The organism is Streptomyces sp. NPDC048291, from assembly GCF_043201715.1.
In the GTDB taxonomy this organism is placed as follows: Bacteria; Actinomycetota; Actinomycetes; order Streptomycetales; family Streptomycetaceae; genus Streptomyces.
Map to the genome: position 1 here is coordinate 270,809 of NZ_JBICZC010000016.1, position 40,471 is coordinate 311,279.

The window sequence follows — 40,471 nt, forward strand, 5'->3', positions numbered from 1 at the left end:
ACACACACCCCCCCCGCCACCCCCCCCCCCCCCCCCCCCCACAACCCCCCCCCCCCCCCCCCGGGGGGGGGGGGGGGGGGGGGGGGCCCGGCGCCCCCCCCCCCCCCCCCCCCCCCCCCCCCCGCCACACAGCATCAAATGTCGATTAATGAACAAGGACACCGCACCCGGCCCCGGACCCGGGCCTATACCCTGTCAGTTTCCTTTCATATGAGGCCGGTTGGGCACGCCGAGCGCCCGAAGCCGGAGTGTTCGGTACATAGGTTGTCGTTCCGGGACGAAGATCCCTCAGTCGCCCGAGGGCATCAGCTTCGGCCCGGATCCGGCTCCGCCGTCGCCCGCCCCGGGAGCGCGAACATCAGCAGGAAGATCAGGCCCAGCACCCCGGCCACCCACCCGAGCGCCCCCTGGAAGGCGGTCACGAAGGCCGGTCCCACCCGATCCGGCGTCAGATGGTCGTCGACGGCGCCGTAGAAGACCACCGAGACCAGGCCGAGGCCGAGCGCGTTGCCCATCTGCTGCACGGTGTTGATCAGGCCGGAGGCGGAACCGGCGTGCTCGCGCGGCACCTCCGAGAGCACCGCGTCCGTCAGCGGGGCGACGATCAGGCCCATGCCCGCGCCCATCACGACCAGCGGCAGGGCCATCTGCCAGGAGGCGATGGCGAGGCCGTAGCGGTGCGACTCCCAGATGTAGAGCAGGACGCCGAGCACCATCAGCAGCGCGCCGGTCTGGAGCACCTTGCGGCCGAAGCGCGGGACCAGTTTCTGCACGGACAGGCCGGCCGCGACCGAGACGGAGATCGAGAACGGCACCCCGGTCAGGCCCGCGTGCAGCGGGCTCCAGCCGAGGCCGATCTGCATGTACAGCGTCCAGACCAGGAAGAAGATGCCGAGCGCGATGCCGAAGACGGTCTGCACGGCGATGCCGGCGGCGAAGCTCTTCACCGCGAACAGCGACGGTTCGACGAGCGGGGAGCCGTCGCGGGCCGCCTTGCGGCGTTCGTGTACGACGAGCACGGCGAGGACGACGAGCGACCCGGCCATCGACGCGTACCCCCACAGCGGCCAGCCCAGCTCGCGGCCACGGGTCAGCGGGTAGAGCAGCATCAGCAGGCCGAGGGTGACCAGGGCGACGCCGACGAGGTCGAGCCGCAGCGCGCGCGGGGCCCTGGACTCGCTGATGTAGCGGCGGCCGAGGAGCAGGGCGGCGATGCCGACCGGGAGGTTGATCAGGAAGATCGGGCGCCATTCGAGGCCGAACAGGTTCCACTCGGTGAGGAGCGCGCCGAGCAGCGGGCCGGAGACCGCGCCCAGGCCGACGATCGCGCCGAACAGGCCGAAGACCTTGCCGCGTTCGTGGGCCGGGAAGGTGGCGTGCACGATCGACAGGACCTGCGGGACCATCAGCGCGGCCATGCCGCCCTGGAGGATGCGGGAGGCGACCAGCATCTCCGGGTCGGCGGCGAAGCCGCAGAGGGCCGAGGCGAGGGTGAAGCCCGCGACGCCGATCAGGAACAGCCGCTTGCGGCCGTGGATGTCGCCGAGCCGGCCGCCGGTGATCAGGCCGGCGGCGAAGGCGAGTGCGTAGCCGGCGGTTATCCACTGGATCTGGCTGACGGAGGCACCGGCGTCCCGCTGGATCGAGGGGATGGCGATGTTGACGATCGTCACGTCGACGAGGTCCATGAAGGCCGCCGTCATGACGATGGCCAGGGCAAGCCAGCGGTGCGGTGCACCTGGGGAAGCCGACGGTTCGAGCGCCGTCGGGGTGGGTGTGGTGGTGTCCGTGCCGGTTCGTTGTGGCTGGTCGCGCACCGCGGCGGAGCCGCTGATCGATACAGTCCCGCGCCCCTTCGGGGCGCCTGTGGCCGTGGAAGTCATGTTCGTACCGTAGGGCCGCACTAGGCCAGATCCTGTCCTACTTATCCGGCATCCTCGTCTGCATGACGACAGACACTCCGGCCCGGCTCCTCCAGCTGCTGTCTCTGCTCCAGACGCCCCGCGAGTGGCCCGGCGGTGAGCTCGCCGACCGGCTCCAGGTCTCCCGGCGTACCGTGCGGCGCGACATCGACCGGCTGCGGGAGCTGGGGTATCCGGTGGAGGCCAGCAAGGGGGCCGACGGGGGGTACCGGCTGGTGGCGGGGAAGGCGATGCCGCCGCTGCTGCTCGACGACGAGGAGACCGTCGCCATCGCGGTCGGACTGCGGGCCGGGGCGGGGCATGCCGTGGCGGGGGTGGACGAGGCGTCGGTACGGGCGCTGGCGAAGCTGGAACAGGTGCTGCCGGCCCGGCTGCGGCACCGGGTGACCACGCTCCAGGCCGCGACCACACCGCTGACCAGCGGGGACGGGGCGAGTATCGCGCCCGAGACGCTGACCGTGATGGCGTCGGCGGTCGCCGGGCGGGAGCGGCTGCGGTTCGCCTACCGGGCGGCGGACGGGAGTGGGACGCGGCGGCAGGCGGAGCCGTACCGGCTGGTGTCGACGGGGCGGCGCTGGTACCTCGTGGCGTACGACCTCGATCGCGACGACTGGCGGACGTTCCGGGTCGACCGGGTGAGCGAGCCGTTCGCCACCGGCGCGCGGTTCGCTCCGCGGGAGATGCCGACGGGGAGCGCGGCGGAATTCCTGCGGCGGTCCATCCAACGGCGGCAGGAGACGTACGGGTTCGCCGTCGCGTTCGCCGGGTCGGTGGCGGAGGTGGCGGCGCGGCTGCCGGGGTGGCTGGGGACGCCGGTGGAGGAGGAAGGGGGTGGGGGCGGCGACTGGTGTGTGGTGCGGGGGGAGACCGGGGATCCGGTGGAGTGGCTGGCGGTGCGGTTGGCGATGGTGGGGTGTGAGTTCGCGGTCCGGGAGCCGGCCGAACTGGTGGCGTGCGTGCGGGAGTTGGGGGGACGGCTGAGCCGGGCCGGGGGTGCGGGCTGAGGGCAGGGGGCCGGGGGCCGGGGACGCTTACCGGCGCTGGCAGGGTGCCGCCGCGCCCACCCGTGCCGCCCCAGCGGCACGACTGCCCGCAGCTGTGTCTTCAGGGGCGCGGGGAACTGCGCGAGCAACCCCCACCGGCCCGCGGCCGAACCGCTACGCGCTCGGCCCCTCCCACGCGAACCCCCGAAGCGTCGCCAGGTTCTGGAGGGCCAGGGCTGCCGGGCCCTCCGGTCCTGTGGGGGCGGCCGTGCCCGATGCCCAGGATTCGACGGCCACCCGCACCGCCGCGCCGGCCACCGCCGCGGCGAAGCGGAGGTGGCCGGGTGGGGCAACGTTGTCGCCGGGGGCGGACATGCGCTCCGCCAGGATCGACATCAGGAGCTGGTCCGAGGACTGGCACACCTCCGCCCACACCTTGCGCAGCGCCGGGCTGGTGTCGGCCAGGTGGATCAGGGTGCGGACCCATTCCCAGGAGGCCGTGGAGACCCCGGCGCCCGGGGTCAGGGTGTGGTGGACGGCGTGTTCGAGGGCCTCGGGGACGGAGAGCGACGCGGGGGCCGACCGTACCGCCTCCGCCCAGCGGCGGGCGCCCGCCGCGTAGAGCGGGGCGACCGCCTCCTCCTTCGTGGCGAAGTAACGGTAGAACGTGCGGGGTGCGATGCCCGCGGCCTGTGCGATGTCCTCCGCGCGGGTGGCCCGCAGGCCCCGCCGTACGAAGAGGCCCGCGGCCGCCCGGGCGATCTCCATGCGGGTCTCCGCCTTGCGCCGTTCCGTGAGGGAGAGGTGGGCGGTACTGGGGGTGCTCACCTCGGCAGGCTATGCCCATGTGGCAGAATCTGCCATCCGGTGGTTCACCCCGTGGTTCAGGTACGGGGTGAACCACCGTTTCAGCATGCCCGGGGGCACCGGGTCCGGGCAAACGCGGCACAGAAGCAAACGCGGCACAGAGGTGGAGCCGGGCTCCGGCACCCGGGGGGGGGATGGGCGCCGGAGCCCGGCTCTGGGAGAGTCCCGGCGCCGGGGGGGATGGTGCGTCGGGACGTGGCTTGTGGAGGCCGGGTCGTGGGCGGTGGCTGCCGTATCGTCAGGAGCCTTCGGTCTCGCGGAGAGTGGTCCGCTCTGGACCTCAACTCCCCGGCCCTGGTTGGTTGTTCCCTACACGCGGAGCGCTGAAGCGGCGGTACCGCGCCATGTTTGCGCCGTCTTTCGCCACCCGGCGCACGCGCCCGGCGTGAGTGGAGCCTCGCGCACACCGGTCACGCGAGCCCCACTCGTGCGAGCCCCACTCGTGCGAACCCCCTGCTCCGCACAACCCCCTTACGCCGCCGGCTCGAACCCGGTGGAACGGGCCAGCTTCTTCAGTTCGAGGAGCGCGTGCTTCTCGATCTGGCGGATGCGCTCGCGGGTCAGGCCGTGTTCCTTGCCGACCTCGGTCAGCGTGCGCTCGCGGCCGTCCTCGATGCCGTACCGCATCTTGATGATCGAGGCCGTGCGCTGGTCCAGGCGGCCGATCAGGTCGTCCAGTTCCTCGCTGCGCAGGAGGGTGAGGACGGACTGCTCGGGGCTGACCGCCGACGTGTCCTCCAGGAGGTCGCCGAACTGGGTGTCGCCGTCGTCGTCCACCGCCATGTTCAGCGAGACCGGGTCGCGGGCCCAGTCCAGCACGTCGGTGACGCGCTCCGGGGTGGAGTCGAGCTCGGCGGCGATCTCGGCCGGCTCCGGGTCGCGGCCGTTCTTCCGGTTGAACTCGCGCTGCACGCGCCGGATCCGGCCGAGCTCCTCCACCAGGTGGACGGGGAGCCGGATGGTCCGGGACTGGTCCGCGATGGAGCGGGTGATCGCCTGGCGGATCCACCAGGTGGCGTACGTCGAGAACTTGAAGCCCTTGCGGTAGTCGAACTTCTCGACGGCGCGCACCAGGCCGGCGTTGCCCTCCTGGATCAGGTCGAGCAGGGGCAGGCCGCTGCGCGGGTAGCGCCGGGCGACGGCCACGACCAGGCGGAGGTTGGAGCGGATGAAGACGTCCTTCGCCCGCTCGCTCTCGGCGACGAGCGCCTCCAGCTCCTCGCGGGTGGCGTCGGACGCGGACTCCTCCTCGCCGTCGAGGACCTGCTGTGCGAACACACCCGCCTCTATGGTCTGGGACAGCTCGACTTCCTTGGCGGCGTCGAGCAGCGGTGTGCGCGCGATCTCGTCGAGGTACATGCCGACCAGGTCTCGGTCGGCGATCTCGCCGGTGTGGGTGCGAACTCCACGGGCGCGAACACTGCTTGCCGAGTCGGCCGCCTCGCCAGTGGCGGTCTTACGACGGGCGACGGCACGGGTTGCCATGCGTGCTCCCTTGCGATGGTGGGCGGGCGGGGTGGTCCTGTCGGTTCTTCTGATCCTTCGGCGCATGCCCGGCGCTCGGCTCGCGATGCCCCGGAACTCCACTTCTGGAACTCCCGGGACTCTCGTCCTGTGCCCGGCATCCGAAGGAAACAACGACTGGAATCCGGACAGAATTCCCATGCCGCCCCCCGATTTTTCTGATCATGCAGTATCCTGCGCGACCACGTGAGGAGGAGCGGTGCCGTCGGAACGTACAGAGGTGCAGGTCAGACCGGGAGCCGAGGGGGACCTCGGAGCCCTCACGGAGATCTACAATCACTACGTTCGTGAGACGTCCATCACATTCGACACGGTGGTCTTCACTCCGGAAGAGCGTCGTCCGTGGTTGCTCTCCCACCCGGAAGACGGCCCGTACCGCCTGATGGTTGCCACGTCAGCGGACTCACAGGAGATTCTCGGGTACGCCACATCCAGTCCCTACCGCGCGAAACCGGCCTACGCGACCTCCGTGGAGACCACGGTGTACGTCGCCCCGGACGCCGGCGGACGGGGTGTCGGCACGCTCCTCTACGAGGCCCTCTTCGAGGCGCTGGCGGGCGAGGACCTGCACCGCGCCTACGCGGGCATCGCGCAGCCGAACGAGGCGTCCACCCGGCTGCACGAGCGTTTCGGCTTCCACCACGTCGGCACGTACCGGGAGGTGGGCCGCAAGTTCGGCCGCTACTGGGACGTGGCCTGGTACGAGCGCCCGCTCTAGCGGCCCGCCCCGGTGAAGCGGCCGGCTCAGCCGAACTGCACCGACCGCTTCGCCATCCCCATCCAGAACCCGTCGATCACCGACTTCTGCGCGTCCAGCTCGCCGCCCGCCTCGGCCGCGCCCATCGTGACGAAGAGCGGGGCGAAGTGCTCGGTGCGCGGATGGGCGTAGCGGCCGGCCGGGGCCTTGTCGAGGAAGTCGAGCAGGGCGTCCCAGTCGCGGTTCTCCAGGGCCCGGTGCCCCCAGTCGTCGAACTCGGAGGACCAGGTGGGCACCCCGGCGCCGGTGTGGCGCAGGGCGGCCAGGTTGTGGGTGAAGAAGCCGGAGCCGACGATCAGCACGCCCTCGTCGCGCAGCGGGGCGAGCCGGCGGCCGATCTCCATCAGGCGGACCGGGTCGAGGGTGGGCATCGAGATCTGCAGGACCGGGATGTCCGCGGCCGGGAACATCTCCACCAGGGGCACGTAGGCGCCGTGGTCGAGACCCCGGTCCGGGATGTCCTGGACGGGGGTGCCGGGGGCGCGCAGCAGCTTGCGCACGCTCTCGGCCAGTTCCGGTGCGCCGGGAGCGTCGTACCGCACCCGGTAGTAGTGCTCGGGGAAGCCCCAGAAGTCGTAGACGAGGGGGACGGTCCGCACGGCGCCGAGGGCGAGCGGGGCCTCCTCCCAGTGGGCGGAGACCATCAGGATCGCCTTGGGGCGGGCGAGGCCGGCGCTCCAGGCGGCGAGTTCGCCGGGCCAGACGGGGTCGTCGGCGAGCGGCGGCGCCCCGTGGCTCAGATAGAGGGCGGGCATGCGCTCCGGTGCGACGGCGGACATGGCGGCGACTCCCTCCGGGCGCCGGGCTGCCTTCCCGGCCCCCATTCCTCGACTTCTGTTTTAACTCTCAAGCTTTCTGTGGCACCACCTTACGCCCCACTTGTTTAAGTTTCAAGGAGAGGCCTCGTACAGTGGGACCCATGAATACGGCATCCGGATCCGCCACCACGCAGAGCCGCTGGCTCACCGACCACGAACAGCGCGTCTGGCGCTCGTACCTGCACGCCACGACCCTGCTGGAGGACCATCTGGACCGTCAGCTCCAGCGTGACGCGGGGATGCCGCACATCTACTACGGCCTGCTCGTCGGGCTCGCCGAGGCACCCGGGCGGCGGCTGCGGATGACCGAGCTGGCGATGCGGGCCAAGATCACCCGGTCCCGGCTCTCGCACGCCGTCGCCCGCCTGGAGAAGAACGGCTGGGTGCGACGGGAGGACTGCCCCTCCGACAAGCGGGGCCAGTTCGCCGTCCTGACCGACGAGGGCAGCGAGGTGCTGCGGCGCACCGCGCCGGGCCATGTGACCGCCGTACGGCAGGCGTTGTTCGAGCGGCTGACGCCGGAACAGCAGCAGGCCCTCGGCGAGATCATGCAGATCGTCGCCGAGGGCCTGCAGCCCAACGAAGCGGGCGCGGACCTGCCCTGGCTCCGCTGAGGAGCTCGGGAACAGGTCCGCGTGCGGGTACCCCTACGGTCCGTCGGTGGGTCGGTGGGTCGCTCAGCGGCTCAGTGGGCGACCACCGGCACCGCCACCTCGTCCTCCGCGCCGTCCCCGGAGACCACCGGAGTGGCACTGGGCTTGCCGGCGTTGACGAGGGCCACCACGATCACCGCGGCCAGCACCAGCATGCCGACGGCGACCCAGATGGCGTTCGCGTAGCCGTGCACCGCACCCTCCATCTGGACCAGCTGCTGCTGGGACTTGGAGGTCGCGGTCGCGATGTGGTCCTTGATGTACGACGTCGTCGCGGACGCGGCGATCGTGTTCAGCAGGGCCGTACCGATGGCGCCGCCCACCTGCTGCGAGGTGTTGACCATCGCGGAGGCGACACCGGCGTCCCGGGGCTCGACGCCGAACGTGGCCAGGGACATGGCCGGCATGAACGCCGTACCCATGCCGAGACCGAGCAGCACCATCGCGGGCAGGATCGTCGAGGCGTACGACGAGCCGATCTCGATCTGGCTCATGACCAGCATGCCGGCCGCGGCGACCAGGAAGCCGGGGCCCATCAGCGTCCGGGCCGGGACCCGGGTCATCAGCCGGGCGCCGATCTGGGTGGAGCCGATCATCATGCCCGCGATCATCGGCAGGAAGGCGAAGCCGGTCTTGATCGGCGAGAAGCCCTTGATGACCTGGAGGTAGTAGGTCAGGAAGAGGAAGGTGCCGAACATCGCGATGATCGCGACGCCGAGCGAGAGGTAGATGCCACCACGGTTGCGGTCGAGGACCACGCGCAGCGGGAGCAGCGGGGACTTGACCCGGCTCTCGGTGACGACGAACGCGATCAGCAGCACCGCGGAGGCGACGAACAGGCCGACGGTGGTGGTGTCGCCCCAGCCGTCGGTCTCGGCGCGGGTGAAGCCGTAGACCAGCGAGACCAGGCCCAGGGTGGACAGGAGCACGCCGGGGATGTCGAGCGGGTTGCGGTTGCGGCCGCCCTCCGGCTCACGGATGACGAAGTACGCGCCGAGCGCCGCGACGATGGCGAACGGGATGTTCACGAAGAACGTCCAGCGCCAGTCCAGGTACTCGGTGAGCACGCCGCCGAGGATGAAGCCGACGGCGCCGCCGCCACCGGCGATCGCACCGTAGATGCCGAAGGCCTTGGCGCGCTCCTTGGCGTCCGTGAACATCACGGCGAGCAGGGAGAGCGCGGCCGGGGCGAGCATGGCGCCGAAGACGCCCTGGAGGGCACGGGCGCCGAACATCATCGCGCCGCTGGTGGCGGCGCCGCCCAGCGCGGAGGCGGCGGCGAAGCCGGTCAGGCCTATGACGAAGGCCCGCTTGCGGCCCCACAGGTCGGCGATCCGGCCGCCGAAGAGGAGGAGACCACCGAAGGCGAGGGCGTAGGCCGTGACGACCCACTGCCGGTTGCCGTCGGAGATGCCCAGGTCGGCCTGGGCGGAAGGCAGCGCGATGTTCACGATGGTGGCGTCGAGGACGACCATCAGCTGGGCGAGCGCGATGAAGACGAGCGCTTTCCAGCGGTTGGCATCACCGGACGATGCCGGTGCGCCGGGAGCCTTGGCGGCTGTTTCAGACATGGGGGTACCCACTTCGTGACTTCGTGACGGAAAGTCGATGGTTCGTGACGGAAGACGTGACGGAAAAACGGATCGGTGAATCGCCGCATGAGGTGAGACCGCTACTCGGTCCGTAACTGATCGGCCCCTGCGGAACTGTCGGGACTGTCGGAACTGTGCTGTCGCTCTCGGTCGTTCAGGCCTGGCGCAGGTCCTCCATGGTCACGGCCGTACCCGGCAGGGCGGAGCGGGCCGGGGCCCGCAGCCCGTCCAGGAACAGCTGCAGATGACGGTGGACGAAGCGGTCGTTGACCAGGCAGCCGGTGCCGGCCGGGGGCCGGCTGAGCTGGGCCACGGCGATCATCACGTCGCCGACGCCCACGTCCGGACGGAGCTGTCCGGCCGCCTTGGCGCGGTCCATGAGCTGCCCGATGAGCTGCTCGCACCGCTGCCGCGCCGCTTCCAGGTCGGGGTGGTTCTGGTCGAAGGTGCTGGCGACCATCGGGCACAGCGCGCTGACCCGCTCGTCGGCGGACGTGTGCACGAAGTGCTCCAGCGCCTCGAAGGCGTCCCCGCTCTCCGCGAGCGCCAGCTCGGCCGCCTCGGACGTCCGGTCCATCACGGAGCAGACGACCTCGCGGACGAGCGCGTCGCGGTCGGGGAAGTTGCGGTACACCGTGGCGTTGCCGACGCCGGCCCGGCGGGCGATGTCGTCGAGCGGCACGTCGGGGCCGTACTCGGTGAACATCTCGCGGGCGGCGATGACGATCCGCTCCCGGTTGCGCAGGGCGTCGGCGCGGGGCCGGGGTGCCTTGCGCACGGCGGGGAGGGCGGTCGCGGTCTGCACGGCGTACTCCTGGTCTGTTGGTTTCCGCGATCCGGGGAGGCGTTCCCCGTTTCGCGCGGACACAGGTCTAAACGGGGAGACGGTCCCCGGTTATTTCCACACCTTCTTCGAATTTCACGTGACCTGAGTCACACCGCCGGGTCGCGCGATCCCGCTCCGGTGAATCCCACGATCGGCCCCTCCAGCGCGCGCCCGCCGCCCCGCCGACACAGGGTGATCGAGAGGGTGCAGCCGGAGACCGGCGGCTGCCGTGGCGCGAAAGGCCCATGCATGCAGCCGCAGCCCAGCCGCCGTACCGCACCCCGCCGTCGTACGCCGTCGTCCCGTCGCCCGGCCTCGGCCCGCGGTCGTGCGATACGCCCGGGCCGCCGCATACGCCCCCGCCGTGCGGTCTGCCTCGCCGCCGTGGCCGCGCTGATCCTCGCGGTCGGCACCTCGGCGGGCACCGAGCACTTCACGGCGGCCCCCACTCCGGCCGGCGCCGGTCCGATCGCGCTGGCCCGCTCGTCCGTCTACGGCCCCTGCCTGATCAGCGGCGGCCACGAGATCCAGATGACCGAGGGCGTCCCCACCCCCGCCGGCTACTCCCGCTCCACCGGCACCGTGCACGCCCTCACCCTGATGGTCGACTTCCCCGACGCGCCCGGCCAGGGCAGCGCGCTCGACCGCTACCACGAGTTCTTCCCGCAGACCCAGGACTGGTTCCGCACCGCCTCCTACGGCAAGCTCGACTACCGGCCCGCCGCCCCGATCGACCACTGGCTGCGGATGCCGAAGCCGTTCAGCGCCTACGGCATAGAGCGCGGCGCGCCCTTCGACCCCGGCTACCGGCAGCTGGTCCAGGACATCGTGGCCGCCGCCGACCCGGACGTGGACTTCCGGTCGTACGACCTGCTGAACATCCTGGTCACCCCGAACGCCGGCCCCTCCGCCCTGGACACCGTGCTGTCGGTGACGTTCGCGGGCAACGGCGACGCCCCGGTCGCCGACGGCACGCCGGTCGCCAACGCCTCCTTCGTCTACTCCCGCCAGGACGACGGCTCCGGCTCCTACGCCCGCACCGGCTACCGGGTCCTCCCCCACGAGAACGGCCACGTCTTCGGCCTGCCCGACCTCTACACCCAGGAGGGCGGGGGCGCGGTCGGGCACTGGGACATCATGAGCGAGGACTGGGGCGCCGACAACGACCTCCTCGCCTGGCACAAGTGGAAGCTGGGCTGGCTCGACCCCGACCAGGTCAGCTGCGCGTCCGCCCGCGGCGGCACCGAGTACACGATCACCCCGCTGTCCCGGCCCGGCGGCCGCAAACTCGTCTTCGTACCGATCGACGCCCGCACCGGCTACGCCCTGGAGGTCCGCGCCAAGGGCGGCAACGACGAGGAGATCTGCCGTCCCGGCGTCCTCATCTACAAGGTGGACGCGAACGTCGACACCGGCCGCGGACCGATCAAGGTGTACGACGCCCACCGCGACTCCGGCGGCTGCACCCGCAGCCCCAACGTCCAGGCGGAACTCTCCGACGCCCCGTTCGGACCGGGCGAGAGCTTCAAGGACCCCGCGCACGGGCTCGGGGTGCAGGTGACGGGGGTGGACGGGGAGGGGAACTACCGGGTGCGGGTGACGCGGGGGCAGCGGGGGTAACGGAGGTGAGCGGCTCCGGGCGGGCTGTCGTACCCGGCGCCGGCCAGGTGGGCCACGGTTTACGGTAGGCGTGCGCTGCTGAGATCGCCGACGCCGAGACCGCTGAGACCGCTGACACCGAGACCGCCGAGACCGCTGACACCGAGACCGCTGAGACCGCCGAGACCGCGCACCCCGTCGTATCGGAGCCGGAGAGTACGGGAGAGTAGATGACCGCCCCCTTGCCCTCCTCCCCCGTGGCGCACGAGCCGCCCGCCGAGGCGGTGACGCCGTTGATCCGGGGCGTGGCGGTGCTGGAGGCGCTGACCGAGGCGGGCGGGACGCTGAGCGCGAGCGCGCTGGAACGGCGTACCGGCCTCGCCCGCTCCACGGTGGACCGCATCACCGCGACCCTCGCCCGCATGGGATACCTCCGCCAGGACGGCCGGGACGCGGTGCTCACCCCGCGGGTGATGGAGCTGGGCAACGCCTACCTGGCCGCGCTGCGCCTGCCCGCGCTCCTCGACGCGCACGCCGACGCCGTCGCCGACGAACTGGACGAGTCGGTGTCCCTCGCCGTCGCCGACCGGGACGGCATCCGGTTCATCCACCAGGCGACCCGGCGCCGCGCGATGTCCGTCAGCTTCCGCATCGGCGACCTGCTGCCGGCCGAACGCACCGCCCCCGGCCCGCTGTTCGCGGCCGAGTGGACGCAGCGGGAGTGGGCGGACTGGCGGGCGCGGCGCGCCGCGGACCCGACGGACGCGGGCTTCCCCGCCGTACCGCCCCGGAACCCGGCCGCCGACGACGACTTCGAGGCGCGGACCGCGCGGGCCCGGCGCGACGGCTGGGCCCTGGACGACCAGCTGGTCGAACCGGGCCTGGTCGCGGTGTCCGTCCCGGTGCGCGACCCGGGCACCGGACGGGTCGCGTGCGTGGCGAGCGTCGTCAGCCACACCAGCCGCCACACGGCGGCGGACCTGCGCGAGACCCTGCTCCCCCGGCTGCGTGCGGCGGTGACGGCGATGGAGGCGGAGCTGCGCGCGGACGAGGCCCGGCCCGCGGAGCCGGGACCGCCGCCCGCCGGCCTCGCCGTCTGGACCACCGCGTCGAAGCACGAGCTCGGCCGCGACTTCGTGGAATCACTGGCCCGGGGTCTGACGGTCCTCACCGCCTTCGGCGAGGGCCGCTCGGCGCTGACCCTGACCGACGTGGCGAAGGCGACCGGACTCGCCCGGGCGACGGCCCGGCGGGCCCTGATCACGTACGAGCACCTGGGCCTGGTGACCGCGGACGACCGCGAGTTCGCCCTCACCCCCCGGGTGCTGTCCCTCGGCTACCCCCCGCTGTCCCGCACCACCCTCGCCCGCCTCGCGGCCCCGCGGCTGCGCGCCCTCGCGGACCGGCTCGACGAGCCGACGGCACTGGCGGTCCTGGTACCGGGGGCCGATCCGGCGGAGATCCAGTACGTCGCGGTGGCGGCCGCGAGCCGGGGCGTCCTGACCGTGGACATCACCGTGGGCACCCGGCTGCCGGCCAGCCCCACGGCGCTCGGCCGGGCCCTGCTCGGCCCGGTCGGGCCGGGCGGGTACGCGCTGGCGGACGAGGAGCTGGAGTCGGGCCTGCGCTCGATCGCGGTACCGGTACGGGACCGGGCGGGCCGCCCGGTCGCCGCCGTCAACGTGGCCACCCACGCGGCCCGCCGCACCCTGGCGGAGTGCGTGAGCGAGGTGCTGCCCGCCCTGCACGCCACGGCGGCCCGGATCCAGGACGACCTGCACATCGCGTCCCGCTTCACACACGTCCCGCTGTCCTGATCACGGAGCGAAGGAAGGGCGAGGACCGACGGACGACGGACGGTGCCGGGCGTCCCTCCCGGCACCGTCCGGGACCGTGCGCCGCTCAGGCACGGTCCGTCCGGGGACGCGCGCGGCTCGGACGACGGTCCCTCGGAGCCGCGCGGCGCTCAGGCAGCGACCCGCCCGGAGACGCGCGCCGCTCAGGCGACGCCCGCCTGTTCCTTCTGCTGCTCCTCGGTGGTCTCCTGCTCGGGCCCGGTCTCGCCGCGGCGTCCGGGAAGCACGGCGAGGACGATCAGCGTCCCTGCGGCCATGATGATCCCGCCGATCATGCTGGTCTGCGCGACACCGTGGGCGAAGGCCTCGTGGACGGCGTCGAGCAGCGCCTGGGCCTGCGCCTGGGCCTGTTGCGGCCCCCCGGCGGCCGGGTTCTTCGCGACCTGCTCCGCCACCGCTGTCCCGCCGCCGACCGAGTCCTTGGCGGTGTCCAGCGCGGCGGCCGGGAGGTGGCCGCCGACCAGGCCGGTCAGCCGGTCGCGGTAGGCGGTGCCGAGCAGCGAGCCGAGGATCGCGATGCCGAGTGAACCGCCGAGTTCGAGGGCGGTGTCGTTGGCGCCGCCGCCCACCCCCAGCTCCGACTCGGGGAACGAGCCCATGATGGTGTCGGTCGCCGGGGAGACGCTGAGGCCGATCGCGAAGCCGAGCATCGTCATCGTCGGCAGGAAGTCGGTGTAGACCGAGCCCTTGTCGATCCCGGTGAGCAGCAGGACGGCCGCGGTGCCGATCACCATCCCCGCCACCACCATCGGCTTCATGCCCAGCTTCGGCGTCAGCCGCCCGGTGATCGCGGCGCCGACGAAGACGGCCCCGGCCAGCGGCAGCAGTCGTACGCCGGTCTCCAGCGCGCTGTAGCCGAGGACGAACTGCAGGAACTGGGTGGCGTAGTAGATCGCGCCGAACGTGCCGAAGAAGAAGAACAGCACCGCGAGCATCGAGCCCGAGAACGGCCGGTGGGCGAACCTGCGGACGTTCAGCATGGGGTGCGGGTGGCGCAGCTCCCAGCCGACGAAGGCCACCAGGCCGACACCCGCCACGACGGCCGCGGTGACCGGGCCCCGGCCCCAGCCGAAGTGCGGGCCCTCGATGGTCGCGTAGACCAGGCTGCCCACCGACACGATCGACAGCAGCCCGCCGACGTAGTCGATCCGGCCGGGCTGCTCCGCCCGGGACGGCGGCACCAGCGCGAGCGCGCCGAGGACGGCGACGACGGCGATCGGGACGTTGATGAGGAACGTCGCCCCCCAGGCGTGGTCCTCCAGCAGCCAGCCGGCGACCAGCGGCCCGACCGCGATGGCCAGTCCCGACGTCGCGGTCCAGGCGGTGATGGCCCTGGCCCGCTCACGCCTCGGGAAGATCGCCACGAGCAGCGACAGCGTGGCCGGCATGACGACGGCCGCCCCGACGCCCATGATCGCCCGGGCGGTGATGACCAGGTCGGTGTGGTGGACCTGGCTGCCCATGACCGAGCCGCCGGCGAAGACCAGCAGGCCGAGCACGAGCGCGCCGCGACGGCTGTACTTGTCGCCGATCGAGCCGAGCACGAGCATCAGCGCGGCGTAGGGGACGGTGTAGCCGTCGATCACCCACTGCAGATCACTGCTGCTCAGCCCCAGGTCGGTCGTCATGTCCGGCGCCGCCACGATCAGCGACGTGTTCGCCATGACGACGATCAGCAGGCTCAGGCACAGCACGACCAGGGCCCACCAGCGCCGTGGATACGGCTCGCTCATCTTCTCGACGGGGGTGTTGGCAAGAAACGGCACGGGAGTCTCCCAGGAGGACGTGGGGGGCGAGGTGATGCGAGGCGACGCGAGGGGCTCACTTAATTACCCATCAATGTGCACGCTAGTTTATTACCCACCTGTGTGCAACTATCGGGAGCCCGCCCTCTCCCCTCCCGGCTCCGAGGTGCCGACATGACCACCCGCACGCCCACCCGCACGCTCGACCGAACCCGGACCGGAACCCCGAGCAGGACCCCGACCCGCGCCCGCATCCTGGAAGCGGCCCGGCGCGAACTCGGCCGGGATCCCGACTGCACCCTCGCCGACATCGCGGAGGCCGCCGGGGTGGCCCGACGGACGGTCTACGTGCACTTCACGGGCCGGGCCGCACTCGTCGAAGGGCTCGCCGCGGACGCCGCCGAGGCGGTCCGGCTCGCGAGCGAGACAACCCGCTCCCCGTCCGCCGACGCGGCGACCGCCCTCGCCCGCTTCGTCCTCACGCTGTGGCCGGCGGCCGACCGCTACCGCGTGCTCGTGAACCTCGCCCGCCAGGACCTGGACGCCCACCGCGTCGACGAGGTGCTCGCACCGGCCCGCACCGCGGTCGCCGGAATCCTCGCCAGGGGCCAGCGGCAGGGCGTCTTCCACACCACCGTCCCGCCCGGCCCGCTCAGCCGGGCCCTGGAGGCCTACCTGCTGTCCCTCCTGGAGACCGCCAACGCGCACGCCTGGACCGACGACGGCCGTACCGCCGCCACCACCGCCCTGATCGCCGCCGGCGTCGACAGGGACCTCGCCGCCACCACGGTCCACCGCCTCGACGACGAACCGGCCCCGACCCACTCCCCCCGCTGAAGGAACCCGATGCACCAGCCCCACCCGTACGAGCCCTACGAGTCCCACGAGTCCTATGGGCCCTACGAGCCCTATGGGTCCCACGAGCCCTACGAGTCCCACGAGCCACTCGCCGCGCCGCGCAAGAACCGACGCCCGGCCGTCATCGCCGTCGCCCTCCTGCTCCTCCTCGTCCTGGTACCCGTCGCCGTCGACCGCTTCACGGCCGTACAGGTGGAGTCACGCGCGGCGAAGGCGTTCCAGCAGGGCATGCACACCCCGCTGCCGCCCGAGGTGCATGTGCACGGCTTCCCGGTCCTGACCCAGATCGCCGCCGGCCGCCTGCGGGACGTGGACATCACCGCGCACGACATCCCCGCCGACGACACGACCGGCGCCCTGCCCGTGAGCGAACTCTCCCTGCACCTCACGGGATTGACGAAGTCCGACGACGACCGGCAGGCCCGGGCCCGCTCGGCCCGGGCAACCGCCCGCCTCGCCTACGCGGACATCTCCGACGCCCTCGGCCTGCCGGTCTCCCGCGGCAACCGCGACGACCGGCTCAGGGCGACCGTCGCCCTCCCCCTCGGTGCCGACGTGACCACGACGGCCACCCTCTCCGCGGCCTCCGGCAACCGCATCGCCTTCAAGGACTTCGAGGTCGCGGACGGCCCGTTGTCCAGGGTCGCGGAAACCGTCCTCGACAAGGCCTTCGAGCAGCCGATCCAGCTCCGGAACATCCCCGACGGCCTGCACCTGCGCTCGGTCACCGCCACGGAGACCGGCCTCACCGCCCACTTCTCGGGCACATCGGTGACCTTCCACGCCACGGGTACGACGCGGAACACATCGGCAGACGACAACTCGTCGCGCACATGACCACGTGACCACGGGACCGTCGGGGTCACGCAGTGCGGGCCCGATCGCGCATCGCGCCGGACGAGGTGCCCGACGTCAGCATCGGCAGTGACGCCAGATGCTCCTCCGGTACCTCGAACGCCTCCGTCAGGGTCGCCAGGTGCGGCGCGAGCCTCGCCGTCAGCTCGCGCAGGGTGTCGGGAAGGGAGCGGACCTGTTCGGCGGTGAAGGTGTGTCCGGCCAGCAGGAGTCCGCTGAGCGGGGCCAGCCGGTCGAGCAGGAACAGGGTGCGCAGATCGTCCAAGACGGCGCGGGTACCCGGGTCGTCGACCCGGGCGCAGGCCGCGGCGAACGCGTCGGCGGCCTGGCCCACCGTGTACGTCTCGACCAGGGCGAGGGCCGCGGCGGAGGCATGGTTCCAGCGCCCGAGCGCGTCGCCCGTGCCACCGCGGACGTCCCGGCGTGCGGTCAGGTGCCAGTGGCGCTCGGCGGCGGCCAGGGCGCGGCGCAGGAAGGCGGGGTCGGTCAGGGACTCCTGGCCGGTCGCCGCCGTCTCCGGTTCCGGGGCGGCCGTCTGACCGAAGATCATCTCGGCTCCGGCCTTACACCAGACGGCCAGGTTGTCGCCCTCGGCGGTGATCGCTCCGTCGACGTTGGCGGTGAACTCGGCCAGGCCGTTCACCGGAAAGAGCGCGCGGGCGCCGCAGCGTTCGCGGCTCTCGACCGTGATGTCCCGGGCCTGCCAGGTGATCCACCCCTTGGCCATCGCGACCAGCCGTTCCGTCTCGTCCCGGTCCTCGGGGCGGTGGGTGATCCAGCGTTCGGTGACGGTCCGGTGCAGGAATGTCATGGCGTACGCGGTGGCGGTGCAGGCGAGCAGCCGGGCGTGGTGGCTGCGGTGCGCGGCCAGCGGGACCCGCTCCCCGGCCACCGGCCCCGAGATGTGCCGCAGGTACGCGTACCGCACCGCGATCGCCAGCGCCGCGCGGCTGCCGCCGAGGGTGCTCGCGCTCATGCAGAGCTTGCCGACCGTCACCCGCCGGATGGCGTGCAGGAACCGTTTGCGCGGGCTGCCCACGGCGCTGCTGAAGCTGCCCTCCGCGGTCAGCCTCCCGTGCTCGCCCTGGAGCAGTGCGGTTCTGGGCAGGCGTACGTGGTCGAAGCCGGTGACACAGTGGTCCACCGGGCTGCCGATCCGGTCCGGCAGCGTCGTCACGGTGATGCCCGGCAGGGTTCCACGGCGGTCGCTCAGCGGGGTGAGGAACAGGAAGACGCCCTCGTCCCGGTCGCCGACCAGCAGCCGGGCCGCGACCACCGCGCTCTTCGGCCCGCCCGCGGGACTGGTGTTGGGCATGTACTTCCGCGCGCCCTCGTGCGGGGTGTGCAGCACGAACTCGTCCCGGTCGGGGTCGTAGCGGGCGGTGGTCTCCAGCGCCGCCGCGTCGTTGCCGTGCGCCTGCTCGGTGCACAGGAAGGTCCCGGTGGCGGCCAGTGCGTCGTACCGGGCCAGGTCGCGTGCGGGCGACACGTCGTCGTCGAGGAGGCTGCCGAGGAAGAGGTTGTAGTGGATGCCGGCCACGGTGGCCGTGGCCCCGTCCACCACCGACGCCCACTCGTGCAGGGCGGCCAGCGCGCGCGGGTCCCGGGCCAGGTCCCGCACGCACGGCACTTCCTCGTTCAGGGCCCGCAGCCGGTCGTACGACTGCTGCCACCGCTCCTCGACGGACAGCTCCGCGCGATGACGGAACAGGTCGGTCGAAACCGCCTTGCGCCACACGGCGTGGAGGTCGGGTCCCGCATCACCGTCCCGGAAGAGGATCCCGGTCAGCTCGACCGGACGGGGACCGGACCACGGACCGTCCTGGACGTGGGCACTCGTATTGATCGGCATACCCGACCAACGACACCGCCTGTGTACAGAAACCAGGGCAAAGTAAACACCCAGTTAAAGATCATCCCGACGCCCGGCCGACCGCTCGGGGCGCCTCTCACGTGCGCCGCGAGTGGTCGGCGTGGAGAGGTCGTTCATCCGCCCCACGCCGATTCAGCAGTACGGCAGATGTCCGGTTCGTTCCCTGCGACGCCCTGATCACTCGCCCTGTGCGGCGGCTCGGCCGTGGAGCGTCACGAAGGTCAGCAGTGCCGAGAACAGTGCGGCCGAGCCGCAGACGACGAAACCGATCGAGTAGCCGTGGCCGAGGGCGTCCAGGGCGAGCGGGTGCAGTTCGGCCAGCTTCGGTGACGCCGCCGAGGCACCGTTCACCGCGAGTGGACCGCCCTCCTCCAGCACGGCCGCCCCCGCGCCCTTGAGTGCCTGCGGCAGCGCGGAGTCGTGCAGGGACGCGGAGAAACTGCTGGTCGCCCGGCTCAGGGCCACGGCGCCGATGACGGCCGGGCCGAGGGTGAAGCCGAAGTCCCGCAGCAGGTTGGTGGTGGCGCTCGCCATGCCGGCGAGGTGCACCGGCACGGTGTTGACGGCCGTTGCCGTGATCGACGAGACGGTGATCGCGAAGCCCAGGCCGACCAGACCGAGGGGCAGGATCAGCGAGGTGAAGGAGCTGTCGGTGATCGGCAGCGTGGCCGCCCAGTAGTCGCCCGCCGCGATCAACAACAGCCCCGCGCCCAGCAGCAGCCCCGGCGCCACCGTTCTCAACAGCCGTTCCGTCAGCGGCAACATCACCAGGGTGATGCCGTTGAGCAGGACGAAGGCGAGGGCCGTCCGCATCGGGGCCTGGTCCTGCACCGGGCCGAGCCGGATGCTCACGGAGTAGGCGGTGCCCAGAAAGGCGAACATCCCGACCACGGCCACGACCGAGGCCACCGCGAAGGCGCGGTTGCGGAACAGGTCCAGGCGCAGGAGCGGGGACTTCGCGCGCCTCTCGGCCAGGACGAAGGCGGCGAGGAAGACGGCCGCCAGGACGAAGGCGACGACGATCGAGGGCGAGGCCCACCCGTCCGTGGGGCCCTGGATGATGGCGTAGAGCAGCGAGAACAGGCCCAGGCCGATGGTCAGTTGTCCCGCCACGTCCAGCGAACGTCCTTCGGGGGCACTGGAGTCGACGGCGAACAGGGCGCTGACGGCGGCACTCGCCACGGCGACGGCGGTGACCACGACGAAGGACCAGCGCCAGGAACCGTAGGTGGCGGTGATGCCCCCGAGCAGGGGGGCGAGGAACCCGCCGGTGGAGAGCAGCGCCGCCCACATCGCGATGACCCGTGCCCGCTGCGCGGGCGAGGTGGTGCCGGCGGCCAGGATGGCCAGCGAGGTCGGGAACAGGCCTGCGGCGCCCAGACCCGCCAGAGCCTGTCCGGCCCAGAGCTGGTGGATACCGGAGGCGGTGGCGCTCACCAACTCGCCCACGGCCAGCAGCGCGGCACCGCCGATCAGCAGCCGCTTGCGGCCGAAGAGGTCGCCGAGCAGGCCGAAGGTCAGCTCCAGTACGGCGACCGGCAGCAGGAAGGCGTCGGAGATCCAGGTGAGCTGTGAGCCGACCGGGTTCAGGTCGGACTGGAACAGTCCGTTGAGGGTGGCCGGTATGGCCAGGCCTATCTGGGCGAGGCAGACGGCGAGGAGACCGGCGACCAGGGTGCCGGTGGTCAGACTGCGGCCGACGGCGGTTCTGGCGGAGGGTTCGGTCGTCATTGACACGGAGGCTCCTGAGGCACGCGGGTTGGGGACGAGGAGAGGCACCCGGGGTTCGGGACGGGGGGGGCGACGCCCGGGTTCGGGACGGGGAGAGGACGCCCGGGTTCGGGACGAGGAGACGACGCCCGGATTCGGGACGAGGAGACGACGCCCGGATTCGGGACGGGGAGAGGACGCCCGGATTCGGGACGGGGGGGCGACGCCCGGATTCGGGACGAGGAGACGACGCCCGGATTCGGGACGGGGAAAGGAACCCCGGGTTCGGGACGGGGGGCGACGCCCGGATTCGAGACGAGGAGACGACGCCCGGATTCGGGACGGGGAAAGGCACCCCGGGTTCGGGACGGGGGGCGACGCCCGGATTCGAGACGAGGAGACGACGCCCGGATTCGGGACGGGGAAAGGACGCTCGGGGATCAGCGGGTACCGGTCAGGCGGGCCGGCCGGTAGTCGGTGAAGGCTGCGCCGTCGAGGCCCAGTTCGTCGGCGCTGTGCTGGAGTTCGGCGGCGGTGGCGGAGTCGCCCCAGCGCCCGGTGTCCAGCCGGTGCTCCACGGCGTGCAACCCGGCGACCACTTCGGCGGTGGTGAAGTTGCAGTGGCTCTGGCGTGCCACATAGGCCTGTCGCAGCAGCGCGGAGTCGCCGGCCCGGCGCACCCGCCCGGCGAAGGCCGACTCCTGCTCGACAGGCACGAGTTGGTCGGCGGTGGTGTGGATGTCGAGCAGCGGCACGGCGAGTCCCTGGCCGGCCGTGGACGTCCGCCGCAGATGGGCCACCGCGGCCGGGTCGGCCGAGATGTCCGCACCGCGGCTGAGCCGGTTCAGGTCGGACCGCAGGTCGAGTCCGGCGTCGCGGTAGAGCGCCTTGACCTGCTTGGCATGGCCGGACTTGTGCAGCAGGCCCGCGTAGTCGACGCCCTTGTTCCAGGAAGTGTTGCCACCGGCGGCCTGCTCCACCGACCAGCGCGCCGGGACGATGAACCCGAGCAGGCCCTGGGCCAGCCATGCGTACTGCTGCTCCTCCTGGCCCGCGAAGTCGCCGCGGGCGGGCGGCTGTTGGCCCGGAGCCCAGTCGGTCAGGTTGAGGTAGGCGGCGGCCAGGGCGATCCGGGCGCGTCCCGTGGTGGTCTGCTGTGCCGTTTCCACCGCCTCCGTGAGCCGGCCGGCGAGGGCCGCGCCGTCGGCCTGGCTGTCCAGGTTCACGAGCTGGTCGGCGTCGGCCGGGTCGAAGAACGTGGCCAGGGCGTACTCGGCGTCCAGCTGGTAGTTGTCCAGATCCACGCCGCCCGCGACCAGGCCGCACAGACCCAGTGAGCCGTCGATGCGTCCCGCGCCGTCACGGGCGATCTGCGCGTTGATCAGGCCGCCCATGGACTGGCCCACCGAGATGACCCGGGTCGGCGTGCCGACCTGTCGCCGGAAGGCGGTGAGCGCCGCGAACTGATCCCGCTCGGCCGAGTCGAGCGCCCACATCGAGCCGTTCGGGTCGTAGGAGGAGCCGACGAGTGCGTAGCCGGCGTCCAGCAGTGCCTGGTGCGCCGCGGCCGACGGGGCGTCGGCAGCGGTGGTCGGTCCGAAGCCGTGGCTGAACAGCAGCAGGCTGCCGTTCCACCGCGCGGGTTTGTCCGCGATCCAGGTGGCGCCGTCGGACAGGGTCCCGGAGTAGTGGTCGGCGGTCGCGGCCTGGGCGCCGGTCGCCGGACCGATCAGGGTGGACGCGAGGGCGGTTGCGCAGGCGGCGGCGAGGGTCGAGAAACGGGGTCGGGGCATGGCGGCGGCTCCGCGAGTCGAGGGGGGACCGAGCGAGGGAGCGAGCGGGGAGCGAGGGAGCTGGCAAGAAGCAATGCAGGTGGCGAGGAGCGATGGAACTGGCTAGCAGCGATGGAGTCGACTAGCTGGAAGAGCGCTGCGAATGTATGGCTCTTTTTTCATCGCCGTCAATACCATGCCCAACATTGAGGCAGGCGGCTCCGCGTCCGGACGCACGAGGCCGGGCGGGGATCAGCCCAGCGGCAGGACGTCGAGCAGCCGGGCGGCCACGCGCGCGGCCGGGCGCTCCCAGCGGCCGGCCAGGCCACGGAAGACGGTCTCCGCCTCAGCGGCGGGCCAGTCCTTCGGAAGGTGCTCGGCGGGCAGATGCGGATCTCGTCGCACCAGGTCGAGCCAGTCCGTGTGCAACAGGAGCTGACCTGCGAGTTCGTCGCCCGAGAGCGCCTCGGGAAGCGGGTCGGTACGGTCCCAGCGCTCCACGAACGCCCGGTACCGGGCACCGATGGCCGGCACGTCGAAGGCCTGCTCCAGCACCTCGCGGACGCCGGTCGGCGACTCCACCTCCGCCCGGAACACCCGCAGGTACGGTTCCAGGCCGAGATCCGCCACCATCTCGCGGACGTCGACACGCGCCGGGGCCACCCACAGGCCGTTCTGCAGGGGGCCGAAGCCCGCCCAGATCAGCCGGGAGCGCAGGTCGTGCCGCTCACGACTCCACGCCTCGGGCAGCGAGAAGCCGACCATCGTCCATCGGCCGTCCCAGTCCCGGTTCACCGCGCCGGTGCGCCAGATGCGGTCCCGGCCGTCCGTCAGCACCTGGACGGCGTGCGGCGTCAGCCCGAAGTAGGCCTTCCGCCCCTGACGATGACGCTCCAGCAGGCCGCGCTTGACCATCCGGTTCAAGGTGGTCCGCACCGCCTCCTCCGTACTGCCCAGCCTTCCGAGAGCAGCGATCACGCTGCCCGACGACACGGCGATGGACCGCTCCAGTACATGGGCGCCGAAGAAGGTCAGCATCAGGGACTGGGTACGCGGCTCGGGACCGCTCTCGGCGGCGGGCCCGGCGGCGACATCGGCACTGGTCACCGGCACAGCCTAGGCCCGGAACGAGCACGCACCGCTTCCCGCGCCGCAAAAGTCGTCATTTTCGTGACGACAGTCGACAGATTGCCATGCGATGACGATCAACGCACACAGATGAAGACAGAGAGGCACCATCCACTCGGGGCGGGTCAGACGCCCGGCCGCCAGTCGGAACCACAGCGGCCCCCGACGCCACGGACAGCACCAGGCCGCCCCAACCAGAGACAGCTTCGAGCACACCCACCAGCGCATCCACGAACCACCACAGGGAACAGAACGGACCAACCACTCCCCCTCCGCCCCTTTCCCCATCCACCGGCCGCCCTGTCTCAACGACAGAACCAGCAGCTCAGAAGCTTCCCCTCCCGTCACCGCCCCCTTCAGCGCCGATCCCTGCAACCCTCGCCCGCCCACATCCGCTACCCTGTCCTTGGTCAGTAGTCGGTACACCACGCCGTCCGCCCCAGCAGCAACGCAGAGGACGTGACACCACCACTGACCAGTGGGTTTGTGTCTCTACCGCGGATCTGTCCCCAGGACTTTCCGACAAGGTTCTCCACAAACCCCCGCCTTCGTAGCTCAGGGGATAGAGCACCGCTCTCCTAAAGCGGGTGTCGCAGGTTCGAATCCTGCCGGGGGCACCATGCCTGACCAGGCACGGAGAATCGAACAGGCCCCTCGGAGTGATCTCTGGGGGGCCTGTTTCGTGCCTGGTGGGGACAGGGTGGGGACACGGCGTGTGTGCCGTATGCGTGCTGCCCCTCCCGCCGCCGATCGACGGTCCGGCTATGCGGCGGACGCCTTGTCCGCGGCTTCGGGTCCGGTCTCTGATGCGCTGACCTCGGCCGGTACGAGCTGAGGGCCTTGCGGCGCGCTCTCCCCGCCCTGCTGTGCCGCCTTACGGGGGACGATCGCAACGGGCGCGTCCGCGGCCTCCAGTTCGAGCTGCGGGAGAAGGCTGGTGTAGGTGTCGGCGGTGAGCTTGAACGAGGAGTGGCCGAGCAGGACCTGAATGGCCTTCATGTGGACGCCGGCCGCCAGGGACAGCGTCGCGGCGCAGTGGCGCAGGTCGTGCAGGCGGATCGGAGGTAGACCGAGCCTATGGATCAGCCGGTTGAAGATCTGGGAGACGTACTCCGGGTGGTACGGGCGGCCGTCCTCCCACGTGAAGACGCGGCCGGAGTCGACGTACGGCCCGTACTTCTTCGGCTTCTCGCGGTGCTTCTTCTCCCACTCCGCGCGCTCGGCCTGCTGGCGTCGCCGCCAGAACTTAAGGAGCTCGTGGGTCTGGCTGTCGAGCCGGACGGTGCGGGCGCCGCTGTCGCTCTTGGGGGTGTCCTCCCAGACGTCGTAGGAGGCCGCGACGAGCTGCTCGCTGATGTGAACGGTGCCGGCGGTCATGTCGGTCTCACGCCAGGGCAGGCCGCAGGACTCTCCGCGCCGGGTGCCACGGAAGACCATGAGGTGGAACATCGGGTAGAGCCGGTGCTCGGCGACGCCGTCGAGGAAGGCGCCGGTCTGTTCGGCCGTCCAGACCATGACGGGGCCGGGTTTCTCTCCGGTCTCCTTCCAGCGGGCCACGCGCTCGTCGGTCCACACGAGCGGCCTGGGCGGGGTGTACTTCGGCAGGACGAGGTGCTGGGCCCAGTTCTCACTGATGAGCTTCTCGGTGTTCCTGGCGTAGTCGAGCGCCGCGCTGAGCTCGTTCTTCATCTTCAGCTGCACGCCCGGGCCGGTGATGTACCGCGGCTTCCTGCGGGATCCGCGCAGCTTCTCCTTGGCGGCGTTCCAGTGCTGCCGCAGTTCGGGCGGCCGCGGCCTGGCGGCCCGTTTCCACGCTTGATGGGCGGCCTCGCACTCCACCCTGGCGAGCTCGGCCGCGTCGGCGTTGGCAGCGTGCTGCTCGTTGTCGCGCCAGATCTGCTCGAACATCTCCTGGATGTGCCGGGTGCGCAGGTCCCGCATCCTGATGTGCCCGAGGTTCGGGATGAAAACCCGGTGGATGTGGTCGTGGTAGGTCTTCCAGGTGGACCGCTTGAGGTCGACGCGCTTGGCGAACCAGCGGAGCAGGAACTGCTCGACGGTCTCGTCCGAGAGCACGTCGATGCCGTCCTGGGCCTTGTCCCAGATCTCCTGGGCCGCCTCCTCGGCCTTCTTCTTGGTGAGGAATCCTCCCTTGCGCGGTCGACGCCGCTCGCCCCTGGGCCCCGGCGACAGCTCGACGTAGTAGTACCAGCTGCCGTGGTCCCTCTTGCCGGCGTCGGGACACTCCGCGCCGAGCTCCCGCATCTTCGGTCTGTCCCTGGCGTCGAGGACCGGGGTGCCGTCCTCGCCTGTGACGGGTTCCTTGCAGCCACAGCGCTTGTAGACCGAGCCCTTGAACACATCCCCTCCTGCGTCTCTCGTCAGCGGCGACCGCCGTTCTCATGTGTGGAGACAGAAAACTGCCTCACGACTGCTGGCACATACGTATCGGATCTTGTCCGGCCGCCAGAGAGAACTTAGACTCCGCCGGGACTTCCTGGGAGGCGCGGGGGCGGAACAGGAGAGTCTGAGCGTGAGAGACCGAAATGATCCGGCCATCGACAACGCGGCGGTGCCGGCATGTCGATGACACGGAGCGAGGTACTGGCCCTGCCCGTGACGGTCGACGTCCTGACGGCGGGCAAGGCGTTCGGCTTCAGCAGGAACACGACGTACGAGCTGATCAGGTCAGGCGAGTTCCCGGTACCGGTGCACCCCTACGGCAAGGGCAAGCGAAGGGTGCTGACTTCGGAGCTGTGGGAGGCGTTGGGGGTGCGACCACCGGAATAGGTACGGGGGCCCGCGCCCGATCCGGCTCGGCAGAACCCTCCGGTAACCGATCTTCCCGCTGTACAGTCCACAATGCGCGGCTGGGGCGGGGGCCACAGGCCGCTGTCATGTCGGGGTGACAATGCTGCGCTTTGGCATACGCTGTCCAGGGGCAGCGGGGGATCTGGGCTGGAGAGAGTATGAGGGCCTACGGCCACGAGACGGACGGTGTCACCGCCGTCCCGGAGGAGGCCGCCCACCTGGCGGCGGCCGCAAAGCGTGTCCTCGCAGGGCACACGATCGCGGACACCGCGAGCTGGATGACGGAGAACGCCGGGCCGACGGTGTCGGGGCGCACCTGGTCTCCCACGACACTGCGCCGTCGACTGCGCAACCCCGCTGTCGCCGGCCTTCGTGAGAACGCCGAGGGCGAACTCGTGAAGGGCCCGGCGGAGCCGCTACTCGATCGCGAGACGTTCGACGCCCTGCGGGAGCTGTTCACGCGGAACGGCCGGGGCCAGGGCACCAAGCCGAAGCACGTGCACTATCTGTCGGGTGGTGTCGCGACCTGCAAGCTGTGCAGGAAGCCCCTGGTGGCCCGGTCCACAGCGAACGGCGGGCGCGGATACGTCTGCGAGAGCGAGGGCTGCGGCAAGGTGCGGATCTCCGCGGAGCCGCTGGACGAGTACGTCGGCGATCGGGTCGTCGCCAGGCTGACGAGTCCGGCACAGCTCAGGCGACTGGCCGCCATCCGGGACCGGTTCGCGGCCGAGGCCCGGGAGGCCGAGCGGTTCCAGCAGGAACTCCGCGGCCACAAAGAGGAGTTGGCGCAGGCGTTCGGCGCCAAGGACCTGAACCTGAGCGAGTTCCGGGCGGCGAAGGCGGCCCTGGAGGAGCGGCGCGGTGAGGCGATGGCCGCTGTTCGCCGGGGCAGGGCTCTGGACGAACTGCCGGAGTTGACCCCGCAGGGCGTCGAGACCTGGTGGCACGAGACGGCCGGCCGCGAGCAGCGCCGCAACCTGGTCCACCTGACCGTACGGGAGGTGCGCGTCGGCCCTGCCATGGTGCGCGGTTCCCGGAAATTCGACGAGACGCGGTTCGAGATCTTCTGGCGGTAGTACCCGGCGCTGCGGGGGCCGAGTCGTCCGAGTCCGGGAGCCGCCTCGGCGAGCCGCCCCAGCTTCAGACCAGGCATTCGAAGACGCCACCGGCGACCAGGCAGCCAAGTGCCGTGCCGACCACCACCTGGCCCAGGGTGTGGTCACGCAGCGCCACCCTCGACCAGCCGATCAGCGCGACCAGTGGGAAGGCCACCGCCCACCAGTGACTGAGGCCCACGGTCAGGATCGCGATGGCTCCTGCGGCGACCGCCGTGTGAACGCTGATCTTCCAGAACGCCGTCACGGGCAGGATCGCCCCGAGCGTGGCCAGCATCGCCACGACGAGGGCGGTCATCTGCGCGGGCGCGTCGAGCAGCACCATGGCCGCGATGGCGATGCCGACGGACGCCATGATCACGGGTATGAGATGCAGCCGGCGTTCACGCTGACCGACGTGGCGGTCGGTCCAGTGCCCGACGTGGATGCCGTACTTGATGTACGCCACGGGGATCACCGCGGCGAACACGACGGCATGGACGGCCCAGGCCAGGCCGACGAGTCTGTCCTCCTGGGCTGCCCCGAGCAGAAGACACACGGCGAGGATGACGTTCTTCGGTTCCAGGCCGTCGGTGATGGCGCGAGCGGTGCGGTTCTCGGTCACCGGGGACGTGGTGGTCATGCCGTCTTCCTGTCGGGCGCGACACGGGCTTCGAGGGTGTCCATGAGCGGAGAGTGGTAGTGCCGGGCCACGCGGGTGAGCCAGGCCGCGTTGGCGTCGAGGTCGGTGCCCAGGGACAGCAGTGGGAGGGTCAGGGGCATGTCAGCACTGGCCATGTCGTCGGCCCGCCCGCGGCGGCCGGTACGCAGGCACAGTGCCTGGGCGGCCGCCTCGGCATCGTTGTCTTCGAGGCCGCAGGCGTGGGCTGCATCCCGTGCCCTGCGCGGCAGCTCGGCCTCGATCCACGGGAGGACTTCGAGTGCGGAGTCGCTGATGTCGAGCACCCGTTGGTCGAGCCGTTCCCAGAGGCCGCGGGGGTCGTACTGGTCCCGGAGCAGAGACGGCCCTTCGGCCAGGACGCGCATGACGGCCTCGGCGGGCAGGACGGAGACCATCTCCTGCCACAGGGGCCGCAGGGCGATCAGCTGCCGTCGGCGCTGGAGCAGGCGGGAGACTGCCTCCCAGCCCCGGAACGAGACACCGGCCAGGATCAGGCCGATGGCCACGATCTGGATGAGACTGGAGAGATCGTCGGCCTCCGCCGCGGACATGGGGTACGTGGCGTCCAGAAGGCCGTACGCCAGATAGCTGCCCCGGAAGAAGGCGTAGCCGACTCCTGTCCAGCAACCCAGGGACATCACGTACATGCACGCGCTGAACATCCGCTGCCCTGAACGCCGGGCGGTCCGCGCGGCCACCGTGCACAGGGCTCCCGAGAAGGTCATCGCCAGGGCCAGGGTGCCGAGGTAGGCGGTCACATAGGCGGTTCCCGCCCGGTGGCCGAACTGCGCCCCGATGAAGTTCCGCCCTCCGTCGGCGTCGACGAGGGCGGGTACGGAGAACGGGAACAGCAGGCAGGCGGCAGAGAGGGCGACCACCGCGAAGACGGTTCGTGGCCACGCGGCCGTCAGCCTCTGCCAGCGTCTGCGGGGTCCCGCGGCGGCCGCGACGGAGTCCACCCACCGCCACAGCAGGAACGAACTGAGCATCACCGCGAGGTGTTTGACCAGTACGGCGAGGTCGCCGACGCCGGTCCACTGGGTGACGCCGCGCTCGAAGAAGCCCAGACGCAGTGTGGCGGCGCCCGCGAGCAGCGCCAGGACGGCCCACAGCTCTCGTTGGCCGCGACTGCCGCGAAGGTAGCCGATCCGGGACAGGCACCAGGTCCAGAGCGGCACGATGGTGCATAACGCCATGACGTCGTCGCTGATCATGTGAAGGGGTTCCTCAACCGTCGGTCAGAGGCTGCGGTGCAGCCGGTCGAGCAGGGGGTCGGTGTGCCGGCCTGAGCTGTGTGCGCCGGCCCGCTGGCGGAGCAGAATGGCGAAGGACTCGGCCTCGTCCTCGCGCTCGATGTAGAGCGGATCCCGTCGGTTGTGCGGGGATCGGGTACGGACACCCAGGAGGTCGCCGTCAAGGAACGCCGGGGACAGCCAGGTGAACGTGACCGTCTCCTCCTCGGCCTCTGCCGGCTGGGGTGGCGTCTCGTCGGCCCGTACGACGGGGAGCGGAGGGTGGCCGAGGAGCTGGTGACCCAGCTCGTGGGCGTAGGTGTGGACCGCCTGAGCACCGGCGGCCTCGGGCGCCACCCAGATGTGGTCCGCCTCCTCCGTCGGCCACCACAGACCGCACGGGCGTTGCAGGCCCGGTGGGAACGGTTCGCGGTGCAGCACCAGCGGCCGGTGGTGCTGCTCGACGGCGGCCTGGTGCAGCGTCTCCAGCGTCAGCGGGTGAGGGACTGGAAAGCCGTCGAGGGCTGCGGTGCAGCGGCGGCGGGAGGCGGGTCCTAACACGCGCTGATCGCACCACCCTTGGGGGTTGGGACGTGGGGGATGATCACTGGAGACTTCCGGGGATCTCGGTGTCAGTTCTGGGGCTTCTGCATCTTCTGCAGGCTGGAGATGAACTCCATGGCGAGCTTCAGTCCGCGGGAGTCGAGCCGACGGGCGCTGCGGGCCAGCAGCTGAACGCTCTCGGCGTCCTCGGCCACCTGACGGTCCACCTTCTCCGTGTGCCTGCGTCGTGCGTCGAGGAGCTTGTTCGCCTCGCCGGCCACGGCTTCGTGTGTGGCGGTGCCGTCCTTGAAGGCGTCCAACGGCACCTGGAAGAAGGCCGCGATGTGCGCGACCTTGTCGAACGACGGTTGGGGACCGCCCGGTATACGCAGCTTGCGGATGGTCTCGTCGGAGATCACGCGCCGTTCCGCGCGCTGGTTGATGGCGTCCGCCACCTCGGAGTTGCTGAACTCCACGCCGTTGCGGGCCGCCGCCGCGGCCTCGAACAGAAGGTTCAGCATCCGGGCGCTGAACGACCACTCGTCCGCGGCGGAGCCGACAGATCGTGTCACGCGCATCTCCTCTACCAACGGCCGCTCGCGCCACATGCTAGCCACTGCCACAAATCTTTGGCTGGCTATTCTCAGCCAACCAAAGATCCTTGACAGCTCATGAAGATGCTGTGTTTGATCCGTAACGCAAGTGTGCGGTTATGTTCCTGTCAAGTGCCTCTGATGCGCAACTCTGGTTCCGCGCGCAACGACGGCGGGGTTCGGCCGCACCTTTCTTCACGACGCCTGCCACCGAAGGGGCCTCCCGATGCGAGCCGCCCACAACTCGCCCGCTCCGTTATCCGGACCGCCCCACCCCGCGAGCTCCGCACCCTCGGAATCCGAGCCGAGCCGACATCACCAGGATTCCGCGATGCCGGATGGACGCGGAACACCGGAGACCGGATCACAGAGGGACAACTCCGACGATCGAAGCAGGGGCGCGAACCAGCTCAGCTCGCCAGACGCGAACGAACAGGCCGACGAGTCCGCCCGCACCACCCCGGAGGACGACCCCGGGATCACGGGCGACGGGCAGGACATGGAGATCCTGAAGGTCCTCATGGGGGCCGATGTCGAGCTGGACGGAGACGACGAGGACCCCCAACGCCCATGACCTCGCACGGAGAGCAGGAGGGGACCCTGGGGCGGGCTTCACTATAAATAATACTTGACGTTCAAGATCGATTGACAATAGTATTTACCTATCACCTCACAGGAACCCTCCTGCGAGACCAAGAGTGCGAGGAGTCAGCGACATGAACGTCACCGAGGCGAACATCGAGGTCATCGCGGTTCCGCTCACGGACATCGAGCCCAACCCGGACCAGCCCCGGAAGTACTTCGACGAGACCAAGCTGGAGGAACTGGCGGCCCAGTTCCGCTCGGTGGGCCAGCTGCAGCCCATCGTGGTCCGGCCGGCCGGCGACAAGCTCCAGATCGTGATGGGCGAGCGTCGCTGGCGGGCGATGCACCTGGTGGAGGGCGCCACCACCATCGAGGCCAAGGTCGTGGGCAGCGTGGACGACGAGCAGGCGTTCGTGATGGGCATCTCCGAGAACATCGGCCGTGCGGACATGACGCTGATGGAGGAGGCGCAGGCGTACGCGGATCTGGTCGGGTTCGGGTACCAGGCGGAACGCATCGCGGAGATGTTCGGCAAGACCACCGACTACGTGCGGTGGCGGATGGACCTGCTGAACCTCACCACGGACATCGCGGAGCTGGTGGCCGAGGGGAAGATCAAGGCGGACTTCGCCTGGTACCTGTCGAAGCTGACGCCGGCGAACCAGAAGGTGGCGGTCACCCGGTACATGAAGGGCGACTTCAGGACGGAGACGGACGCCTCCACCTTCGCGCAGGCCCTGCGGATGAAGGAGAACCAGGAGGGCTTCTTCTCCGAGAAGGAGCTGTCGGAGAAGGAGAAGGAGGACAAGGCCAAGGAGCGCAAGCAGGCCAAGGGCAAGGTGGACCAGGTCGAGCGGGCCGGAACCCTGCTGGAGGAACTGGCGAAGCTGACGCCGTCCGAACTGGCCGACCTGTTCCAGGGCGAGGTGGGCAAGCACCTGGACGCGGTGGAGCGGGTGCGCAGGACGGCGGCCGAAGCAGTGAAGAAGCTGCGGAAGGCGAAGGCCATGTCGGAGGCGAAGCAGCTGACGGTCCGGCCGGAACTGGAGGTCGAGCCGGAGGCGGAGGGCGCCACGGGCGAGGAGGAGCCGAGCGAGGCCGAGATCGCCGAGGCCGCGGCCGAGGAACCGCTGGAGGCGGAGCTCGAAGCCGCCGCCTGAGCTCGGTTGAGTGACAGCGGTCGGGAGTCCCGGGTGGGATTCCCGACCGCCTTTCGCGTGGATGGGCACGCTTACCTCTCGCGGTCCCACGGTGGCCGGTGTGGCGGACGTGGGGCAGGAGTGGGGCGGCGCGGCTCGACGGACGGGGCGACGGAGCGGGCCGGTAAGACACCACACCCGCCGCCGATCCGACGGAGCGCCCGCGACCGCGCCGCTGGAACCACTTGCCCGGACACATGGCCGCGCACGAGGCCGCACCACCACACCCGGCGATAAATCAAACTTTCAATGAGGGAGGATTTAAAATAGAATTTAATTGACATCTTTACGTGCCTGCGGCTGCGGAGCCAGGGGCGCGGAGTCCAGCCAGAGCCATCCGCCACCGTGCGGAAGGCGAGCCGAGGAGGAACATGTTCGAACTGTTCACGCACAGATACCAGAGCTTCGAGCCGGCGACAGGCGTACCGGTGCGCGTCACCCTGGGCGCCCCGCGGTGGACGCTGCCGTACACACTGGAGCACCAGGTGCGGGAGGCCGCGCCCAGCAGGAACTACTTCGGCGCAGCGCGGCCGGTGTACGAGGCGGAGTATCTGGCTCAACTGGACCGGCACGGCGTCGGGTTCTTCGCGTCGCGGTTCCAGGAGATCGCGGTGACGGCCGGGGATCCGCGACTGGTGCTGCTGTGCTTCGAGGATCTGTCGAAGCCGGAACAGTGGTGCCACCGGCGGATGTTCGCCGCATGGTGGCAGGAGAAGACCGGCGCACAGGTGAGGGAGCTCGGGCCACTGGGTCCCACGTACGAGCAGGGGGCACTGCTGTGAGCGCGCAGCGCGGGCTCGACTGGACCGAGATGAGTCGCGAGGACTTCGAGGCCCCGCCCAAGCCAAAACCGGCACCGCCGGGACAGATGGAGCTGTTCGAGCCCGGCCCAGGCAGGGCGAGGGTGAAACCGAGGCTTCCGGAGGAGTGCCCGATGGGGACGCTGAGCCTCCTGGATCTCGTCGAGCCGGAGCAGTAGCGGCTCCCACCCTGACCCGAATAGGGTTCGGCCCATGTGGCGGGTGCGGCATCGCACCCGCCACATGTGTTGTGACAGTCCTTCGTCTGATAGCGTCTAGTTGTCGGCGGGGCGATCTTCCGGGTCGGTCCAGCCACGCGCCGGTAGTGCATCTGGCAGCACGCCCCGTCACCGGCGGGGAGGAGCCCGTTCGAGTCGGGCCCGGCGCTCGAGGACGCGTCCGCACAGGCACGTGGTGCGGAGCCCACCAGCCAAGGAACCATCCCCCTCCAGGCGTCCCCCGCGCCTCCTGGTTCCCGGGCGGCCCGGCACGGCAGGACCAGCCCCCTGCCCCTCCGGGCCCGCGTCCTTACCCACCAACCCCGCGCAGGGGAGGCAGCGTTGTTCCACGGCTCGATCCCCGCGGATCTCCGCGCGATCATCCACGAGCACGCGACCACATGGCGCGGCCAGGCCGAGGACGTCTACGTGGGCTGCTCCGGAAACTTCACGATCGAGCGAGTCCTGCACGACTCCGGCTTCCGTCTCCACGGGTGCGACGTGCAGCTGTACTCGTCGGCGATCGGCTGGTACCTCGCTGGGGAGCGGTTACCGATCGCGATCCGCCCCGAGTCGGGAGACGGACTCGCCTGGCTGGAGCCATACCTGGACGGCCGGGCGGGGACTCTCGCGGTGGTGCTGCTCGGGTCCAGGTTCTTCCAGTGGATCGGACGGGACGACCACCCGTACTACGGCCGGATGTTGACGGCGTACCGGCAGCAGTTCCCCAACCTGCACGCGAAGACGGTCGCGAAGGTCGAGGCGCTCCCGCTGCGGCTGGCGTCGTACGCGCCGATGGACGTGAACCAGTGGCTCACAGAACAGGTCCCTACGGGCGCACCGGTCGTCGCCTTCCCGCCGTTCTACGCCGGCGACTACGAGGGCCAGTTCGCGGCGCTGGACAAGCACCTGGAGTGGCCGGCACCGGAGTACCCGACGCTGGACGAGGCGGCCAAGCAGACCCTGATCGAGCGCGTCACCGACCGGCCTCACTGGATGCTCGGGCTGCACTTCGACGTCGACGAACTGGCCGGCCACCTGCGCGGTCAGGTACAGACGGCCAACCGCGGGCTGCCGATCAACGTGTACTCGTCGGTGCCGCGGTCGCGGATCGTCCGGCCCAACCAGCGCCTGGAGCCGGTACGTGCCCCGCGCCTCGTGCCGGGCCAGCGCCTCGGCGAGACCCTGACGCTGGCCCCGCTGTCGATGGGCCAGTTCGCGACGCTGCGATCGCAGTACATGAACCACAACATCCGCCCGGGCACGCCGACGATGGCGCTCGCGGTCCTGGTCGACGGGGTCGTGGTGGGCGCCTTCGCGTTCTCGACGCCGAAGTTCGACCCGCACAACGTGTACCTGCTCTCGGACTTCCCGGTCGCGCCGACGTCGTACGGACGGCTGGCCAAGCTCGTGCTGTACGCCGCTCTGTCGACGGAGGCGCAGTTCCTGGCGCAGCGGACCATGAACACCCGCCTGACCCGGCTGAACACGACGGCGTTCACACAGCGCCCGGTCTCCATGAAGTACCGCGGACTGCTGCGCCTGAACTCCCGCAAGGACTCCACCGATCCCGCCCACCGCTACCAGCTCGACTACGGCGGCGAGCTGGGCCGCTGGTCGCTGGCCGAGGGATTCGCGCAGTGGAGGAGCAAGCACGGACACCCCGAGGGACTGAAGGAGGACCGGAAGCCATGACCGAGCCGCTCAAACCCCGCATGATCGAGGGCGACCCGCGGGAGCTGACGCTGCTGGACGTCAACGCACGGTTCATGCGGCATGAGCAGTTCCAGCGCCTCGTGGCGAACATCCGCGCCGACGGAGCGCTGACCTCCACCCCGCTGGTGTGGAACGACATCGGTTCGGGGCGACGCATCGTGCTGTCGGGCAACCACCGCACGAAGGCCGCCGTCGAGGCCGGCCTGGAGCGGATCTGGTGGATGGAGATCACCGAGCCGCTGCCGAGACAGCGGCAGATCGCGTTGCAGCTGGCCCACAACTCGATCGCGGGCGAGGACGACCCGGCCACGCTCAAGGCACTGTACGAGGAGCTGGAGGACGTCTCCATGCGCCTGTACTCCGGCCTGGACGACAAGACACTCGACCTGCTGGACGAGGTCACCGTGCCGAGCCTCGCGGAGGCCAACCTGGACTTCGCGACCGTGCAGATCGTGTTCCTACCGGACGAGAAGGAGGCCGCGGAGAAGGCCTTCGAGGCCGCGCGGAAGGCCGCCACGGCCGACGCCCGCTGGCTGGCACGCATCGATCAGTACGAGAGCGTGCTCGACCTGCTCGACACGGTGAAGGGCGCGCACAACATCGGCAACGTCGCCACGGTGTTCGCGATCATCCTGGTCATCGTCGAACGCCACCTCGGCGAGCTGGCCGACGGCTGGTACGACCCGGACGAGCAGACCGCCACCCGCAAGGGCACCGCCCCGGTCGAGACGGTGCTGGCCACCCGCACCATGCCCGCCGACACCGCGGCCGTCGTGCGGCGGGCCATCGACCGCATGGAGCGGGACGGCGACATCGAGGCCGGCCAACGGTGGCGTGCCCTGGAGCTGTGGGCCGCCGACTACCTGGCAGGTGCGGCGTGAACCAGCCCGACGTACGGGTCGGCCAGGTATGGGCCGACAACGACAAGCGCAGCGAGGGCCGCACCCTGCGCGTCGACGAGGTCGATGCCCGCTACGCGTACTGCACAGTGCTCACCGCCGCCACGCTCGGCGGTCGGACCGGCCAGCGGACCCGGGTGTCACTGGAGCGCATGCTGCCGACCAGTACGGGCTATCGGCTCCTGGACCGCGTGCCGTGAACGGGGAGCTGTACCGCAAGCTGCTCGCCGAACGGTACGGGCCACTCGACCGGCTGGAGACCGAGCGCTTCCCGCCGGCCGTCGACCGGGTGGAGTCGGTCACCGGCACGACCGAGGAGCAGTGGCGCCGTCAGGTCCGCGACATCGCCATGCGCTACGGCTGGCGACTGCAGTACCACACGGCGGACTCCCGGCGCTCCGACCCGGGCTGGCCCGACGAGGTGTTCGGGCACCTCGGCCAACGTCGCACCCTGTTCGTGGAGTTCAAGACCGACACCGGGCGGATACGACCAGCCCAGCGTGAGTGGCTGTCCCACCTCGCCGACAGCGGGTTCGAGGTCGCCGTATGGCGCCCTCACGATCTGCCCGCCGTCCTGCGGGTGCTGGGCCCGGCGCGGCAGAGAGCCACCCTGCCGGCGAACTTCCGCAGGCCCACCCGGTGAGCGGCCCGTACGCCGACGAGCTGAACCGGCTCCACGCCGAGATCGACCACCTGACCACCGTCCACCGCACGGCCGCCGGCCTGGCCCGAGCCCTGGCCGAACACCTCGCGGGCGAACCGTTCCACCTCGCCGACCAGGTCGCGCGCCTCCTCAACGGCGAGCTGGAGCCCGACGACATCCCCGACCTTCCCGAAGGAGAGACCTGATGAACCTCGCAAAGGACTCCTCGTCGTGGGAGCGCACGGTCTCGGTCACCCCGCTGCCCGACTCCGTACGCCGCAGAGCCGCCCTCCAGGTCGCCGCCCGAGCCACCGGCCGCGAGCATGCACAGCGCCACGCCGACTGCGCCGACATCCTGGCGCACCTCGGCCTCCTCGACCCGGCCCTGCGCAGTCCGTCGAGCTGAGCGAACCGCCCTCACGCGGGAGAGGAGCAGCAAGGCGGACGGACCAAGCGGGAGAGCACTGATCGGATGGCGGACAGCGGCCAGGCATGGGAGCGGAAGCCGAGCGAGTCGGCAGCCGCGTGGGAGGCGTTCGCCTGCTACCGCGACCTCGGTCTGTCCCGCAGCATCGGCAAGGTCGCCGAGCGCCTGGCCAAGTCCCGCACGCTCATCGAACGCTGGTCGACGGCACACCGCTGGGTGCCCCGGACCGAGGCGTGGGACCGGGAGCAGGACCGCGTCTGGCGGGCCGAGCGACAGCAGGCCGCCCGGGAGGTGGCCCGTCGGCACGCTCGCCTCGCCTCGGCCGCCCAGGCGAAGATCGTCTCCCAGCTCCAGCAGCTCGACCCCGCACGCCTCAGCCCGTCGGACGTGATCCGCTGGCTGGAGGTGACCATCCGCATCGAGCGCCAGGCGTACGGCATGGACCTGGCCGACGCCGCGTCGGCCCCCAAGAGCCAGGAGACGGCAGACGTGACGGCCCTGACCGACGAGGAACGCCGGGCCCGCATGGAACAGCTGCGCCGCGAACTCGAGGCCCGCATCGAAGCGTTGGGCGACGAGCGGCCGTGACCCCTGATCAGCCGGCCACACTGCCGGACCCGACGGGCATGTCAGACGCCGAGCTGCACGCCGAGATCACCGCACTCATCGAGGCCGACGCGGCCTCCGCGCGCCGCTGGGCCTGCGACCGCACCGACTGCGACGGCCTGCCTCACACGGGCTGGCTGCACCACCACGCCCGCGCCACGCAGCGCCTGCCCGAGGGTGCCTGGGCGGCATGGATGATGCTCACCGGCCGAGGCTGGGGCAAGACGAAGTCCGCGGCGGAGGCCGTACGGGAGTGGGCGGCCGCTCCCGGGACGATGATCGCGGTCGTCGCGAAGAACGCCACCTTGGTCAAGGAGATCTGCTTCGAGTCCCCCAAGTCCGGCCTCCTGGCGGTCATCCCGCCCGAGGACGTCCGCCGCTACAGCCCCGGCAACGGCCTGACCACCCTCCGTCTGAAGAACGGCTCGGCGATCTACGGCTTCGGCGCCGAGACCCCGGACAACCTGCGCGGCTTCGCCTTCGACAAGGGCTGGCTGGACGAGTACGCGGCCTGGAACCGCCACACCGCCCAGTCGGTGTACGACATGCTGTGGTTCTGCCTGCGCGAGGCCCCGAGCCCCCAGGTCGTCATCTCCACCACCCCCAAGCCACTCCCCCACGTCAAACGTCTGGTGGAACGCGGCCGCCGCCCCGGCTCCACCGTCGTCCTGACCACCGGCCGCACCGAGGACAACCGCGCCAACCTCTCCCCCGCCGCCCTCGCCGAACTCGACTCCGAGTACGGCGGCACCCGCCTCGGCCGGCAGGAACTGGACGGTGTCCTCCTCGAAGACGTCGAGGGCGCACTGTGGAAGCAGTGGATGTTCGAGGTCGAGGGCTTCCGCGTCGCCCGCACCGCGGTTCCGCCGCTCGACCGCCTGGTCGTCGCCGTCGACCCGGCCGTCACGACGACGGACTCCGCGGACCTGACCGCCTTCACGGTGGCAGGCCGCTCCTACCCGCTGGAGCAGATGTACGGCGACCGCCGCCCCCGCGGCTACGTCCTCCACGCCGAACAGGACCGCCACACCCCGACAGCCGCGATGCGCCGCGCCGCCGCCCTTTACCACGAGCACCAGGCCGACTGCGTGGTCATCGAGGCCAACAACGGCGGCGACTACCTCCCCGCCCTCCTCGCCGAGGTCGACCCCACAGTCCCGTGCCGCGTCGTCCACGCCACCCGCGGTAAGCGCGCCCGGGCGGCGCCGGTGGCGATGCTGTACGAGCAGTCACGCGTCAGCCACGCGGGGCCGCCGCGCACCTTCGCCATCCTGGAAGAGCAGATGACGACGTACGTCGGCGCGTCGGAGGCCGAGGAGAAGTCGCCGGACTTGCTTGACTCGTGCGTGTGGGCGCTGTCGGACCTGTTCCTTGAGGCATCGGCCTCAGGTACGCCGGCGCAGTCGACAGATGGCCGACTCACCGGTAGACGGTAGCTGTCGTGCCTCCAAGGGCGTGACAACTGCGCACAGTTGAGGAGTGCGTAGGGCGTTGTCAGTGGTGCCTGGCAGGATGAGTAGCGTGATGGGGGCCTACGAATCTGTTGCTGACCGAGCATTCCAAATCCTCAACAAACACCACCGGGGCCTGATGCCTCTGGACGATCTCGCGAAAGAACTACTGGTGGCAGCTGAGGACACTGCTACAGCTGTGCCAACGCCCGTTGAAGAACTCGCGCAAGAGCTGCTCCAGGATGATGCACGGCGCACGGCCATGGGCTACCGACAGCGCTTCATGATCGCAGGCGGGTCGGTGCGACTGCGCGCCGAGGGCAACAAGGCCGAACTGGGCGTCGAGCGCTGGAACTCACAAGTCAAGGCCGATCTACTTTTGCAGCTCAAGGGAGTGCATCCAAGGACCTTCGAGCTCATCGTCGCGAAGCTGTTGGCAGCGATGGGGTACGAGGAGGTTCGAGTCACGCAGTACTCGAACGACGGCGGAATCGACATCGAAGCCGTTTTTACAGCTGGAGGCATCGCTAGGACCCCGATCGCGGTGCAGGTCAAGCGCTACGACAAGCAGAAAACGGTGCAGCGGCCAGACGTACAGAAGCTTCGGGGCGCTGCTGTCCGTCATCCAGTTGGCATGATCGTGACCACAGCCAAGTTCTCGCCTCGTGCCCGCGTCGAAGCCGCGCGCGCCGAGGAGAAGCCGATCTACCTCATCGACGGGGAAAGCCTCGTGGACTTGATGACGCAACACAACGTGGGCATCAACTCGTCCCCACTGGTCCTACTCTCAGTAGACGAACAGGGTCTGGCAAGCCCCGAGTCTGATGCGGTTGAAGAGTTGGCTGCGACAGCTGACGAGGTGCGGTCTGCAAGTGCCGACTACATCCTGGAGAAGCTGCCAGGGGGCAGGAGCGCCGACTACTTCGAAACGGTGGTTGCAATGGCCCGGCTCGCATTGGGCCAGCCACCGCTGTTCGAGTATGTGGCGGCGTTCCAGCACAGGTTTCCTTCCATTGGCCGTGCTGACGTTGCACGACGTAGGATGCGGATCCTACTTTCTTTGGGGCTTGCAGAGATCGAGAGTGATCGAGTGGTGTTGACTCCTTTGGGAGAAGAAGTCATCAAGGCTTCGGATCCAAGGTTGCTCAGCACTGCCTTCCTGTCCCGGATTGCCGGAGCCGAGGAGATCAGGAACCTGGCTCGAGGCACATCAGACCTGTCTGAGCTGCGAAGGGAGCTCGGCGAGAATCCACCAACCGGGCTGAGCACTACCCAGGCGTTGAGGGTGCTGAGATGGCTGCTCCAACTGCGGCTTTTGTAGGAAATCGCCACCTCTGGTAACTATGCGGAGCAGGTCTCGGCGGTTTTCGAAAGCTCGACGGCATCGTCGTCGCATCGAACAGCGCTATGCATTCCTTCCGGCCAACCAGACTTATGCTGTGCCGCTTGCGTAACCGTCTGGGGAGGCATGGATGCGGAGTTGGCGAGGTTTCATCATCGATTCCTGGAGCGCACTGGGGTACAAACCAGCATTTCACCCAGGGCTTCGGCGTAGTTGCGTGACGCCGGGTTTGTGCTCATCCGAGGCCGAGGAGTGCGAGGGGGCGACGGGGGTCGCGGGCGTTGTGGCGGAG

The 40,471-nt window shown here is 70.5% G+C and carries 37 protein-coding genes and 2 tRNA genes; 23 read left to right on the forward strand and 16 right to left on the reverse strand.

Features of this window, described 5'->3' with window-relative positions:
• Positions 1–305: 305 nt before the first annotated feature.
• Positions 306–1,883, reverse strand: coding sequence for an MFS transporter (locus ACGF5O_RS39120; RefSeq protein WP_393814678.1), 1,578 nt, complete (start codon positions 1,881–1,883; stop codon positions 306–308).
• 62 nt (positions 1,884–1,945) lie between these two features.
• Here ACGF5O_RS39120 and ACGF5O_RS39125 point away from each other — a divergent pair, with 62 nt between their 5' ends.
• The gene (locus tag ACGF5O_RS39125) at positions 1,946–2,926 is read left to right on the forward strand and encodes a helix-turn-helix transcriptional regulator (protein ID WP_393814679.1); all 981 of its coding nucleotides are present in this window, start codon (positions 1,946–1,948) and stop codon (positions 2,924–2,926) included.
• A 153-nt stretch (positions 2,927–3,079) separates the two neighbouring features.
• On the opposite strand, the gene ACGF5O_RS39130 is transcribed toward ACGF5O_RS39125, so the two are convergent.
• Together ACGF5O_RS39130 and ACGF5O_RS39135 are read right to left on the reverse strand one after the other, a co-directional pair.
• Positions 3,080–3,673, reverse strand: a complete 594-nt coding sequence (locus ACGF5O_RS39130; protein ID WP_393814727.1) for a TetR/AcrR family transcriptional regulator — start codon at positions 3,671–3,673, stop codon at positions 3,080–3,082.
• A 570-nt stretch (positions 3,674–4,243) separates the two neighbouring features.
• Positions 4,244–5,257, reverse strand: a complete 1,014-nt coding sequence (locus ACGF5O_RS39135; protein ID WP_393814680.1) for an RNA polymerase sigma factor RpoD/SigA — start codon at positions 5,255–5,257, stop codon at positions 4,244–4,246.
• Positions 5,258–5,495: 238 nt separating this feature from the next.
• On the opposite strand from ACGF5O_RS39135, the gene ACGF5O_RS39140 reads away from it, so the two are divergent.
• Complete coding sequence (locus tag ACGF5O_RS39140; protein ID WP_393814681.1) at positions 5,496–6,014, forward strand: GNAT family N-acetyltransferase; 519 nt, start codon at positions 5,496–5,498, stop codon at positions 6,012–6,014.
• A 26-nt stretch (positions 6,015–6,040) separates the two neighbouring features.
• Here ACGF5O_RS39140 and ACGF5O_RS39145 read toward each other — a convergent pair whose 3' ends face one another.
• A complete protein-coding gene (locus ACGF5O_RS39145; protein ID WP_393814682.1) occupies positions 6,041–6,832 on the reverse strand; it encodes a dioxygenase in 792 nt (263 codons plus the stop codon).
• Between the two features lie 140 nt (positions 6,833–6,972).
• On the opposite strand from ACGF5O_RS39145, the gene ACGF5O_RS39150 reads away from it, so the two are divergent.
• Positions 6,973–7,485, forward strand: a complete 513-nt coding sequence (locus ACGF5O_RS39150; protein WP_393814683.1) for a MarR family winged helix-turn-helix transcriptional regulator — start codon at positions 6,973–6,975, stop codon at positions 7,483–7,485.
• 71 nt (positions 7,486–7,556) lie between these two features.
• On the opposite strand, the gene ACGF5O_RS39155 is transcribed toward ACGF5O_RS39150, so the two are convergent.
• The gene (locus ACGF5O_RS39155) at positions 7,557–9,095 is read right to left on the reverse strand and encodes an MFS transporter (RefSeq protein ID WP_393814684.1); all 1,539 of its coding nucleotides are present in this window, start codon (positions 9,093–9,095) and stop codon (positions 7,557–7,559) included.
• 175 nt (positions 9,096–9,270) lie between these two features.
• Positions 9,271–9,921, reverse strand: coding sequence for a TetR/AcrR family transcriptional regulator (locus tag ACGF5O_RS39160; protein WP_393814685.1), 651 nt, complete (start codon positions 9,919–9,921; stop codon positions 9,271–9,273).
• A 270-nt stretch (positions 9,922–10,191) separates the two neighbouring features.
• Between ACGF5O_RS39160 and ACGF5O_RS39165 the strand changes: the two genes are divergently transcribed.
• Complete coding sequence (locus ACGF5O_RS39165) at positions 10,192–11,562, forward strand: M6 family metalloprotease domain-containing protein (RefSeq protein WP_393814686.1); 1,371 nt, start codon at positions 10,192–10,194, stop codon at positions 11,560–11,562.
• Between the two features lie 209 nt (positions 11,563–11,771).
• Positions 11,772–13,358, forward strand: coding sequence for an IclR family transcriptional regulator C-terminal domain-containing protein (locus tag ACGF5O_RS39170; protein WP_393814687.1), 1,587 nt, complete (start codon positions 11,772–11,774; stop codon positions 13,356–13,358).
• A gap of 182 nt (positions 13,359–13,540) precedes the next feature.
• Here ACGF5O_RS39170 and ACGF5O_RS39175 read toward each other — a convergent pair whose 3' ends face one another.
• Positions 13,541–15,163, reverse strand: coding sequence for an MFS transporter (locus ACGF5O_RS39175; protein ID WP_393814688.1), 1,623 nt, complete (start codon positions 15,161–15,163; stop codon positions 13,541–13,543).
• Positions 15,164–15,316: 153 nt separating this feature from the next.
• On the opposite strand from ACGF5O_RS39175, the gene ACGF5O_RS39180 reads away from it, so the two are divergent.
• Together ACGF5O_RS39180 and ACGF5O_RS39185 are read left to right on the forward strand one after the other, a co-directional pair.
• Entirely contained in the window at positions 15,317–15,979 is a 663-nt protein-coding gene (locus ACGF5O_RS39180) for a TetR/AcrR family transcriptional regulator (protein ID WP_393814689.1), read from the forward strand.
• A 9-nt stretch (positions 15,980–15,988) separates the two neighbouring features.
• On the forward strand, positions 15,989–16,837 hold the full coding sequence (locus ACGF5O_RS39185) for a DUF2993 domain-containing protein (protein ID WP_393814690.1): 849 nt from the start codon (positions 15,989–15,991) through the stop codon (positions 16,835–16,837).
• A 25-nt stretch (positions 16,838–16,862) separates the two neighbouring features.
• On the opposite strand, the gene ACGF5O_RS39190 is transcribed toward ACGF5O_RS39185, so the two are convergent.
• From ACGF5O_RS39190 to ACGF5O_RS39205, 4 genes are all read right to left on the reverse strand, one after another.
• The gene (locus ACGF5O_RS39190) at positions 16,863–18,707 is read right to left on the reverse strand and encodes an acyl-CoA dehydrogenase (protein WP_393814691.1); all 1,845 of its coding nucleotides are present in this window, start codon (positions 18,705–18,707) and stop codon (positions 16,863–16,865) included.
• A gap of 198 nt (positions 18,708–18,905) precedes the next feature.
• Entirely contained in the window at positions 18,906–20,459 is a 1,554-nt protein-coding gene (locus ACGF5O_RS39195) for an MFS transporter (protein ID WP_393814692.1), read from the reverse strand.
• A gap of 419 nt (positions 20,460–20,878) precedes the next feature.
• Positions 20,879–22,231: an alpha/beta hydrolase gene (locus ACGF5O_RS39200; protein ID WP_393814693.1), complete on the reverse strand. Its 1,353-nt coding sequence runs from the start codon at positions 22,229–22,231 to the stop codon at positions 20,879–20,881.
• A gap of 231 nt (positions 22,232–22,462) precedes the next feature.
• Positions 22,463–23,323: a PaaX family transcriptional regulator C-terminal domain-containing protein gene (locus ACGF5O_RS39205; protein WP_393814694.1), complete on the reverse strand. Its 861-nt coding sequence runs from the start codon at positions 23,321–23,323 to the stop codon at positions 22,463–22,465.
• Positions 23,324–23,882: 559 nt separating this feature from the next.
• Here ACGF5O_RS39205 and ACGF5O_RS39210 point away from each other — a divergent pair.
• Positions 23,883–23,958, forward strand: a tRNA-Arg gene (locus tag ACGF5O_RS39210).
• 142 nt (positions 23,959–24,100) lie between these two features.
• On the opposite strand, the gene ACGF5O_RS39215 is transcribed toward ACGF5O_RS39210, so the two are convergent.
• Positions 24,101–25,699, reverse strand: a complete 1,599-nt coding sequence (locus ACGF5O_RS39215; protein ID WP_393814695.1) for a tyrosine-type recombinase/integrase — start codon at positions 25,697–25,699, stop codon at positions 24,101–24,103.
• Positions 25,700–25,918: 219 nt separating this feature from the next.
• Between ACGF5O_RS39215 and ACGF5O_RS39220 the strand changes: the two genes are divergently transcribed.
• A complete protein-coding gene (locus tag ACGF5O_RS39220; protein WP_393814696.1) occupies positions 25,919–26,128 on the forward strand; it encodes a helix-turn-helix transcriptional regulator in 210 nt (69 codons plus the stop codon).
• Between the two features lie 179 nt (positions 26,129–26,307).
• Complete coding sequence (locus ACGF5O_RS39225; protein ID WP_393814697.1) at positions 26,308–27,225, forward strand: recombinase family protein; 918 nt, start codon at positions 26,308–26,310, stop codon at positions 27,223–27,225.
• Positions 27,226–27,289: 64 nt separating this feature from the next.
• Here ACGF5O_RS39225 and ACGF5O_RS39230 read toward each other — a convergent pair whose 3' ends face one another.
• From ACGF5O_RS39230 to ACGF5O_RS39245, 4 genes are all read right to left on the reverse strand, one after another.
• A complete protein-coding gene (locus tag ACGF5O_RS39230; RefSeq protein WP_393814698.1) occupies positions 27,290–27,886 on the reverse strand; it encodes a hypothetical protein in 597 nt (198 codons plus the stop codon).
• On the reverse strand, positions 27,883–29,139 hold the full coding sequence (locus ACGF5O_RS39235) for a DUF6545 domain-containing protein (RefSeq protein ID WP_393814699.1): 1,257 nt from the start codon (positions 29,137–29,139) through the stop codon (positions 27,883–27,885). Before ACGF5O_RS39235 ends, ACGF5O_RS39230 begins: the two co-directional genes overlap by 4 nt.
• A 24-nt stretch (positions 29,140–29,163) precedes the next feature.
• Positions 29,164–29,718 (reverse strand): hypothetical protein, encoded by a 555-nt coding sequence (locus ACGF5O_RS39240; protein ID WP_393814700.1) that lies wholly within the window; start codon positions 29,716–29,718, stop codon positions 29,164–29,166.
• A 71-nt stretch (positions 29,719–29,789) separates the two neighbouring features.
• A complete protein-coding gene (locus ACGF5O_RS39245; protein ID WP_393814701.1) occupies positions 29,790–30,272 on the reverse strand; it encodes a hypothetical protein in 483 nt (160 codons plus the stop codon).
• A gap of 352 nt (positions 30,273–30,624) precedes the next feature.
• On the opposite strand from ACGF5O_RS39245, the gene ACGF5O_RS39250 reads away from it, so the two are divergent.
• From ACGF5O_RS39250 to ACGF5O_RS39310, 13 genes are all read left to right on the forward strand, one after another.
• Positions 30,625–30,867 (forward strand): hypothetical protein, encoded by a 243-nt coding sequence (locus ACGF5O_RS39250; protein WP_393814702.1) that lies wholly within the window; start codon positions 30,625–30,627, stop codon positions 30,865–30,867.
• Positions 30,868–31,009: 142 nt separating this feature from the next.
• Positions 31,010–32,038, forward strand: coding sequence for a ParB/RepB/Spo0J family partition protein (locus tag ACGF5O_RS39255; protein WP_393814703.1), 1,029 nt, complete (start codon positions 31,010–31,012; stop codon positions 32,036–32,038).
• 410 nt (positions 32,039–32,448) lie between these two features.
• The gene (locus ACGF5O_RS39260) at positions 32,449–32,859 is read left to right on the forward strand and encodes a hypothetical protein (protein WP_393814704.1); all 411 of its coding nucleotides are present in this window, start codon (positions 32,449–32,451) and stop codon (positions 32,857–32,859) included.
• A 334-nt stretch (positions 32,860–33,193) separates the two neighbouring features.
• Positions 33,194–33,265 (forward strand) — tRNA-Gly (locus ACGF5O_RS39265).
• Between the two features lie 172 nt (positions 33,266–33,437).
• Positions 33,438–34,790, forward strand: a complete 1,353-nt coding sequence (locus tag ACGF5O_RS39270; RefSeq protein ID WP_393814705.1) for a hypothetical protein — start codon at positions 33,438–33,440, stop codon at positions 34,788–34,790.
• Complete coding sequence (locus tag ACGF5O_RS39275) at positions 34,787–35,692, forward strand: ParB/Srx family N-terminal domain-containing protein (RefSeq protein ID WP_393814706.1); 906 nt, start codon at positions 34,787–34,789, stop codon at positions 35,690–35,692. Before ACGF5O_RS39270 ends, ACGF5O_RS39275 begins: the two co-directional genes overlap by 4 nt.
• A complete protein-coding gene (locus ACGF5O_RS39280) occupies positions 35,689–35,910 on the forward strand; it encodes a DUF6354 family protein (RefSeq protein WP_393814707.1) in 222 nt (73 codons plus the stop codon). The genes ACGF5O_RS39275 and ACGF5O_RS39280 overlap by 4 nt, the downstream gene beginning before the upstream one ends.
• Positions 35,907–36,353 carry a VRR-NUC domain-containing protein gene (locus ACGF5O_RS39285; RefSeq protein ID WP_393814708.1) on the forward strand — a complete coding sequence of 149 codons (447 nt, stop codon included), beginning with the start codon at positions 35,907–35,909 and terminating at the stop codon, positions 36,351–36,353. The genes ACGF5O_RS39280 and ACGF5O_RS39285 overlap by 4 nt, the downstream gene beginning before the upstream one ends.
• Positions 36,350–36,559 (forward strand): hypothetical protein, encoded by a 210-nt coding sequence (locus tag ACGF5O_RS39290; protein WP_393814709.1) that lies wholly within the window; start codon positions 36,350–36,352, stop codon positions 36,557–36,559. Before ACGF5O_RS39285 ends, ACGF5O_RS39290 begins: the two co-directional genes overlap by 4 nt.
• Positions 36,559–36,759 carry a hypothetical protein gene (locus tag ACGF5O_RS39295; RefSeq protein ID WP_393814710.1) on the forward strand — a complete coding sequence of 67 codons (201 nt, stop codon included), beginning with the start codon at positions 36,559–36,561 and terminating at the stop codon, positions 36,757–36,759. Before ACGF5O_RS39290 ends, ACGF5O_RS39295 begins: the two co-directional genes overlap by 1 nt.
• Before the next feature lie 66 nt (positions 36,760–36,825).
• Positions 36,826–37,368 (forward strand): hypothetical protein, encoded by a 543-nt coding sequence (locus ACGF5O_RS39300; protein WP_393814711.1) that lies wholly within the window; start codon positions 36,826–36,828, stop codon positions 37,366–37,368.
• 38 nt (positions 37,369–37,406) lie between these two features.
• On the forward strand, positions 37,407–38,822 hold the full coding sequence (locus ACGF5O_RS39305) for a terminase large subunit domain-containing protein (protein WP_393814712.1): 1,416 nt from the start codon (positions 37,407–37,409) through the stop codon (positions 38,820–38,822).
• Between the two features lie 76 nt (positions 38,823–38,898).
• On the forward strand, positions 38,899–40,158 hold the full coding sequence (locus ACGF5O_RS39310) for a restriction endonuclease (RefSeq protein WP_393814713.1): 1,260 nt from the start codon (positions 38,899–38,901) through the stop codon (positions 40,156–40,158).
• Positions 40,159–40,471: the final 313 nt, after the last annotated feature.

Bases quoted from the DNA above. Each gene is read 5' to 3' on its own strand.
- ACGF5O_RS39255 (WP_393814703.1), top strand. From the start codon at position 31,010: ATGAACGTCACCGAGGCGAACATCGAGGTCATCGCGGTTCCGCTCACG.
- ACGF5O_RS39200 (WP_393814693.1), bottom strand. From the start codon at position 22,231: ATGCCCCGACCCCGTTTCTCGACCCTCGCCGCCGCCTGCGCAACCGCC.
- ACGF5O_RS39190 (WP_393814691.1), bottom strand. From the start codon at position 18,707: ATGCCGATCAATACGAGTGCCCACGTCCAGGACGGTCCGTGGTCCGGT.
- ACGF5O_RS39125 (WP_393814679.1), top strand. From the start codon at position 1,946: ATGACGACAGACACTCCGGCCCGGCTCCTCCAGCTGCTGTCTCTGCTC.
- ACGF5O_RS39220 (WP_393814696.1), top strand. From the start codon at position 25,919: ATGTCGATGACACGGAGCGAGGTACTGGCCCTGCCCGTGACGGTCGAC.
- ACGF5O_RS39310 (WP_393814713.1), top strand. From the start codon at position 38,899: ATGAGTAGCGTGATGGGGGCCTACGAATCTGTTGCTGACCGAGCATTC.
- ACGF5O_RS39180 (WP_393814689.1), top strand. From the start codon at position 15,317: ATGACCACCCGCACGCCCACCCGCACGCTCGACCGAACCCGGACCGGA.
- ACGF5O_RS39225 (WP_393814697.1), top strand. From the start codon at position 26,308: ATGAGGGCCTACGGCCACGAGACGGACGGTGTCACCGCCGTCCCGGAG.
- ACGF5O_RS39120 (WP_393814678.1), bottom strand. From the start codon at position 1,883: ATGACTTCCACGGCCACAGGCGCCCCGAAGGGGCGCGGGACTGTATCG.
- ACGF5O_RS39300 (WP_393814711.1), top strand. From the start codon at position 36,826: ATGGCGGACAGCGGCCAGGCATGGGAGCGGAAGCCGAGCGAGTCGGCA.
- ACGF5O_RS39135 (WP_393814680.1), bottom strand. From the start codon at position 5,257: ATGGCAACCCGTGCCGTCGCCCGTCGTAAGACCGCCACTGGCGAGGCG.
- ACGF5O_RS39250 (WP_393814702.1), top strand. From the start codon at position 30,625: ATGCCGGATGGACGCGGAACACCGGAGACCGGATCACAGAGGGACAAC.
- ACGF5O_RS39185 (WP_393814690.1), top strand. From the start codon at position 15,989: ATGCACCAGCCCCACCCGTACGAGCCCTACGAGTCCCACGAGTCCTAT.
- ACGF5O_RS39155 (WP_393814684.1), bottom strand. From the start codon at position 9,095: ATGTCTGAAACAGCCGCCAAGGCTCCCGGCGCACCGGCATCGTCCGGT.
- ACGF5O_RS39235 (WP_393814699.1), bottom strand. From the start codon at position 29,139: ATGATCAGCGACGACGTCATGGCGTTATGCACCATCGTGCCGCTCTGG.
- ACGF5O_RS39145 (WP_393814682.1), bottom strand. From the start codon at position 6,832: ATGTCCGCCGTCGCACCGGAGCGCATGCCCGCCCTCTATCTGAGCCAC.
- ACGF5O_RS39165 (WP_393814686.1), top strand. From the start codon at position 10,192: ATGCAGCCGCAGCCCAGCCGCCGTACCGCACCCCGCCGTCGTACGCCG.
- ACGF5O_RS39150 (WP_393814683.1), top strand. From the start codon at position 6,973: ATGAATACGGCATCCGGATCCGCCACCACGCAGAGCCGCTGGCTCACC.
- ACGF5O_RS39195 (WP_393814692.1), bottom strand. From the start codon at position 20,459: ATGACGACCGAACCCTCCGCCAGAACCGCCGTCGGCCGCAGTCTGACC.
- ACGF5O_RS39275 (WP_393814706.1), top strand. From the start codon at position 34,787: ATGACCGAGCCGCTCAAACCCCGCATGATCGAGGGCGACCCGCGGGAG.
- ACGF5O_RS39260 (WP_393814704.1), top strand. From the start codon at position 32,449: ATGTTCGAACTGTTCACGCACAGATACCAGAGCTTCGAGCCGGCGACA.
- ACGF5O_RS39305 (WP_393814712.1), top strand. From the start codon at position 37,407: ATGTCAGACGCCGAGCTGCACGCCGAGATCACCGCACTCATCGAGGCC.
- ACGF5O_RS39230 (WP_393814698.1), bottom strand. From the start codon at position 27,886: ATGACCACCACGTCCCCGGTGACCGAGAACCGCACCGCTCGCGCCATC.
- ACGF5O_RS39170 (WP_393814687.1), top strand. From the start codon at position 11,772: ATGACCGCCCCCTTGCCCTCCTCCCCCGTGGCGCACGAGCCGCCCGCC.
- ACGF5O_RS39295 (WP_393814710.1), top strand. From the start codon at position 36,559: ATGAACCTCGCAAAGGACTCCTCGTCGTGGGAGCGCACGGTCTCGGTC.
- ACGF5O_RS39130 (WP_393814727.1), bottom strand. From the start codon at position 3,673: ATGGAGATCGCCCGGGCGGCCGCGGGCCTCTTCGTACGGCGGGGCCTG.